At 37.9% G+C, this 57,671-nt stretch carries 48 protein-coding genes (1 of these 48 running past the window's edge); 41 read left to right on the plus strand and 7 right to left on the minus strand.

All coding sequences use genetic code 11. The features are described 5' to 3' along the window. Window positions 1-354: 354 nt before the first annotated feature. The 3 genes from EFT72_RS14910 (at window position 355) to EFT72_RS14920 (ending at window position 2,718) form a co-directional block, all read left to right on the plus strand. Entirely contained in the window at window positions 355-678 is a 324-nt protein-coding gene (locus EFT72_RS14910) for a hypothetical protein (protein ID WP_124067720.1), read from the plus strand. A 210-nt stretch (window positions 679-888) separates the two neighbouring features. Next, complete coding sequence (locus tag EFT72_RS14915) at window positions 889-1,785, plus strand: YafY family protein (RefSeq protein WP_124067721.1); 897 nt, start codon at window positions 889-891, stop codon at window positions 1,783-1,785. 156 nt (window positions 1,786-1,941) lie between these two features. Then, window positions 1,942-2,718, plus strand: a complete 777-nt coding sequence (locus tag EFT72_RS14920) for an SDR family oxidoreductase (protein WP_124067722.1) — start codon at window positions 1,942-1,944, stop codon at window positions 2,716-2,718. A gap of 154 nt (window positions 2,719-2,872) precedes the next feature. Here EFT72_RS14920 and EFT72_RS14925 read toward each other — a convergent pair whose 3' ends face one another. The 5 genes from EFT72_RS14925 to rbsK all read right to left on the minus strand — a co-directional run bounded on the left by EFT72_RS14925 (window position 2,873) and on the right by rbsK (window position 7,701). Further along, window positions 2,873-3,799, minus strand: coding sequence for a D-ribose ABC transporter substrate-binding protein (locus EFT72_RS14925; RefSeq protein ID WP_347561893.1), 927 nt, complete (start codon window positions 3,797-3,799; stop codon window positions 2,873-2,875). 115 nt (window positions 3,800-3,914) lie between these two features. Next, entirely contained in the window at window positions 3,915-4,856 is a 942-nt protein-coding gene (gene rbsC / locus EFT72_RS14930; protein WP_124067723.1) for a ribose ABC transporter permease, read from the minus strand. Then, complete coding sequence (locus EFT72_RS14935; RefSeq protein ID WP_124067724.1) at window positions 4,856-6,343, minus strand: sugar ABC transporter ATP-binding protein; 1,488 nt, start codon at window positions 6,341-6,343, stop codon at window positions 4,856-4,858. The genes rbsC and EFT72_RS14935 overlap by 1 nt, the downstream gene beginning before the upstream one ends. A gap of 21 nt (window positions 6,344-6,364) precedes the next feature. After that, complete coding sequence (gene rbsD, locus EFT72_RS14940; protein ID WP_124067725.1) at window positions 6,365-6,775, minus strand: D-ribose pyranase; 411 nt, start codon at window positions 6,773-6,775, stop codon at window positions 6,365-6,367. A gap of 38 nt (window positions 6,776-6,813) precedes the next feature. Further along, on the minus strand, window positions 6,814-7,701 hold the full coding sequence (gene rbsK / locus EFT72_RS14945; protein ID WP_124067726.1) for a ribokinase: 888 nt from the start codon (window positions 7,699-7,701) through the stop codon (window positions 6,814-6,816). A 217-nt stretch (window positions 7,702-7,918) separates the two neighbouring features. Between rbsK and EFT72_RS14950 the strand changes: the two genes are divergently transcribed. The 10 genes from EFT72_RS14950 (at window position 7,919) to EFT72_RS15000 (ending at window position 22,875) form a co-directional block, all read left to right on the plus strand. Further along, on the plus strand, window positions 7,919-8,911 hold the full coding sequence (locus tag EFT72_RS14950) for a LacI family DNA-binding transcriptional regulator (RefSeq protein ID WP_124067727.1): 993 nt from the start codon (window positions 7,919-7,921) through the stop codon (window positions 8,909-8,911). 340 nt (window positions 8,912-9,251) lie between these two features. Then, window positions 9,252-10,130: a LysR family transcriptional regulator gene (locus tag EFT72_RS14960; RefSeq protein ID WP_124067728.1), complete on the plus strand. Its 879-nt coding sequence runs from the start codon at window positions 9,252-9,254 to the stop codon at window positions 10,128-10,130. A gap of 98 nt (window positions 10,131-10,228) precedes the next feature. Continuing rightward, window positions 10,229-12,124 carry an FAD-dependent oxidoreductase gene (locus EFT72_RS14965; RefSeq protein ID WP_243110029.1) on the plus strand — a complete coding sequence of 632 codons (1,896 nt, stop codon included), beginning with the start codon at window positions 10,229-10,231 and terminating at the stop codon, window positions 12,122-12,124. A 319-nt stretch (window positions 12,125-12,443) separates the two neighbouring features. Further along, on the plus strand, window positions 12,444-14,384 hold the full coding sequence (locus EFT72_RS14970) for a glucose PTS transporter subunit IIA (RefSeq protein ID WP_124067729.1): 1,941 nt from the start codon (window positions 12,444-12,446) through the stop codon (window positions 14,382-14,384). Between the two features lie 13 nt (window positions 14,385-14,397). Continuing rightward, window positions 14,398-15,816 (plus strand): glycoside hydrolase family 1 protein, encoded by a 1,419-nt coding sequence (locus tag EFT72_RS14975; protein WP_124067730.1) that lies wholly within the window; start codon window positions 14,398-14,400, stop codon window positions 15,814-15,816. A 22-nt stretch (window positions 15,817-15,838) separates the two neighbouring features. After that, complete coding sequence (locus EFT72_RS14980) at window positions 15,839-16,687, plus strand: PRD domain-containing protein (protein ID WP_124067731.1); 849 nt, start codon at window positions 15,839-15,841, stop codon at window positions 16,685-16,687. Window positions 16,688-16,700: 13 nt separating this feature from the next. Then, complete coding sequence (locus EFT72_RS14985; protein ID WP_124067732.1) at window positions 16,701-17,864, plus strand: MFS transporter; 1,164 nt, start codon at window positions 16,701-16,703, stop codon at window positions 17,862-17,864. Between the two features lie 380 nt (window positions 17,865-18,244). Continuing rightward, window positions 18,245-20,203, plus strand: coding sequence for a ribosomal protection-like ABC-F family protein (abc-f, locus tag EFT72_RS14990; RefSeq protein WP_124067733.1), 1,959 nt, complete (start codon window positions 18,245-18,247; stop codon window positions 20,201-20,203). 576 nt (window positions 20,204-20,779) lie between these two features. Then, window positions 20,780-21,850 carry a ribosome small subunit-dependent GTPase A gene (gene rsgA / locus EFT72_RS14995; RefSeq protein WP_243110030.1) on the plus strand — a complete coding sequence of 357 codons (1,071 nt, stop codon included), beginning with the start codon at window positions 20,780-20,782 and terminating at the stop codon, window positions 21,848-21,850. A gap of 2 nt (window positions 21,851-21,852) precedes the next feature. Next, on the plus strand, window positions 21,853-22,875 hold the full coding sequence (locus EFT72_RS15000) for an aminoglycoside phosphotransferase family protein (RefSeq protein WP_124067734.1): 1,023 nt from the start codon (window positions 21,853-21,855) through the stop codon (window positions 22,873-22,875). Window positions 22,876-22,914: 39 nt separating this feature from the next. Here EFT72_RS15000 and EFT72_RS15005 read toward each other — a convergent pair whose 3' ends face one another. Continuing rightward, window positions 22,915-23,337: a MarR family transcriptional regulator gene (locus EFT72_RS15005; protein WP_124067735.1), complete on the minus strand. Its 423-nt coding sequence runs from the start codon at window positions 23,335-23,337 to the stop codon at window positions 22,915-22,917. A gap of 12 nt (window positions 23,338-23,349) precedes the next feature. Then, a complete protein-coding gene (locus EFT72_RS15010) occupies window positions 23,350-25,611 on the minus strand; it encodes an excinuclease ABC subunit UvrA (RefSeq protein ID WP_124067736.1) in 2,262 nt (753 codons plus the stop codon). 244 nt (window positions 25,612-25,855) lie between these two features. On the opposite strand from EFT72_RS15010, the gene EFT72_RS15015 reads away from it, so the two are divergent. The 28 genes from EFT72_RS15015 to EFT72_RS15145 all read left to right on the plus strand — a co-directional run. After that, window positions 25,856-26,533: a response regulator transcription factor gene (locus tag EFT72_RS15015; RefSeq protein WP_124067737.1), complete on the plus strand. Its 678-nt coding sequence runs from the start codon at window positions 25,856-25,858 to the stop codon at window positions 26,531-26,533. 5 nt (window positions 26,534-26,538) lie between these two features. After that, a complete protein-coding gene (locus EFT72_RS15020; RefSeq protein WP_243110031.1) occupies window positions 26,539-27,624 on the plus strand; it encodes an ATP-binding protein in 1,086 nt (361 codons plus the stop codon). Window positions 27,625-27,770: 146 nt separating this feature from the next. Beyond that, on the plus strand, window positions 27,771-28,541 hold the full coding sequence (locus tag EFT72_RS15025; RefSeq protein ID WP_124067738.1) for an ABC transporter ATP-binding protein: 771 nt from the start codon (window positions 27,771-27,773) through the stop codon (window positions 28,539-28,541). Then, window positions 28,534-30,510, plus strand: coding sequence for an ABC transporter permease (locus EFT72_RS15030; RefSeq protein WP_124067739.1), 1,977 nt, complete (start codon window positions 28,534-28,536; stop codon window positions 30,508-30,510). Before EFT72_RS15025 ends, EFT72_RS15030 begins: the two co-directional genes overlap by 8 nt. 140 nt (window positions 30,511-30,650) lie before the next feature. Further along, a complete protein-coding gene (locus tag EFT72_RS15035) occupies window positions 30,651-31,634 on the plus strand; it encodes an AraC family transcriptional regulator (RefSeq protein ID WP_124067740.1) in 984 nt (327 codons plus the stop codon). Between the two features lie 130 nt (window positions 31,635-31,764). Next, complete coding sequence (locus EFT72_RS15040) at window positions 31,765-33,576, plus strand: ABC transporter ATP-binding protein (RefSeq protein ID WP_124067741.1); 1,812 nt, start codon at window positions 31,765-31,767, stop codon at window positions 33,574-33,576. Then, a complete protein-coding gene (locus tag EFT72_RS15045) occupies window positions 33,569-35,311 on the plus strand; it encodes an ABC transporter ATP-binding protein (protein WP_124067742.1) in 1,743 nt (580 codons plus the stop codon). Before EFT72_RS15040 ends, EFT72_RS15045 begins: the two co-directional genes overlap by 8 nt. A 552-nt stretch (window positions 35,312-35,863) precedes the next feature. Next, entirely contained in the window at window positions 35,864-36,016 is a 153-nt protein-coding gene (locus EFT72_RS19320) for a hypothetical protein (protein WP_164473174.1), read from the plus strand. A 149-nt stretch (window positions 36,017-36,165) separates the two neighbouring features. Continuing rightward, window positions 36,166-36,816, plus strand: coding sequence for a hypothetical protein (locus EFT72_RS15050; protein ID WP_124067743.1), 651 nt, complete (start codon window positions 36,166-36,168; stop codon window positions 36,814-36,816). Between the two features lie 13 nt (window positions 36,817-36,829). Next, window positions 36,830-38,026, plus strand: a complete 1,197-nt coding sequence (locus tag EFT72_RS15055) for a radical SAM protein (RefSeq protein WP_164473175.1) — start codon at window positions 36,830-36,832, stop codon at window positions 38,024-38,026. Further along, window positions 38,019-39,050 carry a radical SAM protein gene (locus EFT72_RS15060; RefSeq protein WP_124067745.1) on the plus strand — a complete coding sequence of 344 codons (1,032 nt, stop codon included), beginning with the start codon at window positions 38,019-38,021 and terminating at the stop codon, window positions 39,048-39,050. The genes EFT72_RS15055 and EFT72_RS15060 overlap by 8 nt, the downstream gene beginning before the upstream one ends. Window positions 39,051-39,056: 6 nt before the next feature. Continuing rightward, complete coding sequence (locus EFT72_RS15065; protein WP_164473176.1) at window positions 39,057-40,040, plus strand: S8 family serine peptidase; 984 nt, start codon at window positions 39,057-39,059, stop codon at window positions 40,038-40,040. After that, window positions 40,037-40,984 (plus strand): ABC transporter ATP-binding protein, encoded by a 948-nt coding sequence (locus tag EFT72_RS15070; protein ID WP_124067747.1) that lies wholly within the window; start codon window positions 40,037-40,039, stop codon window positions 40,982-40,984. The genes EFT72_RS15065 and EFT72_RS15070 overlap by 4 nt, the downstream gene beginning before the upstream one ends. 2 nt (window positions 40,985-40,986) lie before the next feature. Beyond that, entirely contained in the window at window positions 40,987-41,634 is a 648-nt protein-coding gene (locus EFT72_RS15075) for an ABC transporter ATP-binding protein (protein ID WP_124067748.1), read from the plus strand. A 35-nt stretch (window positions 41,635-41,669) separates the two neighbouring features. Continuing rightward, complete coding sequence (locus tag EFT72_RS15080) at window positions 41,670-42,350, plus strand: ABC transporter ATP-binding protein (RefSeq protein ID WP_124067749.1); 681 nt, start codon at window positions 41,670-41,672, stop codon at window positions 42,348-42,350. After that, complete coding sequence (locus EFT72_RS15085; RefSeq protein ID WP_124067750.1) at window positions 42,343-44,862, plus strand: FtsX-like permease family protein; 2,520 nt, start codon at window positions 42,343-42,345, stop codon at window positions 44,860-44,862. Before EFT72_RS15080 ends, EFT72_RS15085 begins: the two co-directional genes overlap by 8 nt. A 120-nt stretch (window positions 44,863-44,982) precedes the next feature. After that, window positions 44,983-45,654 (plus strand): 4'-phosphopantetheinyl transferase superfamily protein, encoded by a 672-nt coding sequence (locus EFT72_RS15090; RefSeq protein WP_124067751.1) that lies wholly within the window; start codon window positions 44,983-44,985, stop codon window positions 45,652-45,654. A gap of 221 nt (window positions 45,655-45,875) precedes the next feature. After that, a complete protein-coding gene (locus EFT72_RS15095; RefSeq protein WP_124067752.1) occupies window positions 45,876-46,889 on the plus strand; it encodes a LacI family DNA-binding transcriptional regulator in 1,014 nt (337 codons plus the stop codon). A gap of 159 nt (window positions 46,890-47,048) precedes the next feature. Then, a complete protein-coding gene (locus EFT72_RS15100) occupies window positions 47,049-48,377 on the plus strand; it encodes an ABC transporter substrate-binding protein (protein WP_124067753.1) in 1,329 nt (442 codons plus the stop codon). 67 nt (window positions 48,378-48,444) lie between these two features. Next, complete coding sequence (locus EFT72_RS15105) at window positions 48,445-49,485, plus strand: sugar ABC transporter permease (protein ID WP_124067754.1); 1,041 nt, start codon at window positions 48,445-48,447, stop codon at window positions 49,483-49,485. Then, window positions 49,482-50,342 (plus strand): carbohydrate ABC transporter permease, encoded by an 861-nt coding sequence (locus tag EFT72_RS15110; RefSeq protein WP_124067755.1) that lies wholly within the window; start codon window positions 49,482-49,484, stop codon window positions 50,340-50,342. Before EFT72_RS15105 ends, EFT72_RS15110 begins: the two co-directional genes overlap by 4 nt. 16 nt (window positions 50,343-50,358) lie before the next feature. Further along, window positions 50,359-52,047 (plus strand): alpha-glucosidase, encoded by a 1,689-nt coding sequence (locus EFT72_RS15115; RefSeq protein ID WP_124067756.1) that lies wholly within the window; start codon window positions 50,359-50,361, stop codon window positions 52,045-52,047. Window positions 52,048-52,062: 15 nt separating this feature from the next. Continuing rightward, entirely contained in the window at window positions 52,063-53,730 is a 1,668-nt protein-coding gene (locus tag EFT72_RS15120) for an alpha-glucosidase (protein WP_124067757.1), read from the plus strand. 239 nt (window positions 53,731-53,969) lie between these two features. Next, window positions 53,970-54,179 carry a hypothetical protein gene (locus tag EFT72_RS15125; protein WP_124067758.1) on the plus strand — a complete coding sequence of 70 codons (210 nt, stop codon included), beginning with the start codon at window positions 53,970-53,972 and terminating at the stop codon, window positions 54,177-54,179. Window positions 54,180-54,203: 24 nt separating this feature from the next. Beyond that, a complete protein-coding gene (locus EFT72_RS15130; protein WP_124067759.1) occupies window positions 54,204-54,686 on the plus strand; it encodes a hypothetical protein in 483 nt (160 codons plus the stop codon). Window positions 54,687-54,734: 48 nt separating this feature from the next. Beyond that, window positions 54,735-55,268, plus strand: a complete 534-nt coding sequence (locus EFT72_RS15135) for a winged helix-turn-helix transcriptional regulator (protein WP_124067760.1) — start codon at window positions 54,735-54,737, stop codon at window positions 55,266-55,268. Window positions 55,269-55,441: 173 nt separating this feature from the next. Continuing rightward, window positions 55,442-56,284, plus strand: coding sequence for a PRD domain-containing protein (locus tag EFT72_RS15140; RefSeq protein ID WP_124067761.1), 843 nt, complete (start codon window positions 55,442-55,444; stop codon window positions 56,282-56,284). 70 nt (window positions 56,285-56,354) lie between these two features. Next, window positions 56,355-57,671, plus strand: partial view of a beta-glucoside-specific PTS transporter subunit IIABC gene (locus EFT72_RS15145; RefSeq protein ID WP_124067762.1) — the 5' portion only. The gene runs 513 nt beyond the window's last position; 1,317 of the gene's 1,830 nt are visible here — the first part of the coding sequence; it begins with the start codon at window positions 56,355-56,357; the stop codon falls past the right edge of the window.

Here is a 57,671-nt window from a genome sequence, read left to right on the forward strand (position 1 = left end):
TTACAAGCAGGTAACTGTAGTTTTATTAAAGTTACCCAAAAACTAATAGTACCTGGTTAAATCAAGCACCAGAAAACTGGTGCTTATGTTAAAACTTTTTCGGGACATTTTCAAAAACGGTTGACAGTTATAAATATTATATGCTTGGCATCCACACATCCCTCGAATCTTTGACTGGTGTATAATCCATAATTATATACGAAGATCAAGATATATTAATAAAAAAATATAATATTTTAATAAAAACAAATAACTAATGTTGCAATATTACAACATTTATATCATTGACATGTTAGATGTGTTGTTATATCATAAAAGTATCATACACAGCAAAGGTGTTAAGGAGAGATTAAAATGCCTAGAGTAAAGAATCGATTATTACGAACAAAAAGAGAAATGGATGTTATGAGTACATTAAGGAATAATAAAAATACACTGGCAGCATCACAAATTGCGAAAAAAGATGAATCGCTAGGTAATAATAAAGTACAATCCGTTCTCAGAAAACTGATGGATAAAGAATATATCAATCCGTTTCAGAAAAGTGGAGATGGTATTCCTATACCTAGTTTAGTAGGAACATTGTTAAAGCATGAAAAGAAAGATAAAGAAAAAATTGAAAAACTAGAAAAAATACTGAAAGAAAGAAAGAAAAAACTTAGCCAAAAGGATAATTAGGTCTAATGATAAAGGCGACACAGGAATGATTACTGGTATTTAATGGTTTTCATTCTTGTGTCTCTTTTTTGTAATTATTGTAGAAATAAGGGATCATTATTTTTGGTTCATTTATTTGAGGTTGATTAATAAATTTGAATTGATATAATAAAATATGACATGAGATGACAAGGTTTAGGCGATATACAGTATTTGAAGGGGGAATAATATGTGAAGGAAAGTAGACTGTTTAAGATCGTGTATTATTTATTACATAAGGGACATGCAACTGCACCCGAATTAGCAGAAAAATTTGAAGTATCCATTCGAACAATTTATAGAGATGTAGATAAATTAAGTGGTGCAGGGATACCAGTTTTTGCAGAAGCAGGGAGAAATGGCGGAATCTATTTAATGAATAGTTTTGTATTAGATAAGGCTGTCTTGTCCGATTCGGAAAAACAGGAAATACTCACTGCATTACAAAGTGTTAATGTAACAAATAGTTTTGATAGCAATCATACGATCAATAAACTTTCCGCCATATTTAATGTAAGAACAGAGAATTGGATTGAAGTAGATTTTTCAAGATGGAATAATAACCAAAAGGATAATGAAAAGTTTGAGTTATTGAAATCAGCTATTATTAATAAAAAAGCGGTAAGAATAAATTATGTAGGTTCTAATGAATCTTATGCGCTAAGAAAGATATATCCGTTAAAATTACTGTACAAATCAAAGGCATGGTATGTGAAAGCATACTGTGTTGAAAAAGAAGATTATCGAATATTCAAGTTAACCCGTATTTTAGATTTTAATATTTTAGATGAAAACTTTTCGAAATTTGTATTTACGAAGCAGAAAGAGAGTGCAGTTCAGGAATATACGAATATAAAACTTCTGTTTTCGAAAGAAATGTCGTATCGTGTTTTTGATGAATTTCAACGAACAGATATTACATGGCTTGAAAATGGTGCGTTGCTTGTCACCACTCGGATTCCCCTAGATTCTTGGTTTGTTGGATTTTTACTATCCTTTGGATCTCACGTAGAAATAATTGAACCTAAATATATTAAAAAAATTTTAGCAGAACAAGCATTTAAAATATACGAAAAAAATAAATATTGACATTACATGTCAGGATTTAAAGATTATAATAAATAGAGAAAATCGCATTGGAAACGTGATAAGAATCTTCGGGATATACTAGAAAAAGGAACACCAATAATGGAATTTAAAAACTCAAAAAGTCTCAATTAATAAAAAGAAAGGATGTATATTAATATGGAAAAATTATTTGACTTAACTGGAAAAGTAGCTGTAGTAACAGGAGCAAGTTCAGGGCTTGGTGCAGATGCGGCATTCGCTTATGCAAAAGCAGGTGCAGACGTTGCATTACTGGCAAGACGTATTGAAAAGTTAAACGAAGTAAAAGCAAAAATTGAGAAAACAGGCAGAAAAGTAGTTGCTGTTGCATGTGATATTACAAATGAGGAAAGTGTAAAAATAGCAATGCAATCCGTGCTTGATACCTTCGGGCACATTGATATTTTGTTAAATAATGCAGGAGTTGCTGTTCGTGGCGGCGTAGACAGCATGTCCGTGGAAGATTGGGATAAAACCTTTGATACGAATGTGAAGGGAATCTTTTTAGCAAGCAAATATGCACTTCCACCGATGAAGGAAAGAGGCTATGGTAAAATTATTAATATTGCATCCGTAAATGCAGTTGTTGCAGATAAGTTTGATGCATTCATCAGACATTCCTATAATTCCTCCAAAGCCGCAGTGGTTGGCTTAACAAGAGGTATGGCAGCATCTTATGCCAAATATGGAATTACTGTGAACGCCATTGGACCGGGTCTTTTTGAAAGTGAGATGACGATTAAAACTTTATTTAAGTCAGAAAAATTTGTAAACCAATATAATACATCGAATCCTACAGGACGTCCAGGAAGAAATGGAGAATTAAATGGTACAGTTCTCTATCTTTCCAGTGATAGTTCCAGCTATGTTCAGGGCCAGTTCATAATCGTAGATGGCGGCGGAACTCTCGTATAAGATTGCGTTTCAACTGGCAGTAGTACAAAGATGACACTTAATTATCAAATGATCCGGTGCACCAACGATTTTCTAAAGAAGAAAAGCTCCTCTCTGCTAGGCTTACGTAACCTTGCAGGGAGGAGCTTTCTGATACAATCGCGATAACAGGTATTTATTTCTTGATCAGCTCAACTTCAACAGGAATTGACTTTTCAACGGCCTCACCAGCAATTAATTTTTTCGCTGTTTCGATAGCTGTTTGTCCCATAAGTTCCGGTTTCTGAGCGACCGTAGCTGCCATTTTACCTTCAGCAACAGCAGCCTTCGCATCATCCGTAGCATCGAATCCTACGACCTTGATGTCCTTTCCGGCGGCTGAGATCGCTTCGATTGCGCCAAGTGCCATCTCATCATTGTGAGCGAATACACCTACGATCGTACTGTCTGCTTGAAGGATATTCTCCATAACTGTCATACCTTCCGCTCTGTTGAAATTAGCAGTCTGGCTGGCAACTACTTTGAAAGAAGTATCAGCTACCTCATGGAAACCTGCTCCTCGGTCAATCGTTGCAGATGCTCCAGGAACGCCTTGAAGTTCAGCAACCTTAGCATCGTTACCAACCAACTCCTTCAGGTATTCCGTTGCAATCTTAGCACCAGCTACGTTATCGGAAGCGATCTGGCATGCAACTTCAACACCATTTACCACACGGTCCACAGAGATAACCTGGATGCCTTTTGCGATCGCGGATTCCACAGATGGTGCAACCGCATCAGAATCTACTGGGTTAACAATGAGTACACCAACATTCTTAGAGATGAGGTCTTCAATATCGCTTGCCTGTTTCGCAGCATCATCGCCTGCATCCACTACGATTAGTTCAATCCCATTGTCCTTCGCCGTCTTCTTTGCGCCATCGGACAGGGTTACAAAGAAGGGGTTGTTCAGTGTTGAGATGGAGAAGCCAATCGTATCAGATTTCTTGTTGGCTGTATTGTTCTCGGCTTCCCCCTCCATTTTAACCCCACTGCATCCTACCATAACTACCATCATCATTCCTGCTAAAAGTGTGCCAATTAATTTTTTAATTTTCATCATTATACCTATTTTCCTTTCTGCCAACTGGCTTGAAAATTATGTTTTGGGTGAAAACGTAGTCGGAAGAGCCGATGGAACGAATCCATTACGTTCTCTGAAAAAATATATATAAGTGTTAACGTTTTCTATCAGATAGAACGGCTACCAGGATAACGATTCCCTTGATAACAGCCTGATAATAGGAGGATACGCCAAGGATATTGAGTCCGTTATTCAGTACGGCGATGATAAGAACCCCGATGAAGGTACCATAGATCTTACCACGTCCACCGCTCATACTTGTTCCGCCAAGAGCAACGGCAGCGATCGCATCAAGCTCATAGCCTGTACCAAGGGTGGGCTGTGCGGAGTTAAGTCTTGATAGAAGGATGAGACCAGATAATGCAGCCATTGCCCCAGAGATTACGTAAGCAATGATCTTCGTTCTGCTGATGTTAACGCCGGCGAGTTTCGCTGACTTCCAGTTACTTCCAGTTGCATATATGCGCCGTCCAAAGGTTGTCTTCGTAAGAAGGAAGAGGAAGAGCAGGAAGACTGCGATAAGAAGGATTACCGGAATGGGAACGCCCAAGAAGCTCCCCTTTCCAATTAGTTTTAGTACAAAGCTATTCCCAAGGTTGGAGATTGGCTTTCCATTCGTATAGATCATGGTTAAACCACGGTATACTGTCATTGTGATGAGTGTTGCGATGAAAGGCTGTAACCTGCCTTTCGTTACGAGAATACCACTCATTAGGCCAAGTAGTGCACCGATGACTAAGGCTAGCAGGAGTGCGATACCAACGGGTACACCAGCAGTTATCATCCCTGCACAGAGCACGGTGGAGAGTGCTAGTACCGATCCTACGGATAGGTCAATCGCGTCTGTCAGGATAACGAATGTCATACCAAAAGCGATGAAACCGTTAATAGAAGATTGACGCAGGAGCGATAGGAAGTTATCAACGGTCCGAAACTGCGGGCTTACAAAGCTGATACCAATCACCAGCAGAACGAGAGCAATCAGTGCTCCAAAATCTTGCGCATAGTATATTAATTTATTTTTCTTCTTGTTCATCAGATATTACCCCCTGTTGCTAAAGTCATAATTTTTTCCTGGTTGACTTCTTCCCTCGATAGGATACCTCGAACCGTTCCTTCCCGAACGACCATGATTCGATCACTCATTCCCAGTACTTCCGGCAGTTCCGAGGATACCATAATGATTGCCACCCCTTTCTTTGCTAACACGTTAATGATATTGTAGATCTCTTTCTTCGCTCCGATATCGACACCTCTTGTTGGCTCATCGAAGATAAGAATTTTAGGATTCGTATAGATCCATTTCGCGATTACAACCTTTTGTTGGTTTCCACCGCTTAAGTTGTGGCATTCGTGCTGTGGTCCGATGCAGCGGATATGAAGCTCCTTAATCGCCTTTGCGATCAGGTCGTTCTCTGATTTCCTACGCAGGATACCTTTTCCATTTGACACACTACTTAGGTTGGTAAGTGTTATGTTCTTCTGAATCGTCTCCTCAAGCATCAGTCCCTCACTCTTGCGGTCCTCCGTAATGAAACCGATTCCCAGTTGGATCGCTTGTTCTGGACTGCTGATATTGCACTTTTGATTCCCGATGTATATGCTTCCTTCCTCATATGGAAGGTTACCGAAAATTGCCTGCATGATCTCGGTACGTCCGGCTCCCATAAGGCCGGATACTCCAAGAACTTCCCCAGCATGAACGGTAAAACTTACATGGTCAAATACATCTTTCTTAGTCAAACCTTCTACACGGAACATTTCTTCCCCAATGGTAAAGTTACGGGCAGGGTAGCGCTCTCCAATCTCACGTCCAATCATCAGCTTAACGATGTCGTTCATATCCGTCTCTGCTCTATTTTTTGTGCCAACGTAATTGCCATCTCTAAGAACGGTAATTCGGTCGCATAGCTCGAAGATTTCCTCCATACGGTGGGAGATATATACGATGGATACGCCTCGCTTTTGAAGGTTATGGATTACCTCAAAGAGGACTTTCGTCTCACTCTGGGTCAGAGCAGCAGTAGGTTCATCCATGATAATAACCTTTGCGTCTACCATGAGGGCTTTGCAGATTTCAATCATCTGTTGCTGGCCAACGGATAGTTCGGACATTACCTTACTGGTAGGTATACGAACACCTAGCATTCCTAGTATCTCTTTCGTCTTTGCACGCATCGCTTTCCGATTGCAGATACCAAGGGAATTCGTTATCTCCTTACCGAGAAAGAGGTTCTCCTCTACGGTCAGATCAAAGAGTACGTTTAGCTCCTGATGGATAAACACGATACCTGCCTTTTCCGCTTCCTGCGGATTAAGGTAGGTAACCTCCCTGCCATCGACCAGGATGGTTCCGGAATCCTTCGTATAGACACCTGTAAGTATTTTCATTAATGTGGATTTTCCTGCACCGTTCTCGCCCATGAGTGCATGAACTTCGCTATTCTCGAGCTGAAAGCCAGCATCACAAAGCACCTGATTCCCTCCAAATGCCTTACAAATCTTTTGCATTTCAATTCTCATTTTGCATTCCTCCCATCCTTCTTATGCAAAGATACAGCCAGATTCCAGGATTATATTTGCATAAGGAGTCGTCTCACCTGTACGAAGAACCGCTTTACATCCTTTTGTTCGTTCTTTTAACTGCACGTGAGAAACGAATTCTATCTCTATCTTTGCGTTCCTTCTATTTAATAATTCCTGTATTTGTGTTAGGATAGCGGGGTTCTGTGTCTTAATCTCTTCCGCCAGAACAACTCGTTCGAACACCATATCCTCAGCGATTGCACTTAGTACCTCCATGAAGGAAGGACTTCCGAAACGTACCGTGAGATCGATTCGTTCCGTATCTGCCGGAATCGGCAGACCGCAGTCACCAATGCAAAGGGTGTCGGTATGCCCCATATAGGATAGCACTCTTGATATATCGCTGTTTAAAATTCCAGACTTCTTCATATTGAATCCTCCTCATATCGCTGGTAGGGATAATCACTTCAACACGTAAGCTCCTTCATAACTTCTTCGTAGTTAGGCATTCCACCCTGGGCTCCAAACTTCTCTGTCGAAAGGCTGGCTGCAACATTGGCAAACTGCAGAGCATTCTCAATCCCCTTACCTTCTGCAATTGCTACAGTAAATGCTCCATTTAGCGTATCGCCAGCTCCCGTCGTATCGACTACGTTCGCTTTCCTGGCAGGAAGGAGGAGAACCTCACCGGATTCGTTGCATACGCTTACCCCTCTGGAGCCTTGCGTGATTACAAGCTTTTGCGGGTACTTCCTTAAAAGCTCCTCTGTACTGATCTTTGATCCGAAGATAATGACGGCCTCGTGCTCGTTCGGTGTTAGGAAATCAATCTGATCGATGATCTCCCGGCGTACCGGTCTGGCTGGTGCTGGGTTTAAGACTACCATGATTCCCTTCCTATGGCATAGCTCGATCACATACTCAACCGTTTCCTGTGGAATCTCATGCTGCAGCAGTACCACATCGCAGGTTAGAAGTTCATTCGCTATACTGTCTACGTATGCAATGTCCACCATGTTGTTTGCACCTGCGATTACCAGGATACAGTTATCGTTCTCAGCGACCGTGATGATTGCGATACCCGTTGATACACCGTCAACGACCCGGATGCGCCCAGTTTGTATGCCTTCCCTTTTCATATTTTCAAGAAGGGTTTTTCCTGCATCATCATTCCCAACGCAGCCAAACATTGTAACGTTTGCTCCAAGTCTTGCAGCAGCGACTGCCTGATTCGCACCTTTCCCGCCAGGGATATAGGATATGTCATTTCCCATAATCGTTTCGCCTTTGCCTGGTATTCTATCTGTTGTGACGGTCATATCCATATTGATACTACCAATTACGCCAAGCTTCATTACACATCTCTCCATTCTTCTGATAAAACGTTTTATCAACTTTGTATCTATATAATAAAGTGTTTTTGCCAGTTTGTCAATAATATATATTATGGAAAAGATAAAACGATTTACCTTGTGACAAATGCATATTGCCTTTTATGTAAATTATAACTATAATGAAAGATAGAAGAATCTTGAGAATCATAAAAGCAGCAGTAGTGGATAGGAGTTAGTTATGTCGATAACTTTAAAAGAGATAGCCAAGCAAGCGGGTGTTTCACCAAGTAGTGTATCCTTGGTTCTAAATAAGAAACCAAACCGTATCTCAAAGCAGACAAGTGATCTGATTAGAAAGATAGCGCAAGAGAACAAGTATCGGCCAAATGTTGTGGCGCAAAGCCTGGTAACGAGGCAGACGAAGACGTTAGGACTTATCATACCGGATATCGAGAACCTATTTTTTTCCAAGTTGGCAAAAACCTTAGAGATGGAGGTGAGGAAGAAGGGGTACGCCCTTGTTATTGTTAATTCGAATGATAGTTACGAGGAGGATGGGCTTCTCATCGATCTTCTCATATCCAGGGGCATAGACGGACTGTTTTTGGTAATCTCCAATGAGGCTTATCTTCATCAGGAGGAGCTGGAGGGGAAACTTACTCACCTTCCGGTACCCTTCGTTATGATTGACAGGGTAATGGATTTTACCTGTAATAAGGTATATTTTGATAATGTGACCGGTTCCTACCTTGCAACGAATTATCTGCTAGAGCAAGGGCACCGTAGGATATCATGCATCTGTAATACTTATATATCGAACAATGCGCTTTCCCGCATCAATGGTTACAGGATGGCAATGGAGGAGTATGGTATAAAGGTACCGAAGGAATATATCATTCCAGCTAACTATCGAATGGAGGGGGGGTATCAGGCAGGAGAGCAGATCATGAAGACGGATTGCACAGCAATCTTTGTCAGCAATGACATGATGGCGCTCGGTCTACTTAAGAAATTTATGGAGTGCGGGGTTCGTGTTCCAGAGGACTATATGATCGTAAGTTATGATAACCTGCTATCGGATTTTCTATTCGGGATAAAGATATCCAGTGTTGATCAGGATATCAAGGAACTGGGGATGCGTTCATGGAAGGTGCTGCAGAGTTGTCTGCAGGCGAAAGAGGACATGGATAGCCAGGAGATCTGTCTTTTGCCCAAGTTGATCATCCGATGACAAGAATCCCGTGGAGAAATAACATTTAAGATGGGATATCTGTTGGAAAAGTTTAAGTCGTTAAACTTGGAGTTATAGGGGGAGTAGCCGTATAGCGGTCTGTGGGCAATGATTAATACAGGCTAAACACTTTTGGCAATTTCCGTTATAAACGGGTCTCGTATCGACATCGAAAGTTTATTAAGAACCTACTAGGATCCAATTTAACCCACTTAATACTTGAACGGCATGCATGGTAAACAATTCTTCATCTTTTTATTCACAATCGTTTAGGTTGTCAGTTATAATTAGAAAAGAAAATTGAAATGAGTATTTACAGTTGCACAGAGGAGAACTAAGAATGAGTTTATACCGGTTGGAATATTTCGTAAGTGTGGCAAAGCTAAAAAGCTTTACGAAGGCAGCGAGAGAGTGCCATATAGCCCAGTCTGCAATTAGCCAGCAGATTAATATGCTGGAAAAAGAGCTGGGGATTGAACTGTTTTACCGGGATAGTCACAAGGTGGAGCTGACTGCTGCCGGGAAGGTGTATTATGAAGATGCAAAGGCCATTATAGAGAGAAACGCTTTGTCCGTAGAAAAGATGAAGCGCATTGCAAAAGGAGAGAAGGGAACGCTTACCATTGGAATATGCGGATACGAAGAAGAGAGTATTTTCATTGACAGGATCAGGGGGTTTCATAAAGCAAAGCCTGAGATCCAACTGCTGTTTTTGCCAGTAAATTATGAGGGCTATGAGGAAGGTCTTATATCCTGCCGTTATGATCTTATGTTTTCATGGCCTTATGATTTTGTAAATCATGCAAAAATCGGTTATAGGAAACTGATGGAGTCAGAGACAGGAATTCTCTTAAGCCGGGAACATTATCTCGCAAAGATAAAAAATATAACCATTGAGGAATTGTCTAAGCAGACCCATATTCTCATATCGCCTCTTGAGAATACCAGACTCTACGATCATTATTTGCATTTCTTCAGACAGGCGGATGATCCGGAGCACATAATCCGAGTACAGAATGCTTCCGTGTTACGGATGATGGTGGAGATGAATCAGGGAATATCCGTGGTTCCCAGCCGGGGTCTCCAACTGAACCGGGAACTTGTTTTAAAGGAAACACCGGTACCGGACCATAAAATAGAAACAGGACTGATCTATTTAAAGGAGAACCAGAATCCATGCCTGAGAAAATTTCTGGATTATATTAATATAAGTAAATAGGATTGCAGTATCTGTTTTTCCGATCAGCCATAAGACGGATTTATGATATAGTAAATTTGTAGCAGGACTATACCATAAAGACGGAGGAGTAAGAGATAATGGTGGATTATCATAATAAATTGTTTCAACCCATTCAGATTGGCAGGCATAAAGCACAAAACAGAATTGAGATTGCACCAGCAGGAGCTTTTTTAAACAATTCGGACGGATCAGGAAATGAAAAATTCAGGGCATATATGAAGGACATATCGCGTTCCGGTGCGGGAATAGTCACGGTAGGTGTGTCCGATATTAACAAACAGCCTTTGGGTGGGAAAGTCCCATGGCTGGCGAATCCAGGACTGATATCCGAATATGCAGAAATAACGGAAATCATGCATATATACGGTTGTCTGGCCAGCATTGAACTGGTTCCCGTAAGGCAGATGCTAAGCCCCGGATTTGCAGTAGCCACCCAGTCGTCGAGGGAAGAGATCCGGGAGCTGATTGACGAATACGCAAAGGCAGCTGATTTTTGCTTAAAAGCAGGGTTTGATATGATCATGATTCATGGAGGACATGGAAATGTGCCCGGTATGTTTTTTTCAGAAAAGTACAACAAACGAAACGACGAATATGGCGGGTCTTTTGAAAATAGGTGCCGTTTTGGAGAAGAACTCCTTGATGCAGTGCGTAGGGAAGTGGGGGACAAGCTTGCCATAGAATACCGTATCAGCGCGGAAGAATTGACGGCTGACGGCATGGGAATAGAAGAAACTCTTAATTATACAAAAAAAATCCAGGATAAAATAGATCTTCTTCATATTTCCAGAGGATTGTTGGAAGAAGATTCATTGCTTCCTTATATTTTTTCGCCTGCATACTTTCCAAGAGCCTTAAACCTGGAGGCTGCCAAAGTATTTAAAAAAGAACTTTCGATACCTGTAAGTGTAGTGGGTGGTTTTAATCTGGATCTGGCGGCTGAAGTCGTTGAACAGGGAGATGTGGATATGGTTGCAATGATGAGGAATATGCTGGCCGACCCTCTTTGCATTAGGAAGGCCAAGGCTGGTAATTCTTCCGATATCCGGCCCTGCGTCCGTTGCAATACTTGTATTAACGAGACTCATTCAAAAATGCTTGGAATCTGCTGTGCAGTGAATCCGGAAATAGGCAGGGAAACCTGGTATTCAGGGACACAATCCAAAGCAGGCAAAAAAAAGGTGGTCATGGTGGGCGGAGGACCCGGGAATCTAGAAGCAGCGCGTACGGCGGCTGACCGCGGACATCAGGTAGTGATACTGGAAAAAGAGAAGGAATTAGGCGGAGCTTTGCGTATGGCATGTGCAGCTGAATTTAAAGCTGATTTAAAAAAATATCTGGATTGGTCGGTTTATACGGTTATGAATCATAAGAATATCCGTGTCTGCCTGAATACCAATGCCACTGCAAACGAGATCCATAAGGAAAATCCCGATGCAGTATTTCTTGGAATTGGTTCAAAGCCGATTCTTCCGGCGTTTACAGCCAGTAAAAGCGGCAAGGTGGTATGGGTAGGAGATGTGGAATTGAAAAAAGCTGAAACCGGCAGCGACGTGATTGTGGTAGGAGCTGGCTTTACCGGAATGGAAGCAGCCCTCGCTCTGGCCAGAGAGGGAAAGAAAGTAAGAATTATTGATATGATTCCGGAGAGCAGGATTGGCGCAGATGGCGTTCATATCAGCATAATCGGACTTAAGAAACTGCTTCTGGAAGCAGGCGTTACATTTATCTGTGAAGTAAAACTTGAAGATGTAACGGAGGAAGGGGCGATAATCAGCCGGAAAGACATAAGCCGGGAGCTGCTTACGTGTGATACAGTGGTTCTGTCTCTGGGAGTTCGCACGGATGAAGAGGAAGTGGAGGCACTTTCCCATCTGGTGGAGGAGACCTATATCCTGGGAGACTGTGCTAGGAAGGGAGGGACCCTGTATAATGCCGTGAAGATGGGGCACGCCTTGGCTATGGACTTGTAAGTGAGATAGAATTGGCCAATTCATAATCGTAGATGGCGGCGGAACTCTTGTATAAAATTAATGATTCAAGCCAACAAGGGCAAATTACTTCTTGATTTTTTACAAGAATTACTGTAGAATATTAAGTAAGTTAATAAACGTAGGAAGACTGTTACTGGTAAAGCAGGCAAGATCTGACAAATTTTCTTTTATGCGATGTAGATTGCATATAGTTTGTTTGTTAGATCTTTTTTTATGTTTATGAACAAGATCATTGGCCAATGATTCACATATAACTGTTAAAAATCAAAAATTAACAACAATAATCAGGAGGTAATGTATGGATTATAATAAAATTGCCAGTGACATTATTGAAAATGTCGGAGGCAAAGACAACATCAAAGGTATGACCCATTGCTTTACAAGGCTTCGTTTCGTATTAAAGAACACCTCTTTTGCCGATAAGGCAGTTGTAGAGCGACTGGAAGGTGTTATCTCTGTTGTAGTAGCGGGTGGGCAATTCCAGGTCGTATGCGGAAATAAGGTTACAAAGATTTTTGATGCTGCCGTTGAGATACTTGGAGATGAGATTGTAGGCGAAGAAGCTTCTGATATTGATATCCCGGAAGAAAAGCAGAGCCTTTTAAATACCGTTCTTCAGAAAATATCTGAAATCTTTACTCCACTTGTTCCAGCAATTGCTGCTGCAGGTTTAATCAAAGGTCTCCTTGCCGCCGCAGGTAAGATGCCTGGTTTTGATACGACTAACAGTACATACATCATTATGAATACTGCTAGTAATATCATCTTTTTCTTTATGCCAATTTTCCTGGCATATACGGCCGCAAAAGCATTAAAATGCAGCCAGGTTATTGCTATGGTGCTTGGAGGACTTTTATGCCACCCAACGATTGATGCCATGGTACAGGACGTTGCTACTAGATCTACCATTATTGGTCTTCCTGTTGTTAAGATGGCATTTACCGTTGGGGAATCTTCCAAGGTATTTGCTTATACGGAGTCGGTAATTCCGATTCTCCTCGGTGTTCTCGTGCTATACTTTCTGGAAAAGCAGTTGAAAAAAATTGTTCCTGAAATACTTCAGCTGATTTTGATTCCTGGTATTTCACTGATCGTTATGGTACCTGTTATGCTTGTGGTTGTAGGACCTGTCGGTATCTATGTTGGTTATGTAGTACAATGGCTTTATACAGCATTATATAGCTTTAGCCCAATTCTTGGGGGAATTATCGTCGGAGGTTTATGGGGCGTATTTGTTATCTTTGGTGCTCACAGAGCATTGCTTCCAATCGGTTTAAATGATGTTGCCCTGACGGGTACGAATACTTTGATGTGTTTCGCTGGTTCTGCAAACTTTGCTCAGGCAGGAGCTGCACTTGGTGTTATGTTCAAAACAAAGAGTCCAAATTTAAAACAGGTTGCGGCTTCTGGCTCACTTTCTGCATGGCTGGTAGGTGTTACCGAGCCTGCAATCTACGGATGTAATCTTCGTCTGAAAAAACCTATGATCTGTGCAGTGATCGCAGGTGCAGCAGGTGGTGCTGTCATGGGGATTGGCCGTGCTGTTAATACTGGTTTTGCAAACAATGGTGTCCTTACCATTATGTCTTACTGGGGCGAAGGTGTAAGCCTCAGTCGTTTCATCGCTTATCTGCTTGGTATCGCAGTTGCATTTTTTGGTGCTGCTATCCTTACTTATATCGTAGGCTTTGAAGACGATCTTCCTAAATTAGCTTCGAAACGGATCGGTGGGGATGACGTTCCTACTTCTGAAACCACTGAAACATTCATGGAGGTTCCATCAGCTGACGTTATGATCGGTGCTCCGGTTGCTGGTAAAGTGATTCCAATGAACACTATCAATGACGAAGTATTTGCTTCCGGGGTTCTGGGCAAAGGGATCGGTATCATCCCAAAAACGGGTGAAGTTGTTGCTCCGGCTGACTGTACCGTAGCTTTAGTATATGAAACAAAACATGCCATTGGATTACAATTGGCTGATAATATTGAGCTTTTGATACACGTTGGTATCAATACCGTTGAATTAAATGGGAAGTACTTCAAAAGCTTCGTTGAAAGTGGTCAGAACGTTACGAAGGGGACGAAGCTGGTAAGCTTTGATATTGATAAACTGAAAGAAAATGGATATGACACAACTGTATGTGTGATCGTGTCCAATGGCGCTGCTTATAAAAATGTTAACGTCATTTCCAGTGGAAATGCCGATGTAAACCGTAATGTAATTTCAATAGAAAAATAAAAGGAGAAAATAAATGAAAACTGCAAAATTCCCAAAAAACTTTTTGTGGGGAGCTTCTTCTTCCGCATTTCAGATCGAAGGTGGATGGGATGAAGATGGGAAAGGCATGACTGTTGCTGACTTTAACTCCTTTAAACGTTCCGAAAAACAGGCCGACAGTAAGGTTGCAAGCGATTTCTATCATCACTGGAAAGAAGATATCGCTCTGATGAAGGAAATGGGTATGAAAATTTACCGTTTCTCATTATCTTGGGCAAGAATGATTCCAGACGGCGACGGTGAAGTAAATCAGAAGGGCATTGATTTTTATAACAATGTACTCAACTGCCTGCTTGAACATGGCATCCAGCCATTTGTTACCTTATACCACTTTGATCTTCCGTATGCTTTGGTTGAAAAATACAATGGATGGGAAAGTAGAGACTGCGCATTTGCCTTTGAACGGTATGCAAAAATTTGTTTTGAAGCCTTTGGTGACCGCGTAAAATACTGGCAGCCTATAAACGAGCAGAATCTGATGATCCGTGTAAATGAACGAATGAATATCAATGAAACAGATATTTGGAAGGCAGATAAGATCCGTGCGCAGATGGACTATCACATGTTTCTCGGACATGCTATGGCAGTGAATGCCTGCCATGAACAGATAAAAGATGGGAATATTGGGCCTGCAGTATCTTCTACCTGTACGTATCCGTTGACAAACAAACCAGATGATGTATGGTCTGCTAAGATGAATGACTGGCTAAAGACAAACTACTGTCTGGATATGCATATGTATGGTGAGTATCCAGGCTATTATATGCGATATTTGGAAGAGCGCAACATTGTACCTGTTATGATGCCAGAAGATAAAGCGATTTTAAAGAGAGCGAAGATTGATTACATTGCTTTAAATTATTATCGTACTCTTTGCAGCAGCTACCTTCCTGCCACGAAAGAGCACCCTGCAGGGGAACGTGTTTATCGAGGAAATGAAGTCGATTTTGATCAGTACGGCAGCTGCCGGGATGAAAAAAATATGAATCTTAAAGCGAGTGAGTATGGTGCACAGATCGATCCAATGGGTCTGAGAATTGTATTAAATGAATATTACCAGCGTTATCATCTGCCACTTATAATTACGGAAAATGGTCTTGGAACTGCAGACGTTGTGGCAGAAGACGGTAAAATCCATGATGATTACCGCATTAATTATATCCGTAGTCATTTACAGGCATGTTCTGATGCCATAGGTGACGGTGTAGACTTAATGGGATACAGTCCATGGTCTGTTATGGATATTCTCAGTTCGCACCAGGGCTTTAAGAAACGCTATGGATTTATCTACATTGACCGACAAGATCATGACATAAAGGAATTAAAGAGAATTAAGAAAGACAGTTATTACTGGTATCAAAATGTAATTAAAACAAACGGGGATGAACTATAGAGAACAAAGGAGAATACTATAAATGCGGGTGGTGAAAGTATTAAATACTTCGGTCGTTCTGGCACTGGATGACAATGGGGCAGAAGTCATCCTTATGGGAAAAGGAATTGGTTTTCGCAAATCCATTGGTGAAACTTTGCTAATGGATGAAAAGGATAAGATTTTTGTTCTTCGAAACAGAAATATATCCAGAGATATTATACGTCTGGCAGCAGAAACGGACGCTGTCATCTTTGGAGTTGCCCAAGATACCATTGACTATGCAAAAAACACATACCAGATGATCCTTATGGATCACATTTGGCTGGCTCTGACGGACCACCTTGCATTTGCTGTAAGAAGATTTCAGGAGAGTCTTATTTTTCCTGGCTTCTATTCTCAGGAAGTGAAACGCTTTAACCCCAATGAATATAACGTGGGCTGCTTTGCTTTGAAACAGATGAAAAGAGATTTGGGGATTTCTCTTCCAGAAAGTGAGATTGGCAACATAGCCTTTCATTTTATCAATGCCCAGAAGGGCTTTCATTTCAATAAAGAAAATAACTTTATGATGAAAATCGTGAGAGATGTAAAAGAAATTGTAAAATATACATTTGGTATTTCTTATGATACCGACACAGTAGCTTACAGCCGGTTTATGACTCATCTTCAGGCACTGGCGCAGAGAGTGGTTCAGGCAAGACAGCTAACCGGAGATATTAATGATTTGCTGGGGAGTGGTATTATCGAAAAATGTCAGCGTGAATGGGAATGCTCTGGCAAAATCACCGATTATATCAAGCAGAACTTTGAATTCCAGTTGACGGAACAGGAAAAACTGTATCTGGCTATTCATATTCACAGAGTGTTGGAGGAAAATCCACACAAATAAAAAGGATTACATAATGAATATAGATAAGAAAAATAGTAAAATTTTATTTGCAGCTGTTATCTTTTTCTGGTTTGCCCAGTATGTTTATATCCCATTCCAGACTCCATACCTGATGGGGATTGGGACCTCGGCCGGTATGGTGGGAATGATTATCGGTGCTTACGGTATATCGCAGATGCTGTTGCGCCTTCCAGTTGGAGTTCTCGCAGACTGCCGGAACCGACATAAGAAGTTTATTATAATTGGAGGTCTTTCCTCAGGGATTGCCTCCATCTTTCGTATACTTATGCAGAACGGAACTGGATTTTTACTTGCAAACCTGTTCTCAGGTTTTGCAAGTGCCATGTGGATTTCTTTTATGGTTTTGTACATGAGTTTATATCCTTCAGAACAGCAAAAAGCAACCAGCCAGTTGGTTCTGGCTAATAATCTGGGGATGCTTGCAGGGTTTGTAACCAGTACACTGTTTTATCAAAGGCTTGGGATGCCAGTGATCTGTATGTTTAGTGTGATGGCAGGTATTTGCTGTGCCTTTACAGCCTGTAAAATAAAGGAGACTGAATGCCAGATAAGCAGCAGCTCAGATGGTTCGACTGCTTTACCAAGGAATATGCTTTGTGTATGCTTTAACCGTCGACTTCTATTTTTTGCTGTTCTGGCTTTGGTCCAGCAGGGAGTGCAGATGTCCACGACGATGTCATTCACCACCCAGATTATTAAAAATCTCGGAGCGGATATGAGGATACTTGGAATATCTTGTATTATTTATATGTTATCCGCTGTTGTATGGGCAAAATTTGCCTCAACAAAGGCATGCAGTGTACTCTCACCAAAGAATTGGATATTTCTTGTATTCTGCACCACTGCAGGTTATTGTATTCTCATACCGATGAGCACCAGCATTCCAGTGATCTGTTTTCTTCAAATCCTGCCTGGAATGGCAACCGGAATTCTATTTTCTTTCTTGACCTGCGAAGCGATGAAGAGTGTTCCGGCAGAAAAGAAATCGACTGCTATGGGCTGTTTCCAGGCAATCTATGCACTTGGAATGACAGTTTTTCCAATTATTTGCGGAAAAATAGCAGGTGCATTCTCCATGACTGCAGCATATTTGTTCTTGGCTGTAATCTGTGTGATTGCAGCGTTCGGTTCCAGATTCACATTCCATACTCAATGAAAAAGCTGGTGTGGCTGATTGCTGCTGCATTTTGCCAGGAAATCCCCATGTGTTATCCATACGGAACAGAAAAAACACCTTGACGGGACCTGTGTTTTGGCTTATTATAAAGGAAATATAGTATTTTTAAACTAAGAAAGGTAATAACAATATGAACTCGATACTTAAATGGGTAAAATTAGAATCTATTATGATCGCATTATTTCAGGTTAAGGCTAGAAGTGCGTCCAAATTTAATAGATTCAAGGTTAACCATATAAGAATTTTGGAGTATTCAGATTAAGATCATTTGTTATTACAGTGATAGTTGATTTTGCAACCCAAAGCTTATTGGCTTTGGGTTTTTTTGCGTTTAATTATAAGAAAGGTCAGGTAGAGTCATGATAGAAGTAAGTATGAATAATCTAACGAAATTTTATGGAGCCAACAAGATATTTGAAACGATTAGCTTTGAGGTGAAAACAGGGGAGAGGATTGGGCTAATTGGTAAAAATGGATGTGGGAAAACTACTATTATGAAAATTATTATGGGAAGGTTTGAGGATACGGGGCATGTCCAGATTGGGGAAAATTCGTATGGAGAGACGATTTCAGAAGATTATCAGGCAGGAGAGGTAAATCTTCGTAAAGGGGTTAAGGTTGGGTACTTAAATCAGATCCCTGTTTACAGTGAAGATACCAAAGCAATTGATGTAATCCGCATGGCTTTTCAAAAAGTTTTTGATTTGAAGAGAGGGTTATCAGAGCTTGAGGGGGTACTTCAGTCTTCTTCGGGTGAGGAGCTTGAAAAAGTACTATTACGTTACGGACGGCTCACGCAGGAGTATGAAATAGCTGGGGGATATGAGCTGGAAACGACGATTAATAAGATTACAGAGGGGCTTAAAATCAATGATATTTTAAAGCAGCTTCCATTTAACAGTTTAAGTGGCGGAGAAAAAACCAGAGTGATTTTAGCAAAGATACTTCTTGAAGATCCAGATATTCTGCTTCTTGACGAACCTACCAATCACCTGGACTTAGAAACAACACAATGGTTGGAAGGCTTTTTAAAGGATTATAAAGGTTCGGTTCTGATTATATCCCATGACAGATATTTTCTGGATCATGTTGTTATGAAAATTGTGGAGTTAGAGTTTAGCCGGGCAAATATTTATATGGGAAATTATAGTTATTATGTACTGGAAAAAGAGAGACGGTTCTTAATTGACTACAAGCATTATATCAATCAGCAAAAAAAGATCGAACAGATGGAAAAGCAGATTGAGCGATACCGTATTTGGGGAAATATGCGAGATAGTGAGGCGATGTTTAAACGGGCAAAGGAATTGGAGAAACGTCTGGTAAAGATTGAAGTATTGGATAAACCGGTTCTAGAAAGCAAGAAGGTACGTCTGAATCAGGATAGCATAAAACGTTCCGGAAAAATGGTATTAGAAACCGAACACTTAAGTAAAAGTTTTGGTGATAAAGCATTATTAAAAGATATTGATATGCAAATTCATTATCAGGATAGTGTCTGCATTATCGGGCAAAATGGGTGCGGCAAATCGACTCTGCTTAAGCTGATATTAGGAGAATTAAAGCCGGATTACGGTACGGTAAAAATTGGTGCACAGGTAAAAATCGGTTATCTGCCTCAACAGGTTGTTTTTGAAGATGAAGACCAGACTATACTTGAGTATTTTTCAGGTTATCACAATATTACTTATGAAGTGGCCAGAAATCAATTGGCAAGAGTATTATTTTTTAAAGATGATGTCCATAAGAAAATAAAATTCTTATCTGGTGGGGAGAAGAGCCGGTTAAGGTTATGTTCTTTAACCTTTGAAAAAGTGAATTTCATGATTCTGGATGAGCCGACCAATCACCTGGATATTGATTCTAGGGAAGTGCTGGAGGAAACTTTAACCGCATTTGAGGGAACCCTTTTATTTGTATCTCATGACCGGTATTTTATAAATAAGGTTGCAGGTAAAATTATGTCATTTGAGTATAACCGTCTTATTACTTATCCCGGAAATTATACGTATTATCAGGAAGAATTGCAAAAGGCAGGAAAAGTTGAGGAGCAGTCAAATGAAAAGAAACCTTCCACTGGGGGAGAAGAGAAACAATATAGCCAAACAGATCACAAATCCAGAAAGATAAATCCCCAAAAGTTAGAGATTCTTGAGCATGAGATTGAGGCCATAGAAGCTAAATTAAACGTTTTGGAACAAGAGATAAACAATAATAATACAAATTCTGAATATTTACAGGAACTATTATTAAAAAAAGAAACGATGGAGAAAGAACTGTATCTTGCTTATGATACATGGGAGAATTGTCACTATTAAGCGTTCGAGGTGATTTTTATGGAGAGTGGCTGTAATTTAACTCTTCGAAGCATGGTGTAATTTATGTCGAGTTGTAGATTATGTCTGTGAATTTTCGATTCCGATTGCAAGAAACCTTGAAGTAATGTTGTATTTGTTTAAGATATCTGTAAAAATTAGATTTAAAGATTGAAAAGTTAAAAAAGTAATGTTATATTATATATATAAATTCCGAGTGACGGAAAAATGAAGGGAGATGTTCTATATGATAAAAATGGTTGAGGTGACTGTTTCCTAAACTAAATAGAGCAATGGCAGTAGTAATGCTTTTTGGGATGTGACTCATAGCAAAGCTCTGCCATTATAAGTAACCTTTTGTGGATTCTATGGCTTATGGTTGATGCACACCTTAGAGTGTGCTAGTTTTGGTATAAAAATGACCGCAGTTGTAGCCTTTTAATAAGGGTACTTTCTGCGGTATTTTTGTGCTCTTTTTTAGGGAGCAGTGTTTGGTTTTGGGTGTAAAAGCAATAAAAGGGGGTCGGTTTATGAACATTAAGCTAAAAGATGTAAAGACAAATTTTATGGAGGAAATATATGATTAATTTAGTGGATTATGGATTTACGCTAGATATGATACCACAAAATAGCGTAGGGATTCCGGCGAGGATCACAGCGGTTCATAAAGAGCGGTATGCTCTTGTTTGTGAACATGGAGAGATCTATGGACGTTTAAAATCCAGTGCTTATTATGCGGATACAGCAATGGATTTTCCAATAACTGGGGATTTTGTTATGATAAACCATAACCCGCATGGGGACAGTCAGATTATTGAAACGCTTCATCGGAAAACCAAATTTTCTCGGAGTAATTTATTGGGGCATGCGAGGGGGTATGCAAAAACTGTGAAAGAACAGATCGTAGCAGCAAATTTTGATTATGTATTTATTATGCAGTCAATCAATCATGACCTAAATGTAAGACGGCTGGAACGTTATCTGACACAGGCAGGGCAGTCAGGAGCAATGCCAGTGGTAATACTGACGAAAGCGGATCTTGCAGAAGATCATGAAGAGGTGTTAAAGAATATTGAAAAAGTAACGGTAGGAGTTAACGTTCATTCTATTAGTGCAAAAACTGGATACGGGCTGGATCGTTTATCAAACTATTTACAACCAGGTAAAACGATTGTTTTTCTTGGTTCATCAGGTGTTGGAAAGTCAAGTCTTGTCAATGCATTGGCTGGTTATGAGGTTATGCCTGTCAAGGAAATTCGTGAAGAGGATAGTCGTGGGCGGCATACCACCACTCATCGCCAGCTGCTAATGCTTCCCAACGGTACAATTGTAATCGATACACCTGGTATGCGTGAGTTGGGGATGTGGGAGATAACCGAAGGGCTTTGTGAAGTTTTTGCGGATGTTGAGAAATATATAGGGAATTGTAAGTTTTCTGATTGCAAACATGAAACAGAGCCAGGTTGTGCGGTGAAAGCTGCAATGGAACGTGGTGAACTATCCTTAGAGCGTTGGGAAAGCTATTTAAAAATTAAACATGATGCAAAATATGCAGCGGACAGAAGTACTTTTCTTCGGGATAAGGATGCACGAAATAAGGAGCAGATGATACAGAACAAGCGGAAGAAAAACAAAGAAAGGGAATTGTAAATATGGAATCAGGTGAAAGAATTCTATCAGAAACCTTAATTGTGGTATTAGGGAAGGCCTTAAATCAAGAAATTATAGACGCAAGCTTTGAAACGGAACAGCTAAAAGGTGGAACGGTAGGAGAGGTAACTCTGGTATCTGGAGTGGCAATAACGATAGATGGGAAGAGATTGCCTTACAAGGTTGTCTATAAGAAACAAAAGAAATGGGAACGCTACTTTGATCCTGATTCATGGCGAAGGGAATATGACCTTTATGCTGCGAATCTGGATCCGATATTTTCTGAATCATTTAGTTGGCCGAAATGCTATTATGCGGAATTATTAGAAGATGAAACCCACATATGGATGGAATATATTGAGGGTATATCAGGTTTGAAATTAAATAGTGCAATGTATGAGCAGGTAGCTGAGGAATTAGGGCGGTTTCAAGGTGGAATTTATACACGAATGCCGAAAGAACTAGATTCACTCACGAATCTCAGTAGAAAGGAGAATAGTAAAAATTACTACATGCATTATCGTTCATGGAATGAGGTGTATGATTATATTCGTGCAGAGGACTGCGAAATACCAAAACATCTATGTAAAATGCTTATTGATGTGGACGAAAACGCAGATCAGATATGGGCGTGCATTGAGCAATTACCAGTGGTATTCTGTCACAGAGATTTTTGGGTGGAAAATATATTTTATACAGACCAGAAAGTTTTACTAATAGATTGGGATACAGCTGGCTGGGGATATTTGGGCGAAGACATTGCGAGTCTAATTGCGGATGAAGGAGATGTTGCCCATATGATTGAAAATTATGAGAAAAGTGTAAGTGCTTATTACAGAGGTTTTTCAAACTATGTGGACGTATCCCACATAAAGCGCCCGTATATCAAGGAAATGATACTTTTTACATTTGGATATAGATTGGTGGAGGGAATTAAATTTGCCAAAACCTTGGAGGAAAAGACTTTGCAAATTGCCATCCTTGATAAAATTTATGAAATGGAAGAAATAAATTTTCATAATTAATCTGTGATTTACAAGCATTGTTCCGGAGGCACGGCATTCCTATTGTTTTATGGCATATAAACGAGCAATCCGTTTGCACATCATTGAAAAAGTGTGTACCTCATCCTCTGTCAATGCTTCCTCAATCAGATTCATTACTTCATCCCCAAAGTCATTAACTCGATCCAAAAAAGCTTTCCCTTCTTTGGTAAGTATAATATTATAGGAACGGCGGTCATGGGCCTGCCGCTCCTGTATAATATATTTTTTGTCCAGCAAACGCTTTGTCAATTTAGAAATGCCAGATTGGGAGATGCCTCTCATTTCAGCAAGTTCTTTCGTAGTTTTTGCGCCGTGTTTGTTCAATGTATCGAGTATATAGAATTGTGCGGTAGAAACCCCTTCTACATTGAACTTATTCGAATTTGATACAATCATACATTGAAAAGGAATATAACTTTCCGTTAATTCATGATCAGCCATTGCTAAAACCTCCTATTGTTCATTGATATATCTTTTTAAGTGTTTTCCTGTTAGAGATTCTTTACAGTGAATGATATCTTTTGGCAATCCTGAAAACATGACATTGCCTCCGTTTTGTCCTGCATATGGGCCGATGTCGATGATCCAATCTGCCTGGCAAATAATTTCCAAATTGTGCTCAATGACTATAAGAGTAGAATTTTGATCCACCAAACGGTTCATTACTCCAATCAGCTGTTTGATGTCAGCCATATGCAGACCGGTTGACGGCTCATCTAAGACATAGATTTGTCCGTTGCTTTCAAGTTCGGAAGCAAGTTTAATCCGCTGCAGCTCACCACCAGATAGTGTACTGAGAGGTTGTCCCAAAGAGACATAAGTAATACCAACATCGGAAAGTCGTTTCAGTACATCTAAGATTTCTTTTTCCTGAAAAAATGCCAAGGCTTCCGTAACCGTCATTTTAAGGACATCAGCAATGGTTTTTCCCCTCAGTTGATAGGCAAGTACATCATCCGTATAACGATTTCCGTGACATTCTTCACATTCTGTGACAATTGTATCCATAAATGCCAAATCCGTATAAGTGACTCCCAAACCTTTACAGGCAGGACAAGCACCATGTGAATTAAAACTGAATAGAGAAGCACTTACCCCATTCCTTTTTGCAAATAATTTTCGGATGATGTCAAAAATACCTGTAAAAGTTGCTATATTGGAGCGTTTTGAAGCTTGAATCCCTTTTTGGTCAATAAAAATAGTTTCCGGATATAATTCCGGCAGCACCCCATGAATAAGCGTACTTTTTCCAGAACCAGCGACTCCGGTTACAACAGTCATCACTCCCTTTGGTATCTCAACCGAAATGTTTTTTAAGTTATGCAAAGTTGCATCTTTTATAGAAAGCCATTTGTTTGGTTCACGTGTATCCAATTTTAGCACAGGGCAGTTGGATAGATTGTTTCCTGTAAGTGTGCCTGATTTTTTTAATCCATCCAAATCGCCTTGAAATACAATTTCTCCGCCATGAGTTCCAGCGCCTGGTCCCATATCAATAATATGGTCTGCGATTTTTATGATGTCAGGATCATGTTCTACAATTAAAACTGTGTTTCCCTTGTCGCGTAATAATCGCAAAAGCTCATTGATTTTATTTATGTCATGAGGGTGGAGGCCAATACTTGGTTCGTCAAAAATATAAGTGAGGTCAGTCAGACTGCTTCCAAGCTGGCTAACCATCTTAATTCTTTGTGATTCTCCGCCGGAAAGTGTTGATGTTTCCCTGCTTAAACTTAAATAGCCTAGTCCAATAGATACCATATGTTGAAGCCGGCTTACAAGCTCTGAAACAATAGTAGCTGCTACAGGCGAATGTATGGACTGAATAAAATCCAAAAGTTCGTTTATTTGCAGATTGGCACATTCCGCAATATTTTTACCATTTATGTTACAAGACAATACCTTATCATTTAATCGTGTTCCATGGCAGTAGGGGCACTCTTGTTTTATAACAAATTGCTCGATATCCTTGCCATATCTGACTTTTTCACCATCCTCTTTTTTTAGAAAACTTCGCTCAATACGTGGAATCAGCCCCTCATACAGTGAGGTTTTATGCCATTCGGGTGATGGATTCTTAACTTTAATTCCCTTTGGGTAAAGAAGAAGTTCCAATTCTTCTACAGAAAAGTCTTTCAGTTTTTTATCATTATCAAAAAAGCCGGAATGAATATACCGGGTAAATCGCCATCCGCCTGGTTCAAACGTTGGAAAACGGATGGCTCCTTCGTTTAGGGATTTATCTTTATCCAACAGTCTTTCTATATCAATGGTTTCTATTTTTCCTAGGCCTTCACAGTGTTCACACATTCCAGCTGGATTGTTAAATGAAAACACATCGGAATAACCTACAAAGGGTTCTCCAATGCGAGAGAATAATAAACGCATTAAAGAGTAAATATCTGTAATCGTGCCTACCGTTGACCGAGCATTTCCCCCTAAGCGTTTTTGATTAATAATAAAGGATACGGATAAATGATCTATTTTATCTACATCCGGTTTTCCGTAATGTGGCATGCGGTGGCGGATAAAACTGGTATAAGTTTCATTTAATTGTCTTTGTGATTCTGCTGCAATTGTATCAAAAACTAGAGATGATTTTCCAGAACCGGAAACACCGGTAAAAACAGTAATTTCTTTTTTGGGTATCCGAACATTTATATTTTTGAGATTTCGTTCTCTAGCGCCAAATACCTCAATTTGATGATCAGTCATAAGTTTACCTCTATGTATATTATGTGACATGGTTGATATATGAGTGGGTTAAGTATATTTATAGTAACACCATTTTTACTTTTTTGCAAGAAGGCGTAAAAATAACCCCAATGAGATGTATGTCGAACAAATAATAATTTCTAATATATATTATATCTATTATATGGTAAAATTAAGAAAAAGGTAGTGATTAATTAGAGCTGATAGAATGTAAAAATAGGAAAAGACAGGTTGGTATTTAAAAATGAAATATAAGATATTAGTTGTAGAAGATGATTTGATTATTTCAGGAGAGATACAGAAATATTTGTTAGTCTGGGGATTTGAAGTAGAGACGGTTTGTGACTTTGAAGCTGTTTTAACACAATTTGCACTGTTTGATCCTCATTTGGTGATATTAGATATTTCATTGCCATTTTATAATGGATATTATTGGTGTACTGAAATTCGTAAACTTTCTAAAATTCCAATTATTTTTCTATCTTCTACCAGTGATAATATGAATATCATTATGGCAATGAATATGGGCGGAGACGATTTTGTGGCAAAGCCATTTGACTTGGCAGTATTATTAGCTAAGGTTCAGGCAATGATTCGCCGTGCGTATTCTTTTCAGGGAAAGTCCAATTTACTAGAGTACAAAGGTGTTATACTAAACTTATCCAATGCTTCTATGGAAGTGAATGGAGAAAAAGTAGAACTGACAAAAAATGAATTTAGAATACTACAGATTTTATTTGAACATAAGGGAAAAACGGTTACCAGAGAAGCAATTATGAAACATCTTTGGGATGGGGATTGCTTTATTGACGATAATACGCTAGCGGTTAACATTACAAGACTTAGGAAAAAATTAGAAGAATTTTCACTAAATGATTTCATTACTACCAAAAAGGGAATCGGGTATATATTGGAGGATTAAATAGTATGGATCAATTATCAACTGGTAAATTATTCGCAAAATGGTGTAAAGATCAAGTGAAGTATCTTGGACATTTTCTTGTTTTTGCTACTATTTTCCTGATTACAACATTGCAATATAAAATTGATATGGAACCAATTTTATACAGTCTGTTAATCAGCACATTTTTAGGCTGTTGTTGGTTGATCTATAACTTTATTCAATATAAAGACAGGTATAATGCTTTATATGAAACATATTTAAATATGGAAACAACAGTAAGTACATTACCAGAACCCAGTAATTATATAGAAGAAATGTATAATGTGTTATTGCATGATTTATATAACAATCGTAGTGACTTATATACGAAAATGAAAAAACAGGAATTAGAGAGTAAAGATTATTATACAATTTGGATTCATCAAATCAAAACACCAATTGCTGCCTTGTATCTGCTGCTTCAGGCAGAAGACAGTAGTAAAAATACGATGCTTATGAAGCAGGAATTGTTTAAAGTCGAACAGTATGCAGAGATGGCACTCTATTATCTTCGATTACAGCACATGTCCTTTGACATTCTACTAAAAGAATGTAATCTTTATGAAATTGTGAAGCAGTCCGTAAAAAAATACTCCATTAATTTTATTGGGAAAAAGATCTCTTTGAATTTTGAAGAGTTTAAGGGGAATGTCGTAAGTGATGAAAAATGGTTGGGGTTTGTGATTGAGCAAATTCTTTCAAATTGTATTAAATATACAGCAAAAGGCAGTATATCAATTGACTATATAGACTCAAATCATAATACCCAAATCAATGATAAATTGAAACATGCGTATGAGATAACTTCTTCCGATTCCGTATTATGTATCTCTGATACTGGAATTGGAATTAAGGAAGAAGATCTGCCACGTATTTTTGAAAAAGGATTTACTGGATACAACGGGCGAATGGATAAGAAGTCAACGGGAATTGGTTTATATTTATGTAAGCAGGTGATAATCAAATTAGGATTTGATATTCGTGTCACTTCTGAAGTCGGAAAGGGAACTATGTTCCAGATCTATTTTGGAAAACAAAAAGGCAAAGCAAAGGTAGGAGAATTGGATTAAGTCAGTCAATCTTACAATAATGAAAGCTACGAACAAGAAATGTAAGCCAGAATAAAGGCAGAACATTTCTTTTTTTGCTAAAATGAGTCCTGTAAGGAAAAGTAACTTAGGTACAACAACTTAAAAGGGAAGAGAAGGTTAATTTGATGGCATTTTTAGAAGTGAAAAATCTCAAAAAAGTATATACCACAAGATTTGGTGGAAATCAGGTGAAAGCATTAGAAAATGTTAGTTTTTCAGTAGAAAAAGGAGAATACGTAGCAATAATGGGGGAATCCGGTTCCGGCAAGACTACATTGCTTAATTTGCTGGCATCCCTTGATAAACCTACAGAGGGCGAGATATTATTAGATGAAAAATCGTTCTCTAATATTAAAAATAAAGAACTGTGTGCATTTCGTAGAGATAACCTAGGCTTTGTTTTTCAGGATTTCAATCTATTAGACACTTTTTCTTTACAGGATAATATATTTTTACCTTTGGTACTACAAGGAAAATCGTTTTGTGAAATGGAGGAACGATTAATTCCTCTAGCGAAACAGCTTGATATTACAGAATTATTAAAAAAATATTCTTATGAAGTATCGGGTGGACAGAAACAGAGAGCGGCAGTAGCGAGAGCCTTAATCACACATCCTAAGCTTATTCTTGCGGATGAACCAACTGGAGCACTGGATTCGAAGTCATCAACCAGTCTTTTAAATATGTTTTCGGATATTAATAAGATGGGACAGACAATTATAATGGTTACGCATAGCATGCAAGCAGCGAAGTGTGCCGGTAGAGTTATATTTATAAAAGATGGAAATTTATTTCATCAGATTTACAGGGGCAATACCACAGATACCGAGATGTATCAAAAGATAGCGGATACTTTAACCGTACTTCAGACCGAAGGAGTAAAAGAGTATGAATAAAGCAATTATTTTGCCCAAAATGGCATTTATAGGAATACGTAAAAATAGAAATGTTTATTTCCCTTATATATTAACATTGGCTTTTTCTATCTGTGTTTTTTTTATATTTAATTGCATCATAAATAACAAGTTTCTTAAAGAGGTACCACACGCAGACTATGTGTGGGCACTTTTGCAAATAGGGAATACGTTACTGGGCATCATTTTAGTTCCGTTCTTATTCTATACAAACAGTTTTTTAATTAAGCGACGTAAAAAGGAAATTGGTCTTTATAGTATACTAGGGTTAGAAAAAAAACATATCGGTATTATGATGTTTATGGAAACTCTTTTCATCTATATGATTGCTATGGCAATTGGGTTGATAACAGCAGTCGTATTCGCAAAATTATCTTTTTTAATATTGCTTAACACCAGTGGACTACCAGTTGATATTAAGTTTACGATGCCTATGCTCAGTTTTAAGTTAACCTTTGTTTTTTTTGGAGCAGTTTCATTTCTTAATTTGGGAACGAACTTATTCCAGGTTACACGGGCGAACCCTTCTGATTTACTAAGGGAAACACAAAAAGGTGAAAAAGAGCCAAAACATCTTTGGATTCCAACTCTGCTTGGAATTTTAATCCTAGGTGGAGGGTATTATATTGCAGTTGTTTCCGAGGTGAACAGCTCTATTTTTCTTGCTTTTTTCATGGCGGTTTTGATGGTTGTGATCGGAACCTATTTCTTATTTACATCGGGAAGTATTGTATTGCTAAGAGTACTTCGAAAGAATAAAAAATTTTACTATAAAAAAAGCAATTATATTACCGTCTCAGGCATGATTTACCGAATGAAAAAAAGTGCTGCAAGTCTCGTGAATATTTGCATATTTAGTACCATGGTTATTATTACTTTATTGTGTACCGTATCTTTAACCTTTGGAGAAAAATCAGCAATTCGATTTAAATACCCGCTTGATGTCAATTATATTTTTGATTATGCTAAAATGACAGATACAAATCATTTTAATACAGACTTGATGAGGATTGCAGAGGATAATCATATAGGGGTTGCAGATACAATTGATTTTCGCTATTTTCGTATTACCCCCTCTGTAGATGAAAATATTTTTTCTAATGATTCAAATAAAGATGTAGAAATAAACAAACGTACGGTTCGACTCATGTCACTTTCTGATTATAATCGCATGGAATCAAAAAACGAAACATTAGAAGAGGGTGAAATACTTGTTTATTCCAATACCGAAGATTTTAAGTATGAATCAGCTATAATGAATGGAAAAGAATATAAAGTGAAAGAGGAGTTAAATTCACTTAGTATTGATACGAAAGAGAAAAATAATTATTCTTCGGGCAGTTTGTATATGATATTAAATGATTACAACAGTATGGAAGAAATGGCAAAAACCTTTGACGACTCTACTTATCCTTATTATTCCGTTTGGTTTAATATGGAGGGAGAAATGAGGAACAAAGAAGCATTTTTAGCTGATTTAAATAAAGCCTGCTCACAAATGCCAGGTTTTTATAGCAGCAAGAATATTATTGATTGGGGTCATGATGTAAAATCTATGGATGGTGGACTACTATTTATCGGTGTGTTTTTCGGACTGATGTTCACAATTTGTTTGTTATTAATCATGTATTATAAGCAAATATCAGAAGGATTAGAAGATAAGCAGAATTTTATAATTATGCAGCAGGTAGGAATGAGTGATGATGATGTGAAATCAACGATTCATAGGCAAATTATGTTAGTATTTGGGTTACCATTAATTGTTGCAATACTTCATACTATGATGGGACTTAAAATTACCATTCGATTGCTTTATGCACTAAATCTTTATAATACCAATTTAATTGCATTATGTGCACTTGGAATTATTGTTATCTTCACGGCGTTCTATATATTAAGTTATTTTGTAACAGCAAGTACGTATTATAATATTGTGAAAAGGAAAAGTTAGGTGAATATTTCTTGTAGTAAATCTTATTGACAGGTGAATAAGAAAGCTATATCATCATAGTATGTTAGCGAAGACTAACTAAACTTTGCTCTTTGAGTGGATTAGGAACAACGGCTATGGGATAAGATGGAGGTGATGTTTTGCAAGCAACACAAAGAGAACAAAAAGTTTACGGCAGCTTGGTTGAAATTGTGAAGCGTGAAAACGACTGTACAGCATATAGAATAAGCGATGAAACCGGTGAAGCGGTAATGACAAGTCACACTGTTTTTCAGGGAATTGAGCTAATCTATAACGATGTTCATATGCAGACATGTAAGGTTGATACTCATCCGCCCCAAAATATACTTGAAATCAATCACTGTCGTGAAGGGCGCATCGAGTGTGAATTTGATGGAGGCGAATACCTTTATCTGTCCAAAGGTGATTTATCAATCCAACTCAAAGACAGCGCCTGCCATAACTCCTGTTTTCCCCTCGGCCACTATCATGGAATTTCGGTGGCAATTGATTTAGAACAAGCGCCTAAATGTTTGTCTTGTATTCTTGATGATGTTACGGTTGATTCCTCAGAACTTTCAAAAAAATTATGTGAAACAGGTAAGTATACAGTCATGCGTTCGATGCCTTGTTTTGAACATATTTTCTCGGAATTATATACAATTCCAGATTCTATCAAACGAGGTTATATGAAAATTAAAGTATTGGAATTATTACTTTATTTGAACGGGATCAATCTTGAATCGGAAAGATCAGAGCGAAAATACTTTTCAAAATATCAAGTAGACACGGTAAAAAGTATAAAAGCATACCTTGTTGAGAATATATGCAAACATATAACCTTAGAGGAGCTTTCGCAAAAATTTGATATTCCCCTTACTTCAATGAAAACATGTTTTAAGGGTGTTTACGGAACATCTGTCTATTCATTTGTCCGGCATTATAAGATGCAATCGGCGGCAATTCTATTAAAGCAAACAGATAAAACAATTATTGAAATCTCAGGAATGGTCGGTTATGAGAATGGAAGCAAGTTTGCAGGAGCTTTTAAAAAGGTTATGAATGTTACGCCAAAGGAGTATCGCAATAAAATTGACCAAATGGAGCCGTTCTTGACCAAATAGAGTCGAAAACAGAAGGCATGATATAGTAAGATGAACAAGGAAGTGCCAGGAATGGCACTTTAAAATAATATAATGGTTAGCTTAGACTAATCATAGAGGCGAAATCATTTAAAAATAGGAGGTATTTATTATGGAAAAAGGGAAAAATAAGCACATGAAGCTGCTTGATTTTGCAGGTAAATATAAAGGGCTTACAATTCTTGGCTGTATTCTGTCGGGAATTAGCGCAATTCTTACAATGATCCCTTTCATCTGCATTTGGCAAGTAGTACGTGAAATCTTTACTGTTATGCCAAACATATCAAAAGCACAGAATTTAGCTTTTTATGGTTGGCTGGCGCTACTGTTTTCGGTCGTTAGTATTCTGGTCTATTTTGGTGCTCTGATGTGCACGCATAAGGCAGCGTTTCGAGTAGCGAGAAACATGAGAAGTCGGATGCTTCATCATATTGTCAAGCTTCCGCTGGGATATTTTGATGCACAAGGCAGCGGAAAACTACGACGCATTATAGATGAAAGCTCCGGCCAGACGGAATCATTTTTAGCTCACCAGTTACCAGATTTAACCGGTGCATATGTAACACCGATTGCAATGCTTGTATTGCTCCTTGCGTTTGATTGGCGGCTTGGTCTTATTAGTATATTACCAATGGGAATTGGGTTTTTCTTTATGAGCAAAATGGCAGGCCCTTCCTCGAAAGATAAAATGAAAGAGTATCAAAATTCTTTAGAGGATATGAATAATGAAGCGGTGGAATATGTACGTGGAATTCCTGTTGTCAAAACATTTCAGCAAAGTGTGTTTTCGTTTAAGACCTTTCATGATTCCATATTGCGCTATAAGAAATGGGTTGTCGAATACACCATCTCATTTCGTATTCCGATGACTTGCTTTACCGTTTCGATTAACGCTATTTTTGCTTTCTTAATTCCTGCGGGCATTTTGCTAATTGCGTCTGCTGTGAATGTTCAGGCGTTTTTGCTTGATTTTATTTTCTATATTTTGTTTACGCCATTTTGCACGGTTATGTTGACACGTATTTTGTTTTCAAGTGAGAACACAATGCTTGCAAAGGATGCGTTAAATCGTGTGGCAAGTATTTTGAACGAAAAAACACTTGTAGAACCGCAAAATCCTGAGATACCAAAGGCTGCAAGTATTTCTTTTGAACATGTTTCCTTTTCTTATGCAGGTGCAAAGTCTCCAGCGATTAACGATGTGTCATTTTCCATACCGGAAGGAGCGACCGTTGCACTTGTTGGCCCATCCGGTGGAGGGAAAACAACCGCAGCAAGTCTAATTCCCCGTTTTTGGGATGTGGACAGCGGTAAGATTTCCATAGGGGGAGTTGATGTTAAAAATATATCAACAAGTGATTTGATGGATTATGTATCCTTCGTTTTTCAAGACACACACCTTTTTAAAGCAAGTTTGCTTGAAAATATTCGTTCTTCAAAACCAAGTGCTTCAACGGAAGAGGTAATAAAAGCGGCGAAAGCTGCTCAGTGTGAAGAAATATTTACAAAAATGCCAAATGGCATTGATACCGTAGTTGGTACGAAGGGCATCTATCTTTCGGGTGGGGAGGCACAGAGAATTTCTCTTGCTCGTGCGATTTTAAAGGATGCACCGATTGTTTTACTTGACGAAGCAACTGCCTTTGCAGACCCTGAAAATGAGCATCAGATACAGCTGGCATTCAAGGAATTGACAAAAGGGAAAACGGTTCTAATGATTGCTCACCGACTTTCCACGATTCGAAATGCGGAAAGTATTATGGTGATGAAAGATGGGAAAATTGTAGAACAAGGAATACATAAAGAATTGATTGAAAGAGCAGGCATCTACGCAAAGATGTGGAAAGAGTATCAATCCTCTATTTCGTGGAAAGTTGCAAATTCACAAATCGCGTTCGAAAAGGGGGTCGCTTACAATGGTTAGATATTTCAAAAAGTTGTTTGCATTAAGCGAGCAGGGCGCAAAGGATTTAGTCAAGGCAATTATTTCATGTACGGTGACAGACATCAGCCTAATGATGCCGGTTGGTCTAATCTTTTTACTGCTTTCAGAGTTTGTTGCACCTTTTATGGGTGGTGAGCAAGTGGAATCGAATTTGTGGTTTTATTTGGGATTATGTGTTTTGGTTTTGGTTATGATCGGAATCTTTCATTATATTCAGTATAATGCCACCTTTTTGGCATCCTATAAGGAAAGTGCGAATAAACGTATCTTACTTGCTGAAAAACTTCGTAAAATACCACTTTCCTTTTTTGGAAAGCGTGATCTGTCGGATCTTACAACAACAATAATGGCAGATTGTGCAGGGTTAGAAACAGCTTTTTCTCATTACATTCCCGAACTAATTGGCTCTGTACTTTCCATTCTCATATGTAGTATTGGGCTGTTTTGTATGGACTGGAGAATGTCCATTGCACTGCTTTGGGTTGTACCTGTTGCTTTTATAATTACAGCAGGTGGAAAGAAGCAGCAGAAAAAAGTGAATCGAATCAATAAGCAGTCTCAAATAGAACGTGCAGACGTGATTCAAGAGTGCATTGAAACGGTGAGAGAAATCAAAGCAAATAATCAAACAGAAAATTATCTTGCCAAGTTGGATAAACAACTTTCTAATGATGAAAAAATTCAAATGAAAGCGGAACTCAATACTGCTAGCTTTGTTGTATCGGCACAAATGGTTTTGCGTATTGGTATTACCACGGTTGTCTTAGTAGGATCAAAACTTCTACTGAATCAAGAGATAGATTTTTTAACCTTTCTTGTTTTTTTAATAGCGGCATCTCGTATTTTTGATCCTCTTTCTGGTTCGCTTATCAATCTTGCAGCTATATTTTCTGCAATGCTTCAAATTGAGCGCATGAAGAAAATTGAAGAACATTCGATACAAACAGGAAAAAAAAAGGCTGGCTACAATGGCTATGATATTGTATTTGATAATGTCGGATTTTCGTACAACGATGGCGAAGCTGTTCTTCGCAACGTTTCTTTTGTTGCAAAACAAGGCGAAATAACGGCTCTTGTTGGTCCGTCTGGTGGCGGTAAAAGTACGGCAGCTAAGCTAGCTGCAAGGTTTTGGGATATTAATAAGGGAACAATTACACTTGGAGGAACGGATATAAGTACGGTTGAACCCGAAGCGTTGCTTTCGAATTATTCAATTGTTTTTCAGGATGTAGTGCTGTTTAACAATACGGTTATGGAAAATATTCGATTAGGAAAAAGAGGTGCAACCGATGAAGAAGTGTTGGCTGCAGCAAAAAACGCGCAGTGTGATAACTTTATTTGCAACATGCCACAAGGGTATCAAACGATAATTGGAGAAAACGGCTCCTCACTTTCGGGTGGGGAAAGACAAAGAATCTCAATTGCTCGTGCTTTGCTCAAAAACGCACCTGTTATTCTTTTAGATGAAGCAACGGCATCCCTTGATGTTGAAAATGAAACCTTAGTACAAGCTGCTATTTCAGAGCTCGTAAAAAACAAAACCGTACTTGTCATTGCGCATCGGATGCGAACCATTGCAGGTGCAGATAAAATTGTGGTCTTGGAAAGCGGAAAAGTGGCTGAACAAGGGACGCATGATGCGCTCTTAGTCAAGCGAGGACTTTATAATAGATTATGGTCGATCCAATCAAAAGCAAGTGAATGGTCGCTATAATTAATAGTAACTTAACTTTCCCAGCAAATATTTTAATAAAAAGCCTGTATAAACGAGGCTTGAGACAGCATCCATTCAGTCACTTTAGTTTACTGGTCATTGCTTGACCATACTAATTGCACCAAAGTCTGTATTAAGGATTGCACTTTTTTTACGGTTTTTAATGGGGCATAATTGGAAACTTTAATAGGTTTCTTATAGAATAGACTAGACTTTCTAATGTAAATTAATTAATTAATTACATATTTTATAATACCACTGAAAAAAAATTAATATTTATGTTAGTAAATAAAAATATATTGACAATGGTGATGGTTGGTGGTTTAATTATAGTGTAAAAAATATAATATATAGGCTATATACAAAAGTTAAATTATAATATATAATAAAACAATGAAGAATTAGATATTTAAAATAAAGTATCTTAATAATGCTTGTCATATTATTCTATTTCGATTTTATTAATTAGGAGAATATATGGATCGAATAAAAAGTGATTACATTCAATGAAAATTGAGGTAATATAATTAAAAACGAGAGGGGGAAAATTTTATGGTTGAGAAAGTAACAGGTATAGACGCACTGGAGCCATTGGAGGATCAGGATATTAAAGTACAGTATTGTGATGGATCAGATTGTCTTCATGACTGCCCACCAATCGGTCCAGGAGCTAATTGTGGATCGCTTTTGTCAACGAAAGAGTAATGAATAAAGAGGGTGGCTTTTATTTAGCCGCCCTTTTTATATATAAGTTAATATTTTCCTCTTGCAGAATTCTTTCATATTCGCATCTATACAATCTACAATTATACAATTGCTGAAAAATAGTTGATAAAATTATGGGGGTAGGAGTATTGAAAAAAACACAGAAAATTATTTTGATCGTTGGAATTCCAGTTTTAATCCTCTTGTTTGTAGCTTATTTGCAAATACATAGTAGGAATCCTTATAAAACATTAAATGAGATAAAAAATGAGGATGTATTCGAGCAGCAAGGGGAAGAGTATTATATATACTATTATAAAAAAAATTGCCCATATTGCTCTGAAGTACAAGATTCTATTTTGAAATTTGCCTCCCAATATAAACTATATATTATAGATACAGAGAAGAAATATAATCATCCACTAAAATTCGATTGGAACAATTTACATCAGCAGAATGATGTTGAAATAGGAATCCAGAATGCGGATGGAACAAAACAATTTTATAAAGATCAAAATGAAGAAAGATATCTTAACACACAAGATAAAAATAAATATGGAAAAACTAAGGTATATAAAATTATTATAGCTGATGAAAATTATCTTAGGACAAATAAAAATGCTCAAATTGGGCATATATATGCATCTTTACAAACGCCGGAGATTGATTACGAAAATATAAAAAATAGTTCAGATATAATCATCGCTGGTGTACCAACCCTCCTTCACATAAAAAATGGACAGATTAATGGATTCTACTTTGATTCTCCTGAAATTGCTGAACATATCAATGATTTATGAAAGGAGTGAAACTATGTATATACTTAGTCCATATGCTAAAACCGTAGAATATGAAAGCTATATAATATTATGTAATGTTTATGCTGGAAATTATGTAAAGGTTTTAAAACAATATTATGAAGCCCTATTAGAACTAAATACAAGGAAAGAAGATCTAATCAAAGACGCCAAACTAGGTAAATTATGCAGGGCCTTAATTGATATTGGATTTTTTATTGATAAAAATAGTCAGAAAGAAAAACTTATAATCCCCGGTAAGACCGTGTATATATCGGTCACGAACAGATGTAATTTAAGCTGTATACACTGCTGCACAAGTGCAACAAAGGATCAGGGAAATGTTTTTTCAACGAATGAAATAAAATTAATAATAGAAAAAGTAATAGAAATATCGCCTACTACAATTTGTTTTACGGGTGGGGAACCGCTCATTAGAAATGATATGTTGGAACTATTACAATTTACAAGAAAAAATTTCAAAGGTAAAATAACACTTTCAACAAATGGTACGTTGATTAACAAGAATAATATTGAAGGAATAACTGTATCTGTAGATAAAATTGATATTAGTATAGATGGATACGACGAAGAAACAAGTGCTAGAATCCGTGGAAGCGGAGTTTTTGAGAAATGTTTAAAAGCAGCTGATTTGCTACATAAATACAATTTTACAAATATATCTTTTTCTATGATCGTCACTAAATACACTTATAAAAGTCTAGAGAAATTCAATCAGTTATGCGAAAAATATCAGACAAAACCATTGTTGAGGACATTACAGCCCTTTGGAAGGGGCGAGAAAAGTTATAACAAACTTCGAGGAGAAATGTCAATTGATGAAAGTGATTTAAAAGTTGGTTGTAGAGCTTGTTTTCCGGGGAAAAAAGAATTACATATCAGTTATGATGGAAAAATATATCCGTGTGGTGGAACGTTTGGAATAGAGGAATTCTCCATGGGGAATATTATGCTTTTGAATATTGAAGAATTAGTAGAACAACAACAAACTGCAAATGATATAGAATGTCTAATTCCCTATAGATCTTGGAATTGCGAAGATTGTTTAGAGTGTTCTATAAAACTGTTTTGTCCACTTTGTCTAGGAGAAAAATATACTTTAAAGAAAAACAAGAACTTAGAAGAAAATTATTGTATGGAGTTCAGAAAAAAGATGGAGAAAGCCTTACGAAGGGAACTGTGTAATGAATAAAATTAGATTTACTTTTTGGGTTACTGAAGAATGTAATTTAAGATGTCGTTATTGTTATGTGAAAAAGCAGCCAATCGTAATGAATAAAATAGTCGCAAAAGACTGCCTTGCTTTTGTAGATAAAATTGCTGGAGCAGAAGGGAATGAACAGAGTGCAATTTTAATTTCATTTCATGGTGGGGAACCATTATTGAATTTTGAAATTATTAGAGATATGACGAAAGAATTAAACCAAAAATATTCACAGAGAATTATGTTTCGCATCACAACCAACGGTACTGTCTATGATGAAAAGATATTTTCATTTCTAATATACTATAAATTTCAGTTGTCGATCAGCATTGATGGTACAAAAGATAGCAATGATTTGAATCGAATAGATGTTAAGGGAAATAGCTCCTATCAAAAAGTAATTAAAACCTTAGATTACTTTAATCGAGTTCAATATGAAATAAGAGTAAGAATGACTGTCAATCCAAGAAATGTAAATTTATTTGCAGATGGATTTAAGTTTCTTTTTCTAAAAGGACATAAAGCGGTTGCATTTGCAATTGATATGTTTGATGAGACCTGGAATAAAGCGTACTTTGAAATTTATGAGCAACAACTGGGACATATTATAGATTTTTTAGAAGCCATGTCTCCCAATTTGAGCAGATATTATCTAGATAATATTAAAAGTACATATTTAATTCCAAGGCTCCCCTGTAAAGGAGGACAGATTTCCTTTCATATCGATGGAAATGGAGTTATTTTTCCATGTATGCATGCTGTCCAAGACCATGATTTGAACATAGGGAATATTAGGGATGGAATAGATCAGAAAAGATACATAAAATTGAAAGAAATAAATGCATTAGAAAATCCAGGGTGCAGAAGTTGCAAGGCAAAAGACATTTGTAGTGCTGGTCCTTGCAAAATTATTAATAAGGTACAAACAGGTGAGTTTTTAATACCCAGCAATAAAAATTGTAGTATGATAAGAGTAAGCAATAATCTAATAAAACTTTATGAAAAAGGATAAATTAGCTTGGAGAAAATAATTATTATAGATAGTGGATTGAATACAAATCGAAGTGATTTATTTGAAAAGGTAATTGGGGGAATTACGATAGAAAAAGATTTAATTACCAACAACATTACCTTCAATAAAAATATAGCAGATGAAAACGGACATGGTACTTATTGTGCGGAAACGATTCTGACGATCACCCCGAATGTAGAGTTTTTTATTATAAAGATAGTAGGTGCTTTGGGTTACACATCATCTGAATTACTAATTAAGGCGTTAGAAATATGTGAAAATATTGATATCAGAATTATATGTATAAGTCTTTCCGTCATTAAGGATGGTCACCATGAAAATTTGCGTTTGATTTTAGATAGACTAAATAAAAATGGAAAACTTATTTGTGTATCGGTACAAAATGGGAAAGAAAATAGTATTCCTGCAAATTATGCTTCCACAATTGGCGTAAGAGGAAAAATTTTTTTAGATAATTCTCTCTATATATATTCCGGAAACAATAAAACAGCTTATTTTGATAGCACACCTATTTTTATAGAATCCATTGATGGTTCGTATCTATTTTTCAATGGAAATTCGAAAGCCAATGCAATCTGCGCAGGACATATTGCAAAGCTGTTAGAGGAACATAATCATTGTACAAATATGCAGTTGAAGTATTTGCTGAAGGATACTTCTAAAGGGGAAATGACTAGAAGTAGTAAAAAAGAAATAGTAATTCTAGAAGATGTAATAAATAAAAGTGATGCCAATTTATTTCAGGAGTTGGTGTATGAATTTAGTGGCATCAAACCAAATAAAGCGGAACTGACATATATTACACCGGTAATTGCTTTGAAGAATGGAATAAGTTTTGCAAATTTTTATGAATTTTTACAAATTGTTAAAAAGACATTGAACGTTAGTATTAATTATAAAAAAGTGAGTTTTTCTGATGTATATTATTTGGGTAATTTTATAAGCTATTTGAAAGGATTAAGAAAATGAAGAATAACTGGCTTCTTAAAGGCCTATTAAAGTATAAAATTAGTTTTTTAATCGCTTTTATTTTAGTGGGCATCGATGCAGTATGTACTTTTTTATATCCATCTTATATTACTAACATTGTGGATATAGCTATACCATATAAAGACACTCAATTTTTACTCGAAAATATAATCTTATTGCTTTTAGTTAGTTTAGTGTCAATTTTCGTAGGAGTTAACTTAAATTATCTTTTTTATAATGCTTCTAATAATTTTGTGTATGATATTAAAAAAAAGATAGTGGGTGGAGTGTTCTCTTATAATGGTTTAAAAATTCGTGAAAATACGAATAAGTTTATGACATGTATTACAGAAGATACTTATATGATAGAAGTTATAGCATCACAATTAATAGCATCTACGCTGCTAGATGTTGTGACTTTAATTATAATTATTATAATTATGGTGAGGATTAACGTTTCAATATTGCTATTTATTTTGATTACATACCCTCTGCTATTGATTCTGCAATATTTTTTTAATCAAAGGATAAAAACTGTAAGCAAAGAAATGATGAATATGAGAGATAAATCAAACTCTCTGATTCGTGAATTGGCGGATTTTCTGTACGAATATATAGTGATTGATGGAGAAAACTACTTTAATAATCGCTTTTTTCCGTTAGAGAGTAAAATAAAGGATAGGAAGATAGATTTATGTATGCTTAAAACATATAATTCATTTATTCCTCGACTCCTTAATGCCATTGCATTTGCAGTTGTTGTAGGATTTTGTGCATATAAAATAATCTCAGGGGAACTATCAATTGGTGGGCTGACTGTAATCATTATGTATATAAGACAACTGTCAACAACTTTTGTTAAAATCATAATGATTATTGGAGAATTTCAGAAAATCAGAATATCAGTTAAAAGGATTGATGAAGTAATAAAAGGAGGTCAGTAATATTGTGCCAAACAAATAATACATTAATATATAGAGACGTTAACTTTTCTTATATGGATGGCAAATATATATATGGAGCTCCAATGATTGTTCAATTCGAGAAAGGAAACATTAATGTTGTATCGGGGCGGAATGGTTGTGGTAAATCAACATTACTTAATCTGGCTCTCGGTGTTTGGGATAATTACATGGGTGACATTTTTATTGATGACATGAACATGAAAAATATGGATAAGGATCGTATAAGAAAATCAATAATTTATGGATTTCAAGAGCCAGTCATATTTAATGATACGATACTTAATAACATAACGATAGGGGGAGAATTTAATAAAAAAGAAGTGCAAGTGCTAGCAGATCAGCTATTGCTTTTAGATGATATAAATGAAATGCCACAGAAATTTGATACAGTAATTGATAGAAATTCTCTTTCCCAAGGGCAAATTCAAAAAGTTAACATTTGTAGAATGTTATATTCTAAGAGATCAATCATGATTTTTGATGAACCAACATCTAATTTAGACTTTAAGTCAGTAGATGCATATATAGATTTGATACAAAAAGTTAAAGATAAATACCTTATCATAATTATCTCCCATGATAAAAAGATAATATCAGAGGCAGATTATAATTTTGAAATTAAATTATGAAAAATGAATCAAATGATAGCTAAGAGGGGGATATTATGAAAATATTAGAAGCAATTAACTTAAAAAAACACTATGCTGTTGGTGGTTGTTTGGTGAAAGCAGTGGATGATGTTTCTTTTAGCGTTGAAAAAAGTGAGTTTATCGTGATTGTTGGAAGCTCTGGTTCCGGGAAAACTACGCTTTTAAATTTATTAGGGGGATTGGATACAGCGGACAGTGGTCAAGTCATAATACAGGGGCAATCTTTATCTGATATAGATGATGAAGCAAGAACAATTTTTCGCAGAAAGAATATTGGATTTATTTTTCAGAACTACAATTTGTTGCAATCCCTAAATGTTTATAAAAATATTACAATCCCTGTTCGGTTGGATGGGATAAAGCCTGATGAGAAGTATATTTTAGAGATTATTAGGAAATTGGGATTGGAAGAAAAAATGAATGTGCGCCCCAATCAACTCTCAGGTGGTCAGCAACAGCGGGTTGCGATAGCAAGAGCCTTAGCAGCAAAACCGTCAATTATACTAGCCGATGAACCGACTGGTAATTTGGATTCCAAAACAAGCTTAGAAGTATTAGAGCTGATGCAGACAACTTTAAAAGAATTGAATCAAACAATACTTATGATTACACATAATGAAACGATAGCTAAAATGGCAGACCGTGTCATTTATATTGCCGACGGGAAAATAGCCGGAGGTAAACAGAATGAATAAAGTTTCGAATCAAAAGGTTTTAAAAGAGCTTGTCAAAGAGCAGCTTACGTGTCATAAAAGCCGCAACTTTGTTATGATTGTCGCAATTTTGTTAACGACTGTTCTAATATCATTTACTTTTACAGCTGGTTTTAGTTTTCTTACAACAATGCAAGAATCGGTTCAGGCAGCACCAGGTCCAGGGGCTGATGGTGCACTGATAGGCACAAAGGATCAATTAGAATCAGTAGAAAAAAAGGATCAAGTAGAATGGGCAGACTATGTACAAAGATGTAGCACAACGTCCCTACATAATGATTCATTTGCAGGCATTCAAACAGAATTACTGGCTCCGGATGAGAACTTTTATGCTCATAATTTTATTTCCCTGATAAAGGGCAGTTTTCCAAAGAAGAATACGCAACTTCTAATATCTGATACCTTTGCTGAAAAAACTGGTTTGAAGGAATTAGGAGAAGAGCTTATCCTACAAGTTGTTGTATTGCAGGGGGGGAAAGAAAAAGAGATCGAAGTTCCAATGGAGATTTGCGGGATTTATAAAAATCCTTTGTTAAGTTTGAGTAATACTTACGAGGAAATTTATTCATCGCCGGAATTTATTGACACCTATAATCCTGAAATGCCAAAAAATCAAAATTATATTTATATCAAACTCAATAACCTAAATCCTTTTTTGCTCAAAAGTGATGTATATGATAAATTAGTGGAACTTAAGGAAACTGTTAAAGCGGAGTCCGTTCAAACAAAGAATTATTCCACTTTTTTATATTCATTGATTATAATCTTCCCAATGCTTATTTGCGTTTTTATGATTATCTTGAGCGGATACTTTTTGATTTATAATGTTTTCTCTATATCTGTGGCATCTGATATCCGATGGTTTGGAATGATGAAGACAATCGGTGCAAGCAAAACACAGTTAAAGTATATTTACATGAGGCAAATACGAATATTAGCCGTGATTGGAATTACTATTGGTAGTATTGTAGGGTACGTTGCGGGTCTTTTTCTGGCACCCAGAATCATTCGCATGACGGATTTTTATACCTATTACAAAGATCCGAATATGATACCGGTATTTTTGTTTGCAATACTGTTTTCATGGTTTACAGTTTGGTTCAGTTCTTCTAAAACCATACGTACAGCAGCCTCCTATTCTCCGATAGAAGCAGCAAGGTATATTCCACACCACAGAAAAAAAGCATTCACGATTCTTTCGTTTTCCCTAAGTGGAATTATTTTTCTGCTAATTGGCAATGTTACTTTTGGGTATCAGGTGAATCATATGGTAGAACGTTATAATCAAGACGAGGTTAGAATACAGCATATTGCGGCGCTTTGGTCATTGAATGAATCTTATAAGCCTATATCCGAGGGTTTGTCTGCCGAAATAGAAAAATTACCTTTTGTGAAACAAGTGGATGTAATCTATATGGCGAAAACGATGCCCGATTTGATGGAAGGACTTTCACAGAAAATGTACGAAGGATTTCTGGCAGAGGTTAAGCTAGATGGGAAGTTAAAAGAGGAAATAGATGAAATGGTTCAGACTGGGCTGTTAAATGGAGATTCCGGAATGATAGATTTGACTACAAACGGCAATATAAAGCTAAAGATATGTGGTATGCCTGCTGTACGGTTAGAAAAAGAATCCAATTATATCAAGATTTTGGATGGGGACTTGAATTTAAAAGAATTTGAATCCGGAAACTTCATTCTTTACCAAGACGTTGATTACTTGGATATAACCGAGAAAAAGATAGATCCCAGTAAAAAAATACATGCAGGTGATGCAATGAAGTTATCCTTTTATGATGACTTAACAGGTACTTATCAGGTGAAAGAAGTAACAGTCATGGCTGTTATTGGAAAAAACAACAGATTCGGAACTGGAAATATTGGTTATAGTAATATTGTCATGTCGGATCAGTTGTTTAAATCCTTGTACCCTGATTATAACGAACGGGTGGCCTCTATTCAAGTTGTTTCAGATGAAAATTTTACTTCAGATGATATGAAGGCGATTATGAATCTGGCAAAAAAAGAACACAACGTACAAGTACAGATTGATGCCAAGTATGAGGACAGGGTCAGTTATACAAGAAAAAAACAATCAATTACCATATTAGGTTTTTTCCTAACATTGGTCATAGGCATCATAGGAATTTCAAATTTGGTAAATACGCTTGTTACAGATACGCTTTCACGGAGAAATGAAATATCAACATTACAGTCTATTGGAATGACCAAAAAGCAATTATGGTGGTTGCTTTTTAAGAATGGAATGTTGTTATGTTCTATTTCAGCTGTAATTATTTTATTGGCAGGAAGATATATTACGATGGCTGTAGCGGCTTCCACTATGTTTACTGGTTTTAATGATATGATTTTTGTGATTTGTTTTATTATACTGCTTTGCTTTATGGGGGCACTATCAGCGATATTGGCTTCCATTATGACGGTTCAATTAAATAAAAAATCCGTGGTAGAAAGATTGCGCGAAATACAATAGTTTTATTACGACACTGTTTCAGACCAGTTAAAGCACTGGTCTACTCGTCGTGTTTGAATAATAATTATTGTATTGCAATATTGATGCCAGCACAGAGCGCCGTAGGAGGGGGAATCGCAAATGATAACATTATTATTGTTTGACATTAATTTAATTGATGATATAATGACGAATCAACTGCAGTCACATATTTCTCTTGAAAGAAGAACAAAGGCTATGAAATATCATTTCATGGAGGATAAAAAAAGATGTATTTGTAGTGAACGATTAATTCAGTACTATCTGCAAACGTATGCTGGAATAGAAGATAAAATTGACTATGGTTACAATAAATTTGGAAAACCATTCTTAATGAAATATCCAAACATACATTTCAATATTTCACATTCTGGAGACTGGGTAATAATTGGGTTCAGTAATCATATTATTGGAGTTGATATTGAAAGAGTGCAAAAATATGAGAAAGAGATTGCAAATTACTGCTTTACGAAGATAGAAAAGGATTATCTATATTCTGCAGGAGAATCAGAATATTTAAATCGATTTGTGGAAATATGGACATTAAAAGAGAGCTATATAAAATACATAGGAAAAGGGTTATCAATAGATATGAGGTCCTTTTCTATAGATTTAAAACACGGTTTGGTAATTGCTCAGAATAAAATCCAGAAGGACCTAAGATTCAAACATTTTCGATTTAGGGATTATTATATTTCGTTATGCATGAAAAGGGAGTGTGATATCTCTCTCAAGGTTCTTAGTGCTAGTGAGATGATGAATTTGTTAAAGTAAATAATCGAAAATATATAAGGAGCTTAAACAATGAATCGAGTTGGTAAATTAAAGTCACTGCGCTTGCAGCAGTGGAATTAGAAGTACAAGACGGAGATCGGGTCACATTTCAATCTAAATGCCTTTAAGGAGACGGTTCCTTCCGCTTGCATAAATGAACCAGCCGTAATAGAATGATAAGAGAAATTTAAGCGGGTTTGTGAGCTAGGAAGGAGCAGGGGATGATAACAATAAAAAAAATGGCGGAATTGCTTGGAACCAGCACAACAACCGTATCCAATGTTATTCACGGAAAATCGGGGGAAGTATCCCCGGTTATGGTGGAAAAGGTAAAAAAGCTGATTGAAGAGTATGACTATGTTCCAAATAGGAATGCAAGGAATCTGGCCAGAAACCGGTCCGGAATAATCGGGCTGGCTATGAAAGCTAGTGAAGATAAGTACGATAACTTTGTAAAAGATCCCTTTGCAGGTGAGCTGATTGGAGCAGTGGAACGGTTTGTACGGGCCAAGGGATATTTTATCATGCTTTATGTTTCCAGTGATATAGGGGAAATTATAACTTCAGTCTCCAGTTGGAACGTGGATGGACTGATTCTTCTTGGAATGCAGAAGGAGGATGGGGAACTGCTGAATCAAAAGGTGAAAAAGCCTATGGTTTTTGTAGATGCCTATTTAAAAGACGCTTCCTTTGAGTACGTGAATGTAGGAATCGATGACAGAAAAGGCGGTAGGGAGATTGCGAAATATCTCATACAGTCTGGTCACAAAAAAATAGCCTTTCTTGCTGATAACTGTATAGGAGTTGATTACCAAAGGTTTATGGGATACCGGGATGCACTTAAGAATGCCGGTCTGCCTTGGAGAGCAGAGAATTTTATCAGGCTGAAGCCAAGGGGTTCCGATCTATCCCCGCTCTTATCACAGGCATATGAACGAGTCCGGGATTTTACCGCCGTTATTTGTGCATCTGATTATTATGCGGCATATATTTTAAACGATTTAAAGGATCGGGGGATGAAAATTCCTCAAGAGCTTTCCATAGTCGGATTTGATGATAATATTTGCAGTCGTCTGGTAAGGCCTGCGCTGACTACGGTTCACCAGGATGTAACGGAAAAAAGCCGGATCACTGTGGAAAAGCTATTTGATATGATAAATGGAGAGGATTACGGAGCCAATTTTGAGCAACTTCCAGTTTTTATTGTAGAGCGGTCTTCCGTGAGAAAAATGTAAGGTTTCCTGACAGGGAAACCTTTTTTTTATCTCATAGCCCTTGTTATCTCATTCATAAAGTGCTACTATATCATATATAGATAACTTATGCGCATAAGTTACAATATAAACGTTATAATTTCACGATTTAACAGCATAATATATAATGGAGGGTGAATTATGAGAAAACATTTATGGGTTTTAGCAATGGCAGCAGCAGTACTTTCACTTGCAGGTTGTGGTAAGAGCACGCAGTCCGATGGAACTGAGACATCTAACGTAAATAAAGAATCGGTAGAAGGCAAAGGAGGCGCACAGACAAATTTAGATGGAAAAGCCATTCGGATCGTGAATGGAAAGATCGAGATTGATGAGCCGTTAAAGGCCTTTGCCAAAAAGTATCAGGAGAAGACAGGTCAGGAAGTTGTGATCGAATCGCTTGGTGGTGGTGTTGACATCAATGGAACCATGAAGGGGTATTTGGCAGCGGGGAATATGCCGGACTTATTCGTATTCGGAGGCGAAGGTGATTATCAAACCTGGAAGGATTACATGACAGACTTAAGCGGGGAGGAGTGGACTTCCAATACAGAATTCGGTTTTAAATCAGAGGATGGCAAGACGGTAGGGTTTCCTTATGCAGTAGAAGGCTATGGTATTACATATAATAAGAATGTTCTAGAAGCAGCAGGAGTCGATCCAGCTACGCTCACCACCTATGATGGGTTTAAGAAAGCCTTTGAGACGATTGATACGAAAAAGGAAGAGCTGGGGCTTACTTCGGTTTGTTCCGTTGCGGCTGAATCCGGACAGATGTACTGGTCAACTGGAAACCATCTTTTCGGTTACTATTTATCCGGAGGTTTGAAAAGAGGTGACACCACTTATATCGATTTGTTGAAATCTGGTAAGACGGATACAGAGCGCCTGGGCCAGTTTGCAGATTTTATGAAGCTTTTGTTTGACTACTCAGATAAGAATACCCTGATATCCGGAACCTATGACGATCAACTGGCTTTGTGGGCACAGGGAAAGACTGCGTTCATCACTCAGGGAAACTGGATAGATCCGTCACTTCCTGATTATGATGTAAAATTTGACTGTGGAATCGCTCCCTTAGCATTTACAAAGGAGGAGATGAAGGGAGTGCTTGCTGACTGTCCATCTTGGTGGGCTGTTTATAATAAAGGCACCAATATTAATGCATGTAAGGCTTTTTTGAAAGAACTTGCCCTGTCAGAGGAAGGGCAGGAGTGTCTGGTATCCGATTGCGGAATGATTTCTCCTTATACTACGTGTAAGGTTAATCCGAAGACACCTCTGGCTATAAGCTTAAAAACCTATGTGGATGCAGGCAGCACCTATTCCTGGGAATGGACGAAGATGCCAGAAGGGATCTCCATGAATGCCACAGGCGCCGTGTTTGAACTGTATGCAAAAGGGGAGATTGATAAGGAAGGCTTTGTAAATATGATGCAGACGGCAATTGCAGACTACGTGAAAAAATAAAGGGACAGGGCGGCAAAAAACAGCCGCCCGCAACCGATATTTGGGGCAGAGATAAAGGAGATATTATATGGAGGAAAATGTAAAAAAGATAATGAATGTTCTTCCGGCAGCTGCCGGTTCTATAATGGTTTGCTGCGGGCTGTATTTAGATGTATTTAACCGGGATTTTGTGGGAAGGGGTCCGTTACTTGCAGGGGGACTGCTTCTAATCATTGTCAGTCTTTATCTGATTCCGGGAAGAAGGCACCGGATGATCGTAAATGGTTTGTTTTTGCTGCCATTAATAGGTGCTTTTTTCATAACTGTGCTGATCCCTTTTTTATTTGGTATTTTTTATTCGTTCACGGACTGGAATGGAATCGGGTTTACCCAGTTTTTGGGATTTGAAAATTATGTACAGATATTTCACGCGTCGGATTCTTTATATTCGCTGCTTATTACATTTTTATTTACGGTCTTTAATATGGTTTCCGTCAACTTTGTGGCATTTTTTCTCGCTCTCTTATGTACCTCAGGAGTAAAAGGGAGGAATTTTTACCGGGCTTCCTTCTTTCTCCCTAATTTAATTGGGGGGATTGTATTGGGGTATGTGTGGCAGTTTATCTTTAACAAAGTGTTTCCAAGTATGCTAGCGGGAAGTGTTTCCATGCTGACAAATCCAAATCTGGCTTTTTTTGCGATCCTGATTGTCAGCATATGGCAGTATGCCGGATATATTATGATGATCTATGTCACCGGACTTCAGGGGGTTCCAAGAGATATTTTAGAAGCATCGGCAGTGGATGGGGCTGGGGCGTTAAAAACACTCTTACATATCAAATTACCCATGATTGCCAATACCTTTACAGTGTGTATTTTCCTAACGCTGGTCAATTCCTTTAAACAATTCGATTTAAACTATGCCATTACAAACGGAGCACCCAGTCGGATTCTGGGAGCTAAGGCAGTGGCCTCCACCGAGTTTTTAGCCCTTAATATTTATAATACGGCAATTGCCAGAAACAGATATGCGGAAGGTCAGACAAAAGCAGTGGTATTCTTCCTCATCCTTGCAGCAGTATCTTTGACTCAGGTATCCATCAGTAAGAAGAGGGAGGTGGAATTATGAAAAGAAATTTTAAAGCAAGACGACATATTCCGGAAATTGCCGGTTTGATCCTGTCTCTTTTTGTTCTTTCGCCTTTTCTTTTGGTCATATTCAATGCTGCAAAAAAAAGTGCGGATATTGTGATCAGCCCCATTGCACCTCCGTCTGACTGGGGACAGCTTCTGGTGAATTTAAAGAATGTAATAGAAAATCAAAATTTCAGCTATTGGAAGTCCTTTGGAAGTTCCTTGTACATAACCATGGTCAGCCTGATTTTGCTGACAGTATTCTCCAGTATGGCGGCATGGGTACTGGTCCGGAATAAGACAAAATGGTCACAGGTAATTTTTATGATGTTTGTGGCATCAATGGTCATCCCTTTTCAGGTGGTGATGCTTCCTTTGCTGTCTACATTTCGGAAGGTGTCTGAATTTACGGGGATTGCCATGTTAAGCAGTTATACCGGAATTATTACAGCCTATCTGGGCTTTGGCGGTTCTTTGTCCGTGTTTATTCTTCATGGATTTATAAAAGGAATTCCAAAGGAACTGGAGGAAGCGGCATGGATTGATGGCTGCAGTCCGGAGAATACATTCTTTCGGATCGTATTTCCGTTGCTAAAGCCGGTGCAGATGACTGTGCTGATTTTAAATGGAATCTGGATCTGGAACGATTATCTTCTTCCTTCCCTGATGTTGGGATTGAACGGAAGAATCAAAACCCTGCCTGTTGCAGTTAGCAGTTTTGTAGGTTCCTATGTCAAGCAATGGGATTTGATCCTGGCGGCGGCATTTTTGGCTATGATCCCCATTGTTATTCTGTTTTTATGCGCCCAGAGGCAGATTATACAGGGGATGGTAGAAGGGGCAATCAAATAATGAAAAGGAGTCCGCTATGGAACGAAAATGGTGGAAAGAGGCAGTGGTATATCAAATCTATCCCAGAAGCTTTAAAGATAGCAACGGGGATGGGATTGGTGACTTAAACGGGATCAGGGAGAAGCTTCATTATTTAAAACGGTTAGGAGTTGATGTGATCTGGCTCTCTCCCATCTATCAGTCTCCGAATGATGATAATGGATATGACATCAGTGATTACAAGAAGGTTATGAATGAGTTTGGAACCATGAATGATTTTGATAATCTATTAAAAGAGGCACATGAGAATGGGATCAAAATTATTATGGATCTGGTCGTAAATCATACTTCTGATGAGCATCCTTGGTTTTTAGAGAGCCGGAAAAGCAGAGAGAATCCTTATAGGGATTATTATATTTGGAAAGAAGGAAAAGGAGAAGGAGAACCACCGAATAACTGGGGGTCCTGTTTTGGAGACTCTGCATGGAAATTGGATGAAAAAACGGGCATGTATTACCTTCATTTGTTTTCTCCCAAACAGCCAGACCTAAACTGGGAGAATGAGAAAGTTCGAAATGAAGTTTTTGAGATGATGGACTGGTGGTGCAGGAAGGGAATTGACGGCTTTCGTATGGATGTGATCAGTATGATATCAAAGAATCCGGCGTTTCCGGACGGAGAAGTGAAGGAAGACCTTTACGGTGACTTTTCCCCTTATACCGTTCATGGACCAAAGGTTCATACCTATCTGAAGGAGATGAATCAGAAGGTGTTGTCTAACTATGATTTAATGACGGTAGGCGAGACTGCAGGGGTTACGGTAGAAGAAGCCAGAAAATATGCGGGTGCCAGGGAACATGAGTTAAATATGGTGTTTCATTTTGAACATGTGGAAGGAGATGGAACGCTGTTAAAATGGACGGACAAAAAGCCAGACCTTTTCAGATTAAAACAGATTTTGTCCAGATGGCAGGAGGAGCTGGGAGAAGATGCCTGGAACAGCTTATACTGGGATAATCATGACCAGCCAAGAGCCGTATCCCGCTTTGGTGATGACAGCAGCCGTTATAGAGAGGTCTCTGCCAAGATGTTGGCTACCTGTCTTCATATGATGAGGGGAACTCCTTATATCTATCAGGGAGAGGAACTTGGGATGACTAATTTTCCATTTACCGAATTAGCCCAGTTTAAGGATATCGAAAGTCTGAATGCTTATGAAGAACTTACGGGGAAAGGTCTTGTAAGCCATGAAAAGATGATGCGCTATTTACGATGTAAAAGCAGGGATCATGCAAGAACACCCATGCAGTGGAACGATGGTCCCTCTGCCGGATTCACCGTTTCCGTTCCCTGGATATCCGTCAATCCCAACTATACCGAAATCAATGCAAAAAAAGAATTGGCTGATGAAAATTCGGTCTTTCATTATTATAGGAAGCTCATCGGGCTGAGAAAGAAATATGAGATTATTGTATATGGAAGTTATCAGCTGATCATGAAAGAGGATACCAGGGTATTTGCTTATATTCGCAGTCTCCGTAAGGAGAGATTGCTGGTAATTTGTAATTTTTCTCCTGAGGAGGCAGCGATGTCTTTACCGGTAGAGTTTATAGGAAAAGATATGGAGTGCCTCATCCATAACTACGATAATCCGCCGAATAACAAACAAGGCAGACTGCGTCCTTATGAAGCAGTTGTCTATTATCTAAGGAAGGAACAACCTTGAATGGAGAAAATTAGAATGAAAAAACAATGGTGGCATGATAAGGTGGCCTATCAAATTTATCCCAAAAGTTTTTATGATACCAATGGAGACGGCATCGGAGATTTAAAAGGTGTGATTTCAAAACTTGATTACTTAAAGGAACTTGGAATTGACATTATATGGCTTTCTCCGATCTACCAGTCCCCCTTTGCAGATCAAGGATATGATATTTCTGATTATTATAACATCGATCCCAGATTCGGTACGATGGAGGATTTAAAAGAGTTGATAGCTGAGGCGAAGAAACGGGATCTTTCTATTTTGCTTGATCTGGTGGTCAATCATTGTTCCGATGAGCATGAATGGTTCCAGAAAGCTCGGAAGGATCCGGAGGGGGAATATGGCAGGTGTTTTTATATCAGGGAAGGAAAAGATGGAAAAGAGCCTTCCAATATCCGATCCTATTTTGGAGGAAGTGCATGGGAACGGATTGACGATACAAATCTGTATTACCTCCATCTTTTTCATAAAAAGCAGCCGGATTTAAACTGGGAGAATCCGGTTGTTCGAAAAGAAATCTACGATATGATCAACTGGTGGTTGGAAAAAGGAATTGCAGGATTTCGGATTGATGCCATCATGAATATAAAAAAGGCACTTCCCTTTCATGATTACGAGCCGGACAGGGAAGATGGTCTGGCAGACTGTACGATGATGTTAAAAGAAAATGAGGGCATCATGGGTTTTTTAAGGGAAATGCGGGATGCCACCTTTCGCAGATATCATGCGTTTACAGTAGGGGAAGTCTTTTGTGAGAAAAAGGAAGGCTTATCTGATTTTATAGGGGAAGACGGCTGCTTTTCCAGTATCTTTGATTTTAGTCAAACCGCATATGGAGCCAGTGAAAAAGGCTGGTATGACAATCAGGCGATCACTCCCGATGATTACCGGGAATGCTGTTTTGACAGCCAAAAGAGAGCCGAAGGAATCGGTTTTTTTTCTAATATTATCGAAAATCACGATGAGCCAAGGGGCGTGAGCAGATATATTCCGGAAGGAGAATGTTCGGATGCAGCAAAGAAGATGCTGGCAACCCTTTACGTTTTGTTAAAAGGAATTCCATTTATTTATCAAGGCCAGGAAATAGGCATGGAAAATGTTTCCTTTGACCGCATTGACCAGTATGATGACATATCCACTTTGGAGGAATATCAGGTGGCACTTAGAAGCGGTCTGTCAAAAGAACAGGCCCTTGAGGTTGTAAGTCACTACAGCCGGGATAATGCAAGAGTACCTTTTCAGTGGGATGACAGTGAAAATGCCGGATTTACGAAAGGAACGGCCTGGCTTCCGGTCAGTCCTGACTATCATACAATTAATCTGCAGCAGCAGTACGCGGATTCTGACTCTGTTTTTCACTATTATAAAAAGCTGATTGCATTGAGAAAGGATGAAGAATTTAAGGATACCTTTGTATACGGGCAGTTTACGCCTGCGTATACAGATAAAGAGAGAGTCATGGCTTATTACAGAACCAGAGAAGATCAGAGACTTCTTATTATAGGCAACTATAAAATGGATGAGCAGGAAATTGAATTGGAAAAACCATACCGGGAGGTGCTGCTTCATAATTACGATTCCGTTAGGGGGAATGGAACAAAGCTTTTATTAAAAGGATATGAGGTTGTTGTGCTGGTGTTTTAGTGATTATACCCTGCTATGCGGGGGAAGAAATGAGTTTTGAAAATGGTATCTTATGACCAATCAAAGCTCATTTTTTTTGTTGATTAATTGAATAGAGCTTTGGTATGAAAATTGTTTTCTATGGATTGTATTGATATTGAAATGAAAAATATGTTATTATAGGAAATAGTGGATCTTCTAATTATGAAGAAGTGTTACTATACGTAGTAAAAGTAGTTTATTAATGGAGGTAATGTCCTATGAAAAAGGCGGTATGTTACTTATTTATATTAATGAGTGTTCTGTTTATTGGCGGTTGTAGTAATAGGCAATTGATAAGCGATGAGGCATTTGAAAAAAAGATGAATGAGTATGAGGTTAAAGACGGTGAAAGAGATAAGGATAAGAGTAGTAGTATAGAGGAATCAAGTGATGTATTTGATTCAAATATTGTTCCTGAAGTTTACTAAGCATCGGCATCTGTTAGTGCTTTAATGGCATTGTTTGATGAGTTAAGTAACAGTAATTATAAATTGGCCAATAAACGTTTAATACCTGTAGATACGAGGGCTCAAGGCGTAAAGATAAAGGGAAATGTATTATTTGGAGGCGAATTAACGGAAGATAATATTGAGGCTTTGGATATGATATTTTCAAAACTCTATTATCGGGTGGAAGGGGCACAAGAAGATGATAATACTTCTGTTGTAAAAGTGATAGTTTGTAAAAATAGCAAGGTATCAGAAGAAATTACACTTATCCTTAATAAAACTGAGAATGAGTGGAAGATACTTATGGATGGTGGGTTTCATGAAGTTATAAAGTTTGGGTTGGAAAATTCAGATTTAGGGGATGCATTTTCAGATTCAAATTCTAAGAAAGAGGTAGAAGAAGCTATAACAGAAGCCAAAAAAGCATTGGAAAACGAAGATGTGCGAGACGCTTTATATAAGTTAAAAGTATTATTTGATTCATAGTGAAGTAAGTGGAAAAGAACTTTATCATGACTAAGGAGGAATACGATTATGGGTGATAAGAAATCAGACAATCTTCATTGTCCCTGTTGCAAGCGGCATTGTTCTTTGGATGATCTTCATTGCAGCAAAGGGAAGGTCTATGCAAAATCAAGAAAAGAAAAAGAAGGCAAAGGCCAGCAACAAAAACAAATGTATGAACCGTCCTACAACAGAATTCTTTTATCTTATAAAATTGGATTTGACCGCCTGTTTGGACAGAAAAAACATGGGATTAACGGGAAAAGAAACAGGATGCTGGTGATGGGAGCTTTATTTCATGGGGATCAAAAGACGATAAAGGAGCTCAAATCGGATACAGGCATTGTTCATGAAAAGCTAGTGGAGTGTCTGAAAAAACTTGAGAAAAAAGAATACGTCATAAAAAAGAAAGAGTCAGAAGGCGGCCATAAGTATTCCCTGTCAAAAGAAGGAATGAAAGCTGCAGAAGCATTAATAAAAGAAGGGGATAAGGAAATGTTGTCCCGCCTAAATGAGGAGGAGAGAGATCATCTGGAGCAGTTGTTGAAGAAAATATCTTGCTAAAATCTTTTATTTGTATTATACTGTAATTAAGTGGATGGTGATTGCATTTGCAAGCTATACCTGCTTATTATGTTATTATAGCATTTTATGCTCATAATACGTGATAAGCAGGTTTTTTTTCGCCAAAAACAGGAACTTGAGGATCATTTATATCGTGGACAGGGGTGAGAAGCATGATCATTTACAAAATTTTCAATAACAACGCAGTCGTTATTAAAGATGAAAACGGGGTGGAGAAGGTTGTCATGGGCTGCGGCCTGGCGTTTAAAAAGAAGAATGGAGAGGAACTTGATGAAAGCAAGATTGATAAGATTTTTGTCTTGTCCGATCCCCTGATTAACAATCGGTTTCAGGAACTTGTTGCCAATATTCCGATCGGTTATGTGGAACTGGGAGAGGAGATTATTGAATATGCGGCAAAGGTCCTGGAGGTGGATTTAAATGATACTATTTATCTGTCACTCATCGATCATCTCTATTCTGCGGTAAAACGGTTTCAGGGGGGAATTGGGATAAAAAATGCCATTCTTTGGGATATAAAAAAGTTTTATAAGAAGGAATTTGAGATCGGATTAAAAGCGCTGGATATGATTGAAAAACATTTTTCCATCCGTTTGCCAGAGGATGAAGCTGGATTCATTGCCATTCATTTTGTAGAAGCTGTCACAAGAAAAGGATCGGAAGAGATTCACCAGGTAGCTGAGTTGATATCTGAGATCACAAATATTGTATCCTACAATTTCCACCTATTTTTTAACGAAGAGTCGTTATATTATTTCCGCTTTATTACGCATCTGAAATTTTTTGCCCAGAGATTACTGGAGGGGAAAACCTATCTTGATGATGAGCAAGATGATCTGCTTTTGATTATTAAGAAAAAATATGTGAATGCCTATGATTGTGCAGAAAAGATAAGTGAGTTTATTGAAAAGAGATACAACTATCACGTATCCAATGATGAAAAATTGTATTTGACGCTGCATATTGAACGCGTTGTTTATAAAACAGTTCTATGACAAGATGGTTACATTCGGTTGGCTAAACTTTCATATTTCTAATAAATAAAGAAAAATGGAGGATATTAAAATGGGAAAGTACGACCTATTGGCAAAAGACATTATCAAAAAAGTCGGTGGCAAGAACAACATTATCAGTCTTGTACACTGCGTGACCCGTCTACGTTTTCAATTAAAAGATGAAAGTCTTGCAGATGATGAGGCACTGAAGAAAACGGAAGGGATTATAACGGTTATGCGCAGTTCTGGACAATATCAGGTGGTAATCGGAAATCATGTTCCCCAGGTGTTTTCAGATGTTTGTAAATTAGCAAATATTGCCTCAGAGATGGCAACGGAAAAAAAGAAGATGAGTTTTAGAGAAAAATCGCTGGATCTAATTTCCGGAATTATGATGCCTGCAATTGGTCTTTTGTGTGCCTGTGGCATGTTAAAAGGACTGAATTCCATTCTTTCGTATCTGGGCCTTTATTCTGATGCGGACGGAATCTATATCCTACTCAATGCAATCGGAGATTCCATCTTTTATTTCTTCCCGGTTGTCATCGGCTACAACACGGCAAAGAAGATAAAGATGAGTCCATTTTTAGGGCTGATTATTGGAGCGGCACTATGCTATCCCACCATTAACGGGGTCGATGTACCTCTGTTTGGTCATGTGTTTAATGCTACTTATACATCAACCCTGCTTCCTGTAATTTTGATAGTAGCAATGGCAAAACCTTTGGAAAGCTTTTTTAACCGGGTGATCCCTGATATGGTCAAGACCTTTATCACACCAATGCTTGTACTTTTAATATCAGTGCCAATCGGATATGTAGTAATTGGTCCGCTTGCTAACATGCTTTCAAATGCCATTTCACAGGCAGTATTAAATGTTTATACCATAAGCCCGATTGCTGCTGGATTTTTAGTGGGCGGATTCTGGCAGGTAATGATTGTATTTGGTGTTCATATTGTTTTAGTTGTGTTATGTATTACCAATATTATATCAGGAACTCCCGATCCGATTCTGGCATTTACCACCTTTGTAACATTTACGACTACCGGCATGATTTTTGCCATGTGGCTGAAAACTAAGGATAAGACCTTGAAGCAGATCGCTCTTCCTGCATGGATCTCAGGATTTTTCGGAGTAACAGAGCCAGCAATTTATGGAATTTTACTTCCCAGAACGAAGCAGTTCGTTCTTTCCTGCCTCTGTGGTGCTTTTGCAGGTGCAGCTACCGCTGCTTTGGGATTAAAATATCACACAATGGCAGGTATGGGTTTGTTTGAAATTCCGGCACTTCTTGATCCAGCTCAGCCGGGAGTGAGTTTGGTGAGAGCATTGATCGCCGCCGCTGTCTCACTGGTGATTGGTTTTGTTGTTTCTTTTGTTACTTTT

The organism is Clostridium sp. E02 (assembly GCF_003833015.1).
Taxonomy (GTDB): Bacteria; Bacillota; Clostridia; order Lachnospirales; family Lachnospiraceae; genus Lacrimispora.

What these genes read in the sequence shown, in the direction of transcription:
- EFT72_RS14910 (WP_124067720.1), top strand. Translation starts at nt 355, where the DNA reads ATGCCTAGAGTAAAGAATCGATTATTACGAACAAAAAGAGAAATGGAT.
- EFT72_RS14920 (WP_124067722.1), top strand. Translation starts at nt 1,942, where the DNA reads ATGGAAAAATTATTTGACTTAACTGGAAAAGTAGCTGTAGTAACAGGA.
- EFT72_RS14925 (WP_347561893.1), bottom strand. Translation starts at nt 3,799, where the DNA reads ATGATGAAAATTAAAAAATTAATTGGCACACTTTTAGCAGGAATGATG.
- rbsC (WP_124067723.1), bottom strand. Translation starts at nt 4,856, where the DNA reads ATGAACAAGAAGAAAAATAAATTAATATACTATGCGCAAGATTTTGGA.
- EFT72_RS14935 (WP_124067724.1), bottom strand. Translation starts at nt 6,343, where the DNA reads ATGAGAATTGAAATGCAAAAGATTTGTAAGGCATTTGGAGGGAATCAG.
- rbsD (WP_124067725.1), bottom strand. Translation starts at nt 6,775, where the DNA reads ATGAAGAAGTCTGGAATTTTAAACAGCGATATATCAAGAGTGCTATCC.
- rbsK (WP_124067726.1), bottom strand. Translation starts at nt 7,701, where the DNA reads ATGAAGCTTGGCGTAATTGGTAGTATCAATATGGATATGACCGTCACA.
- EFT72_RS14950 (WP_124067727.1), top strand. Translation starts at nt 7,919, where the DNA reads ATGTCGATAACTTTAAAAGAGATAGCCAAGCAAGCGGGTGTTTCACCA.
- EFT72_RS14960 (WP_124067728.1), top strand. Translation starts at nt 9,252, where the DNA reads ATGAGTTTATACCGGTTGGAATATTTCGTAAGTGTGGCAAAGCTAAAA.
- EFT72_RS14965 (WP_243110029.1), top strand. Translation starts at nt 10,229, where the DNA reads ATGGTGGATTATCATAATAAATTGTTTCAACCCATTCAGATTGGCAGG.
- EFT72_RS14970 (WP_124067729.1), top strand. Translation starts at nt 12,444, where the DNA reads ATGGATTATAATAAAATTGCCAGTGACATTATTGAAAATGTCGGAGGC.
- EFT72_RS14975 (WP_124067730.1), top strand. Translation starts at nt 14,398, where the DNA reads ATGAAAACTGCAAAATTCCCAAAAAACTTTTTGTGGGGAGCTTCTTCT.
- EFT72_RS14980 (WP_124067731.1), top strand. Translation starts at nt 15,839, where the DNA reads ATGCGGGTGGTGAAAGTATTAAATACTTCGGTCGTTCTGGCACTGGAT.
- EFT72_RS14985 (WP_124067732.1), top strand. Translation starts at nt 16,701, where the DNA reads ATGAATATAGATAAGAAAAATAGTAAAATTTTATTTGCAGCTGTTATC.
- abc-f (WP_124067733.1), top strand. Translation starts at nt 18,245, where the DNA reads ATGATAGAAGTAAGTATGAATAATCTAACGAAATTTTATGGAGCCAAC.
- rsgA (WP_243110030.1), top strand. Translation starts at nt 20,780, where the DNA reads ATGATTAATTTAGTGGATTATGGATTTACGCTAGATATGATACCACAA.
- EFT72_RS15000 (WP_124067734.1), top strand. Translation starts at nt 21,853, where the DNA reads ATGGAATCAGGTGAAAGAATTCTATCAGAAACCTTAATTGTGGTATTA.
- EFT72_RS15005 (WP_124067735.1), bottom strand. Translation starts at nt 23,337, where the DNA reads ATGGCTGATCATGAATTAACGGAAAGTTATATTCCTTTTCAATGTATG.
- EFT72_RS15010 (WP_124067736.1), bottom strand. Translation starts at nt 25,611, where the DNA reads ATGACTGATCATCAAATTGAGGTATTTGGCGCTAGAGAACGAAATCTC.
- EFT72_RS15015 (WP_124067737.1), top strand. Translation starts at nt 25,856, where the DNA reads ATGAAATATAAGATATTAGTTGTAGAAGATGATTTGATTATTTCAGGA.
- EFT72_RS15020 (WP_243110031.1), top strand. Translation starts at nt 26,539, where the DNA reads ATGGATCAATTATCAACTGGTAAATTATTCGCAAAATGGTGTAAAGAT.
- EFT72_RS15025 (WP_124067738.1), top strand. Translation starts at nt 27,771, where the DNA reads ATGGCATTTTTAGAAGTGAAAAATCTCAAAAAAGTATATACCACAAGA.
- EFT72_RS15030 (WP_124067739.1), top strand. Translation starts at nt 28,534, where the DNA reads ATGAATAAAGCAATTATTTTGCCCAAAATGGCATTTATAGGAATACGT.
- EFT72_RS15040 (WP_124067741.1), top strand. Translation starts at nt 31,765, where the DNA reads ATGGAAAAAGGGAAAAATAAGCACATGAAGCTGCTTGATTTTGCAGGT.
- EFT72_RS15045 (WP_124067742.1), top strand. Translation starts at nt 33,569, where the DNA reads ATGGTTAGATATTTCAAAAAGTTGTTTGCATTAAGCGAGCAGGGCGCA.
- EFT72_RS19320 (WP_164473174.1), top strand. Translation starts at nt 35,864, where the DNA reads ATGGTTGAGAAAGTAACAGGTATAGACGCACTGGAGCCATTGGAGGAT.
- EFT72_RS15055 (WP_164473175.1), top strand. Translation starts at nt 36,830, where the DNA reads ATGTATATACTTAGTCCATATGCTAAAACCGTAGAATATGAAAGCTAT.
- EFT72_RS15060 (WP_124067745.1), top strand. Translation starts at nt 38,019, where the DNA reads ATGAATAAAATTAGATTTACTTTTTGGGTTACTGAAGAATGTAATTTA.
- EFT72_RS15070 (WP_124067747.1), top strand. Translation starts at nt 40,037, where the DNA reads ATGAAGAATAACTGGCTTCTTAAAGGCCTATTAAAGTATAAAATTAGT.
- EFT72_RS15080 (WP_124067749.1), top strand. Translation starts at nt 41,670, where the DNA reads ATGAAAATATTAGAAGCAATTAACTTAAAAAAACACTATGCTGTTGGT.
- EFT72_RS15085 (WP_124067750.1), top strand. Translation starts at nt 42,343, where the DNA reads ATGAATAAAGTTTCGAATCAAAAGGTTTTAAAAGAGCTTGTCAAAGAG.
- EFT72_RS15090 (WP_124067751.1), top strand. Translation starts at nt 44,983, where the DNA reads ATGATAACATTATTATTGTTTGACATTAATTTAATTGATGATATAATG.
- EFT72_RS15095 (WP_124067752.1), top strand. Translation starts at nt 45,876, where the DNA reads ATGATAACAATAAAAAAAATGGCGGAATTGCTTGGAACCAGCACAACA.
- EFT72_RS15100 (WP_124067753.1), top strand. Translation starts at nt 47,049, where the DNA reads ATGAGAAAACATTTATGGGTTTTAGCAATGGCAGCAGCAGTACTTTCA.
- EFT72_RS15105 (WP_124067754.1), top strand. Translation starts at nt 48,445, where the DNA reads ATGGAGGAAAATGTAAAAAAGATAATGAATGTTCTTCCGGCAGCTGCC.
- EFT72_RS15110 (WP_124067755.1), top strand. Translation starts at nt 49,482, where the DNA reads ATGAAAAGAAATTTTAAAGCAAGACGACATATTCCGGAAATTGCCGGT.
- EFT72_RS15115 (WP_124067756.1), top strand. Translation starts at nt 50,359, where the DNA reads ATGGAACGAAAATGGTGGAAAGAGGCAGTGGTATATCAAATCTATCCC.
- EFT72_RS15120 (WP_124067757.1), top strand. Translation starts at nt 52,063, where the DNA reads ATGAAAAAACAATGGTGGCATGATAAGGTGGCCTATCAAATTTATCCC.
- EFT72_RS15125 (WP_124067758.1), top strand. Translation starts at nt 53,970, where the DNA reads ATGAAAAAGGCGGTATGTTACTTATTTATATTAATGAGTGTTCTGTTT.
- EFT72_RS15130 (WP_124067759.1), top strand. Translation starts at nt 54,204, where the DNA reads ATGGCATTGTTTGATGAGTTAAGTAACAGTAATTATAAATTGGCCAAT.
- EFT72_RS15135 (WP_124067760.1), top strand. Translation starts at nt 54,735, where the DNA reads ATGGGTGATAAGAAATCAGACAATCTTCATTGTCCCTGTTGCAAGCGG.
- EFT72_RS15140 (WP_124067761.1), top strand. Translation starts at nt 55,442, where the DNA reads ATGATCATTTACAAAATTTTCAATAACAACGCAGTCGTTATTAAAGAT.